A 40,773-nucleotide genomic window follows, 5' to 3' on the forward strand; every position below is an offset into this window, starting at 1 on the left:
TTTCCATTTTCGAGCGGCCGGGCGCGGCTTGCTTTTTCAATTTGCCGTCTTCGACGCTGTAATTCAATACCGCTTTGAGCTGGTCGATGCGGGCATGGGCGTCGTTTTCTTGGGAAATGCCTTCCATGGTGCCGTCGTTTCGGAAGCTCCATGTCGTGTTCAGGCCGCGGGCGCCGCTGCCGTCGGCGTTGAGTGATTCTTTTTCTATTTGCCAGGTGCCCAGCAGGTCGGCTTGAGTCAACGGAATTTCCGCCGCGGCTGCGTTGAAAGAAACGGATAACAGCAGCAAGCCAAGGTGTTTGATAAAGGGCATAAAATTCCTTCGAATTGATTGTGAGTGAGCGTTGGATTGTATCACGTAAGGATAACAGGGTTATTTAGGCGGTGCTAAACACGGTGTGCCGATAATCATCGGCTTCGCTCGCCGTTGCAGCGAACGCATTACGAAATACCAGACCGACTACCTCAGGCCTCAGGATGTGAAAGCTGGATTACGATCAGTGTCAGAATCGCTCAAGCCAGACTGCCGGCGAATATCCGCTGCGAATATTCCTGTTCCCGTTTCAGGATGGTTTCGTTCTTGATGTCTTTCAGTTTTTTGACCAGAACTTTGCCGGATTCGGGAAAGAAGTAGACCTTGCGCGGATAGATATCCAGCATGTCGGCGGCGATGACCGGTATGTTACGCTCGGCCAGGTAGTTGCGCAGGAACTGCGCGCTGCGGGCGCCGACGTTGTCGCGTTGCAATCCGTTCAGGACGTTGCCGCCGCCGAATAATTTGGCTTCCAACTGGTGCGGTTCTGCACCGATGTCGAGCAGGTGATTGATGAATTTATCCATCGCTGCCTTGGCTTGGTTTTCCAGGCGGGCGTTGATCGGCTGGCCTTCGTTGGTGTTGGCGACCATGAAATGGCTCATGCCGCCGATGCCTTTGTCGCGATCGCGGATGCAGGCGGTAACGCAAGAGCCGACTACGGTAACGATGACCGAGCCGGACGTGGCGACGCAGTATTCGCCGGGGATGATCTTCTGGGCGCGGGTGCGCCAGTAGGGGTCGAAGTAGGTTGCGGAGCGCTGTTTCAGGTACATGGCTCGGTAGACTCGGTTGGCGAAAGTTTGAGCATATCAAACAAAAATCGGGCCAATCTCCTGAAACTGCCGCAGTTCAACTTGTTGACCTTGGCGAGCGTCAAGCGCCAGCGCAGAATGTAAACCGGATCGACAGGCTCGGCGATCCATAATGGGGTATGGCTCGCAATGAAGCTGCGGTCATTTGCCTGGTAAAGCCTCGTCCGTAGCAACTTTGCATTGTTCCGGCTTGCCGTCTGCAAACGCAGCGGAAATGCTTACCGGTTCGGTCAAGCCTTTCATCAATAATAGGTAAGCCTGGCCGTCGATGCAGACCTTGTTCAGGTTCCAGGTCCTGATTTGACCTTGAATATCGATTCGTTCGATGCTGATCCGTTCCAGCGGCAGCGAGCGTATCGCTGGCGGGCTCGCCGCACTATGGGTGGCAAACGCGACGAGTAAGGCAGTGAAAATCGTTCTGCTCATGGCATGGTTCTCCCGTCTTGCGTTCCGGTCAACCGGAAAAGTCGTTCGGTGCGCCCGCTTCGCCCACGACAAGCCAGCGGTCGCTTGACCGCTTAATACGGATTGACCGGCGATAGCTTTTCCTCGGTTTCATCGAGATGCAAAATGTCGTCGTCGGTGACATTGCCGTCGTTGACCAAGTAATTGCGCTGGGAAAAATAAGCGCCGCGGAAAAATCCGTAGCGGTCCACCGCGGCTTCGCTGGCGATTTTTTCGGTTTCCAGATTGTCGGCGCGCAAATCGGCGGCGTTTAGCCCGCCCAAGCCGCCGGATATTGCTTTCGACAATACCGCGGATTCGGTGAACAGGCCGGTATAGCTGATCGGGTTGGCGGCGGTGTCGCCAATCAGGCCCACCACGCCGCGCGGGGAACTCGGCCCCAGTAGCGGCAGTACTAGGTAGGGCCCGGTAGGCACGCCCCAATAGCCCAGAGTCTGGTCGAAGTCCTCGTGGTGTTTGGGCAAATCGATGTTGCTGGCCGGGTCGAACCAGCCGGCGATGCCGGCGGTGGTATTGACCAGAAAGCGGGCGGCATCCATACCGGCTTGCTGGAACTTGCCCTGCAGGGCATCGTTGATGAACACGCGGATGTCGGCAATGTTGCTGAAAAAGTTGCTGATGCCGGTATCGACGAAATCCGGCGTGATCCAGCGGTAGCCGCGCGCCACCGGTTTCATCAGATAATCGTCGACCCGGTCGTTGAAGGTTTGCACCGGTCGGTTCCAGTTTTCCCAAGGGTCGCGCGGATCGGACGCCGGAACGCCGGCGCAGCCGGCCAGAACGGTCAGTGCGCTTAAAAAACTGGCTAGGGTAGGGATTGTTCCGTTTCGCATGGGCTGTGCTCCAGAAGCCATCGACTGAAGAGGCAAGGTTAACGTATTCGCGGGGTGTTTGTCTTGCCAAGTGGGCTTATCGGCGAGAGTGCGCTGTCCGGCGCCAAATCGTCTGCCACGGTTTTCGGCTGCGCGTCGCTGCGGCACAATAAAGCGCTTTTCAGATTAGGATAATCCGCTTTTATGGCTATTGCCGATGCTTTGCGTCTGCTACTCCTGTCCGCCATTTGGGGCGGGTCTTTTCTGTTGATGCGGATTGCCGCGCCGATCCTGGGCGTGGCGTACGTCGCGGAGGGCCGGGTATTGTCGGCGTCGCTGTTTCTATTTCTGCTGGCGTTGTTCAGGAAACGGCTGGGCGGTTTGCTGTGCAACTGGCGCTATTTGCTGGTGATGGGATTTTTCAACGTCGCGCTGCCCTTCAGTTTGTTCGCGTATGCGGCGGCGGTGCTATCGACTTCGCAATTGTCGGTGTTGAATGCGACTGCGCCGATTTGGGCATATGCAATCGGATTAACGCTCGGCATCGAGACGTTCGACATAAAGAGACTGTGCGGCATGGTTACGGCGCTCTGCGGCGTGGTGCTGTTGTTCTGGGGCTTGCTGGTCGCCACGCCGGACCAGTTTTTGCTGCCGGTTATCAGTTCGCTGTGTGCCGCGTTCTCGTACGGTATTGCCACCAATTACGCCAAGGCCAAAGCCACGCTGGCGCCATTCGAGACCGCTCACGGCAGTCTGTGGGCGGCGTCGCTGTTATTGGTGCCGATGTTGTTTCTGTGGCCGGCAAGGCAGATGCCGACAGCGGAATCTTTGTTAGCCGTCGCCGGGCTCGGAGTGGTCTGCACCGGCGTGGCCTTTCCGCTCTATTACCGATTGATCCGCGATATCGGCGCTTCTTCGGCATTGACCGTCACGTTTTTGAATCCTGTATTCGCGACACTGTGGGGAGCGCTGTATTTAGCGGAAGCGGTCGTGCCGCGGCACATGTTCGGCATGGCCGTGATTTTGGTCGGAACCGCGCTGTCAACCGGGTTTCGGGTCGGCAATCTGCGCAAGCGACGCAAACCGGCTTAGCCTTGTCTCAAGCCGCGCGTAACCGGTGGCGCCGTAGCTGCCGTTGCTGTGGTCGGAACCACGCTTTGAAGTCTGCCGGCGGCTCGAGCAACGGCGCACTGATGCAGAAGCGTAGCGTGCCGTCGGTTGCCAGATAGGGTACTTTGCGATTGCGGGTAATGGCGTCGGGCAAGGGTTTCATGTCGGCTCCTGTGGACTATCCGGTCGAAAGTCTGGCAGTCAGACGCTTAACGACGGCTTAATCTGGTCCAGGCTATGGCCGATTCCGTTCGCGGGCGGTCGTCGATAATCCGTAATACAATCAAGCTGGTATACTGCACCGTTCCGATCGGGAGCGGTCTCAGGCCGCTTGTTGCGGGGCGCGGGTCTTCATTATAAAAATTACATTTAGCCGGGATTTTCTATGGATGCATATTTACCGATGATTCAAAGCATATTGTTGGATTGGTACCAATTAACCCTTGCCAATCCGGAATATGCCGGAGCCGTTGCCATTGCGGTATGGTTGCTGACTTCGATTTTTTACAGTATCCGCATTTACTTTCTGAAAAAAGCCAACGCCACCCTGGTGAAATTGCGTCTCGGGTTACAGGCCGACCTGGAAGGCGCGCAGCAGCAATTGCAAGGCAGCCAGGCCGAATTGGCCGCCAGCGTCCAGCAATTGGCCGAGGTGCAAGCGGCCGCCGCAGAATCCGCGCAACGCGCCGCCGGTTTGGAAGAGAAAGTCGTCGCCGGCAACCGGCAATTGATCGACAGCATCAAGGCCTTGGCCAACAAGTTCGAATTGACCGAGCCGAGTTTGCCCGCGGCGAACAACGCCGATAGCGGCGAACTGTGGAACCGTTACGCGGCGATCAGCGAGCAAGCGGTCGAGCGCTTCCAAGCCGAGCAAAAAGGTAAGACCGATCTGCAATTGTCGTTGTGGGCGGAAAGCGCGAAGCTGGCCGAGAAAGATGCGCTACTGGAGCCGTTACAGCGTAAGGTGGAAGAACAAACCGCGCAGGTCGCCAAATTGGAACTGGCGCTGGAAGAGCAAAAAATTCTATTCGAACGCCAGCAGGCCAATGCCGAGAAAGCGCTAGCCGCAACCGTCAACCGTTACCAAACCGAGTTGGCGGAGCAGGTTAAGCCGGCGGAAAAAGCGGCGGTTTCAATTTCTCCGGCGCCTGAATTCCGCGTAGAACCGGTGGCGGAGCCAAAACCCAGCGTGATTGAAGCGGCTATCGCTCCCGCGCCGGCGGTGGTAATGCCGGCAGCGGTCGAGCCGGCGCCTGCTCCGGTTAGCCCGGTTGCCGCGGCTCCGGTCGCCCCAGCCGAAGCCGTTGCGCCGAAGGAAGTTGCCGCTGCGGCGAAGCATTCCTCGGTGGATAAGGCCGTCGAGAAAAGCAGCGGCTTCGGTAAGTTCAAGCAATTATTGAATAACACGATGCAGCAAATGGCCAAACTGGACCAGAAGCTGGGTACCCAAACCACAGTGGAAGTAGCCGACCCCGACGAGGAAACCGCCGCTCCGGCTGCAGAACCTGTGGTCGAAGCGGCTCCGCAGGCACCGGCAGTGGTTGCCGAGCCGGCGGCAGAGGCCGTGACACCGGCACCGGCGAAAACCAGCAAATTGAAAAGCCTGTTCGGTAAAAGCAAACCTGTCGAGGAAGCACAACCGGCTCCGCTAGCGGCTCCCGAACCGGAACCGGCTCCGGCGCCGATTCCGGCCGCGGCCAAGCAAGACAAGTTGAAAGATTTGTTTTCGAAGTGGAAATAAGGATTTAAAACCTTCATTCCGGCCGGGCTTCAACGGCCCGGCCAGCCGCCGGCGGGATCAGACCTCCGGTACGAAGAAGAACGGGCTGCCTTCATGCCCGGCATGTTGCAACGGCGCATATTGCGGTTTTTGTTCGAAGCCGCCGCGCGCCGCCGAAGCCTGCACCTGATTCGCCACATCCCGGAATATATCGTAATCCTCGATAATCCGTTTGTTGCTGCGCAACACCTTCAAAAACGCATTGGCAAACACCGAGTGTTCGCCGCCGCCTTGGTCCATGACCGGCTTGACGCCGCCGGACGTCAGCACGGTGCGGGCCTTGCGGCTGTTCATCGCTTTCAGCCAGCGCTCGCGTTTGGCATCGTCCATTCCCTCCGGCAGTTTGGCCACGGCGGAACCGGTCAAGGCGCCGGAATAACAGGAATCGGCCACCACCATGATGTGCTTGGCCGGCATGATGCTCAAGAACTCGGTGATGCTTTGGCTGGATATCCAGTTGGCGCTGTTGCCGGTCTCGGAATCGACCGGCAGCCAGTAGGCAGTCTGGCTGCGCTTGTCGATTTCGCCGTGGCCCGCGTAATAAATCAGCAGGTTGTCCTGCTCGGTCAGTTTTTGGTTCAGCTCGTTCAGCGCCGACATGATCGCGTGGCGGTTGGCATTCAGCAGTAACTTGGTTTTAAAGCCGTAACGTTCGCGCAGCAGCAATTCCAGACTTTTCGCGTCAGCCATCGGCGTCTTCAAAGACGGATAGGCGCCGTAGTCGTTGTTGCCGATGATGATCGCGTAAAACTTGCCGAACTGGATGTCGCCGCTGCGCTTCAAGTCGCCGCCGCTGCCGTTGCTGCTCGGAAACGGTTCGGCGGCAATCCCGCTGCTGGCCGCGAGCAGGCGCAGGCTCAGGTCGCTGCGTTGGTTGCGTTTGTCGGTCGCGCTGATCCGCACCACGGTTTCGTCTCCCTGCAGGCTGACGTCGGTTTCGAAGCGGCCGTTGGCGTCGACTTTGACCGGTTTGTCGTTCAGCAACAAGCGGCTGAGGCCGGTACTGGCGTCGATTTTACCGATAATGCGTTTGCTGCTTTCGCCGACCGCGAATTGGATGCTGGGAATACCGCGGGTCACGGTCACGGCCGGTTCGATCAGCTCGATATTCGGGCCGGAGCCGGATGCCAACAAGGTGCTGCGCGATTGTTCCAGTTTTTCTTTCAGCGCGGCGATTTCCTTGGCCTGTTGTTGCAGCGCCAGTTTGCGGTTGTCGATTTGGTTGCGGTCGAGCTTATCCGGCGATGTTAGCCAGCCGGTCAGTTCAGCCGATTGTTTCTGGAACGTTTCGATTTTCTCGTTCAGCCGGTTTTCCAATTCGTTGGCTTTGCTGTCAGCGGCTTTGGCGGCCGGATTTTCCTGCCGGGCCGCGTCCAACTCGCGTTTCATGCGTTGCCGTTCCTGGCTTAAGGTTTGCGTCAACGAGCCGAGCCTGGCCTGTTGGTCTTTGAGTTGCGACTCTTTTTCGCGTAGTTGCTTTTCCAGCAGTTCGATATCGCTGGAATTGCCCGGCGCAGTCGATTTTTGTTGTTGCAGTTTGTTGCGTAAGGCTTCCAGCTCGCTTTGCGCCTTACGCAAACTTTCCTGTTGCTCCAGGGTTTGCTGGCGGGTGTCCTGCAATTGTTCGCGCAGTTGCTCGGCCTCGCGGCGCGATTCGGCGACTTCGCTGCGCAGCGTTTCCAGCTCCTGAGCATTGACGGCCGGGGCGAATTGGATGCCGGCGTCTTCCAGGCCGGCCGATTTGCGGTACCAGCGTAAGGCCGCTTCCTTGTCCTGCGCGACGCCGAGGCCTTTTTCGTAGAGATGGCCCAGGTTCAATTGCGCCTGCGAGTTGCCTTGCTGGGCGGCTTTTTCGTACCACTGCGCTGCGGCTTTGTAGTCGGCTTGCGTGCCCAGGCCCTTTTCGAAAATTTCGCCGACCGCCAATTGCGCCGCGGCGTCGCCTTCCTGGGCTTTCGGCAGCCAGATGTTCAATGCGCTGGCGTAATTGGCGCGGTCGTAGGCGACGTATTCGCCGCCGCGGACTTCGCAATCCGCCGCGGTGGTGCGAATCGGCCGGCGCGCGCTGAGGTAGGTCATTTGCGAACCTAGTTTGCGCACTTGGCCGGGCAGCAGGCAATCGACCACAAACAATTTATTGGTATCGGCCACGATGTAGCCTTCGGTGGCCTTGGCCATTTCCTCCTGGCTGACGTCGCGAGCGCAAGCCGCCATGAGTATGCTGCCGATCGCCAAAGCGAGCGTACGATTTTGATACATCTTCTGAGCCATAACGAGCCGCCTTTTTGCTGTGAAGGGTTAGGCCGGCAACGATAGCAGAAAACCGCCGGGCCGCAATAGCGCTTATCTCACGCTGTGCAAGCGTTGCAACATTTTCGGCCAGATTGCTTGCCAGCCGCGGTTATGGTCGGCATCGACCCGGATTACTTGCGCATGGGGGCGGGCGCGCAGGGCCGATTCGAACAGTGCCGGCGGGATGTTCGTATCGCGCTCGCCGAGCAGGTGCCATTCCGGGACGCGGCCCGGCTGCCGTCGAGCCGGATTGATGGAGTCTTGCAGAGGCTGGTAGCCGTGGTAATCGGTCCAACGGTCTATGTCGTAATTACCCGCTAAGGTGACGACGGCGATGGTCCCCGGCAATCGTTCAGCCAGTAGTAACGCCAGCGTGCCGCCGCCGCTGTGGCCGATCAATACCAGTTGCGGGTATCCGTTTTGCTCTGCGAAGCGCTGTAAAGCCGCGGCCATGCTGGCGACGACCCTGTCTGCGTAACGGGCGCGAGTCCACAGTGTCGAGTCGCAGACCGGATCTATAGCATGGCCGTTATAGCAAGGCCGGCCCAGATACAGGCTGGCTGCCGGGTCGCCGGCCATTAGCGGCAGGACCACAGAATCGCGTGTGGTCGGTTCGGCGGCCGGAATTAGGCCGCGCTCCCACGGCCGGCCGTCGCCTTCCAGGTAAACGTGTAAACGTTCTGTGGCCTGTGCCGGCCGATTCAGGAATCCGCTCAGCGTAAATTTGCCGCCGTCGAGATCCAACGCGACGAGACCCAGGTCTCGAGCTTGTTGATGCAGTTTGGCGACCGGCGAAACGCAGCCCGCCAGCAATGGAGTCAAGGCCAGGCAAGCCACCAGTAGATAAGTTTTGGCGTTCCGTTTCAACACGACGGCTACCTGAATGGATCGGGCCCGCACAGATAGCGAGCGGTGGCGACATAAATGAAGGTCTTCGGCTAAAATCGTAGGATTGATTTTTTTTGGGTTGGTCATGGCAGTATTTGATAACGCATTGAACGCGTTCCGGCAATCGCAAATTTCGTTCGACGAATTATTGGCGGCGGCCCGAGTTGCGGGAGGGCAATCGGCCGCGGAAGTGGCGCTAGCATTGCAGCATCTGGAGACAATGTTCCGCGGCGGTGGGTTGCCGGCGGAGCAATATTTCGCGTTGCAATCGGCCTTGCAGGACGAGACCCGTTTGGCGGTAGCGCCGGTTTCGACGCCGGCGGCGGCCGGCGACGACGAAACCTTACTGGCGCCGCGGCCCGCGCCGGCCGATGATGCAACATCGGTCGAGTCCGTGCCATTGGCGGCGCCGATTGCTGCCGAACCGACCTTGGTACAAACCCAAGCGCCGACCTTGACTACCGAATCCCTGTTACAAGGTCTGGACCCGAACCAGCCGCAAGCGGAACTGACGGTGGGCTGTACCTTGAAAAACCGCTTCGTGTTGGAGGAGTTGCTCGGCGTCGGCGGCATGGGCATGGTGTTCAAAGCTACCGACTTGCGTAAAGTCGAGGCGGCTGACAAAGACCCGTTCGTGGCTTTGAAAGTGTTGAACCAGGATTTTCAATTCAATCCGATGGCGCTGGTCGGGTTGCAGCGCGAAACCAAGCGGGCGCAAACCCTTTCCCATCCCAACATCATTAAAGTTTACGACTTCGACCGGGACGGCGCGTACGTCTTCATGTCGATGGAGTATCTGCAAGGCCGGCCATTGAGCCATTTGATTCGCGACCACGTCGAAACCGGTCTGCCGTTCAAAAAAGCCTGGCCTATCATCCATGCCATGGCCGAAGCTTTGGGACATGCGCATAGCAAGAACATCGTCCATTCCGATTTCAAACCCGGCAACGTCTTCGTTAGCGACGAAGGCGAGATCCGAGTGCTGGATTTCGGTATCGCCTGCGCCATCGGCCGTAGCGAGAAAGACGGCCACGACGCGACTGTGTTCAACGCCCGCGATTTGGGGGCGATGACGCCGGCCTATGCCAGTCTGGAGCAATTGCAGCATAGCGCGCCGGACCCACGCGACGATATCTATGCGTTGGCCTGCATCACGTACGAGTTATTGTCCGGCAAACACCCGTTCGGTCGCTTGTCCGCCGAAAAGGCGCAGGAACTGAATTTGCAGCCCAAGCCGATCCCGAAGTTGTCGCGGCGGCAGTGGAAGGGCTTGCAAAAAGGTTTGGCGTTCAAGCAGGAAAACCGTAGCGCCAGTATTGACGAGTTTATCTCCTCTATCGGCCCGCGTTCGTCGGTGTATTACGGTCTGTGGGCCAGCGCGTTGATCATCGTGTGTTCGATCGGCGTCAACGTGTATTGGACATTGACCGAGAAGGCGGTAGTGGCCGAGGCGCCGAAAGTGGTGCCGAGTTTGACCGCGGAGCAACTGCAAAAAATTAAGGATTTATTGGAGCTGGCCGAGATCCATTTCGACGTCGGCTACCTCACCGCACCCACCGGCAGCAACGCCTTCTGGGCCTATCAGGAAGTGTTGAAGATCGATCCGTACAACAAGGCCGCGATCGCCGGCCTGAACAAGATCGCCGATACCCTGGAGCAACAGGCCTGGGAGTTTTACGAGAAAAGCGACCGTTCCGAAGCTCTGAAGAAAGTTCAGGAAGGCTTGGAAGTCAATCCTGGGCACAAAGGCTTGCTCAGTTTGCAAGAAAAACTTCGGTTCAATTAACCGGCGGCGGCCGAATTATGTTGATAAGTTGGCTTGTAAGTTATAGCTATTTGTCTGATTTTGCTGATTAATTGTTTTGCAACAATTTTGCGGTAGCGCCGGTCGCAGTGTTAAGATGTGTTTTATGGATTCATTGGAGAATATTATGCGTTATTCAATTTCGAAAGCGGACGCCGCAGTTCCGCGTGGGCCTGCGGTAACGCGGCATTTGCCGATTGTGGCTGGAATGGCTGTGTTGTCTTTGTCTTCGGTTCAAGCCACCGGGGCGCCCGCGCCGCTGAATAATCTGAATCCTAATCAAAGATCGGTGGATTCGGCAATCAGTTCGTGTTCGGCGTATTACTCGGATTTGGAAATCGACGCGCCGGCGGTTTGCCAAGCCAGTTTTTCCGACATTCAAAGTCTGACTCCGGACCAAGTCCTGGGTATGGGTAACTCGATCACCCGGTTGGACGGCGGGCGTAATCCGGTGCCCTACGACTATTACAGTAACAATCAAACCTCGAGATTGGGCGGTGGCAGCGGCGACGCCGATTTCCCGCCGTTGAATTTTTGGACCAAGGTCGATAGCGGCTTCGGTGCCCACGACAATACCGCGCTGAACACAGGCGGTTTTAAGTACGACAACCATAATTTTATGGCAGGCGTCGATTATCGGATCAGCGACAGTTGGGTCAGCGGCGCCGTCTTCAACTACCGCCATAGTAATGCCGCATTCAACGCCGGCCGTGGCGAAACTTTGGGCGATAGTTACACCGGTATGCTCTATACCTCTTACTTCGTGACCGAGGCCTTGCATTTGGACGCTACGGCTTCTTACGGCGGCCATGAATTCGAAACCACCCGTAATATTACGCTGGGCGGTGTATCGTCGGTTGCCAAGGCCAAGCCGAATGCCGACCAATATTCGTTCAGTTGGGGCGGCGGCTACGACTGGCACCACCAGGCTTTGAGCGTTGCGCCATATGCGCGCGGCGAATACACCGCTTTGAACATCGATGGCTACGCCGAATCCGGCAGTGTGGCTGCGGTTCGATTCGGCAAGCAGAATATCGAATCGTTGATTTCCACCGTGGGTGTGCAAACTGCTTACACCTTCAGCTTTCCGTGGGGCGTTCTGATTCCGCAATTGCGCGGCGAGTGGCACCACCAGTTTCTTGACGGTCGGCGCAGCGTGACCGGCAGCTTCATTGCGGACGGTACCGGCTCCACCTTTAGTTTGGTCAACGACGCGCCTAGCCGAGATTACTACACCTTCGGCGCCGAAGTATCGACGGTGCTGCCCGGCGGCGTCTCGGCGTTTCTGGCTTACGAGACACTGCAAAGTTACCGGCATGTCGAAAGCAACCGCTTGATGCTGGGCGGCCGTTTAGAGTTTTAAGCTCGTGGTCAGCGGGACGGTCGGGCGCCTCTGAACGGCGCGCCGGTTGTCCGGTAGCGTCGGCCGCGACGCCTTATCTAATATCAGCGGCCGATAAACCCTAGATATTCCGCGGTTTGCGCGGCTTTTTTTCGGCAGGACCGGTTGGGTGCCGTGGTAAAATCTCGGCGATTCTGACTTTCCGTTCGCCGAAACCCTGTGGATTCTCCATTATTCCCCGCTTCGAATGATTCTATTCCCGCCCGCGTGCGGGAAATCCCCTATAACTACACCTCGTTCTCCGACCGCGAAATTGTGATTCGCCTGCTGGGGGAAGAGATGTGGTCGATTCTGGATGCTTTGCGCGAGGAGCGGGTCACCGGCCGTTCCGCCAGAATGCTTTACGAGGTCTTGGGCGATATCTGGGCCGTACGTCGTAACCCTTACCTGGAAGACGATCTGCTCGACAATGCCAAACGCCGGCGTGCGTTGTTGCAAGCCTTGCGCCACCGTTTGCGGCAAATGGAAGCCCGGCATGCCGAAACCGAAAACCACAACGCGGAGCGGGCCGAGCGCGTCGCCAAATTAATCCTCGCCGCGCATCAGGCAGTAGACGAATTCGATGCCCACTTCGAACGCACCGCGCAATTGCGCCGTAGCGTGATGACGCTGCTGTCGCAATACACTCGTAAAGACAATATCAGTTTCGACGGCTTCGCCCGGGTCAGTCATGTCACCGATGCCACCGACTGGCGGGTGGAATATCCGTTTGTCGTGCTGTACCCCTGTTCCGAGGACGAAGTCGGCCACCTGGTGCGCGGCTGTATCGAGCTGGGTTTGACCATCATTCCGCGCGGCGGCGGTACCGGTTATACCGGCGGTGCGGTGCCGCTGAACGCCTATTCCGCGGTGATCAACACCGAAAAACTGCTGGCGATGGGCCAGGTGGAGCGCCAGACTTTGTTGCCCGGCGTCGATAGGTCCTACGCCACGATTCTCACCGGCGCCGGCGTTGTCACCCGGCGGGTGATGGATGCTGCGGAGCAGGCCGGCTTGGTGTTCGCCTGCGATCCGACCTCGGCCGATGCTTCCTGCATCGGCGGCAATATCGCGATGAACGCCGGTGGCAAGAAAGCCGTGCTGTGGGGTACCGCGCTGGACAATCTGGCTTCCTGGCGCATGGTGATGCCGGACGGCAATTGGCTGGAAATCGAGCGGTTGAACCACAATCTGGGCAAAATTCATGAGCAGGAAAAAGCCAGATTTTTGCTGAAACGGTTCGACGCCAGCGGCAAGCAATTGCTAGGTGAAGAGAGCCTGGAAATCTCCGGCAGTTTTTTCCGCAAAACCGGGTTGGGTAAGGATGTCACCGACAAGTTTCTGGGCGGTTTGCCCGGCGTGCAGAAAGAAGGCTGCGACGGCATCATCACCTCGGCCCGCTGGATATTGCATGAAATGCCGCCGGTGACCCGAACCTTTTGCCTGGAGTTTTTCGGCCAGGTGCGGGAAGCGGTGCCGGCGATCGTCGAGATTCGCGACTATCTGGAAAGTCTGCCGAAAGACGGCGCGCAACGGGTCATGCTGGCCGGCCTGGAACATCTGGACGAGCGTTACGTCAAGGCGGTCGGCTATGCTACCAAAGCCAAACGCCACGGCCGGCCGAAGATGGTGTTGATCGGCGATATCGTCGGCGACGACGAGAACCAGGTGGCTCTGGCCGCTTCGGAAGTGGTGCGTCTGTGCAACGCCCGCGGCGCGGAGGGCTTTATTGCCGTTTCGGCCGAAACCCGGAAAAAGTTTTGGCTGGACCGGGCCAGAACCGCAGCGATCGCCAAACACACCAATGCCTTTAAAATCAACGAAGATGTGGTGATTCCGTTGCCGCGGATGGGCGATTATTGCGATGGCATCGAGCGAATCAATATCGAGCTGTCGCTGCGCAATAAGCTGCGCTTGTGCGCGGCATTGAACGAATTTTTGGCCGGCGATTTGCCGATGCGCGCTTACGAAGAGGGCGTAGACTGGCGGGAACTGCTCGGCGAGCGCCGGGCTCAGGCGCTGGAAACGCTAGCCATGGTGCGCCAGCGCTGGACTTGGCTATACGACAATCTGGATTTGCCGTTGCTCCAGGCGGAAGCCGAGTTCGGCAAATACGGGATTCAGGCTGGCGAGTTAAGCAATCGCGCCGCAGAGCCGACTTTGTTTCACCGCTTGCAGGATTACTCTATCAGGGTGTCATGGAAGCTGGAACTGCTGCCGCGCTTGCGCGAGATTTTCGAGGGCGACAATTTTCGGCCGATCGTCGAGCGCATTGAAGCCCTGCATAAGGAAATCCTGCGCGGCCGCGTGTTCGTGGCCTTGCATATGCACGCCGGCGACGGCAACGTACATACCAATCTGCCGGTCAATTCCGACCATTACGAGATGTTGCAGGAAGCCAATGCGGCGGTGGCGCGGATTATGGAACTGGCGCGCGGCTTGGGTGGGGCGATTTCCGGCGAGCACGGCATCGGCATCACCAAATACGAGTTCCTGACCGAGGCCGAGCTGGCCGATTTTCACGCCTATAAAAACCGGATCGATCCGGAAGGCCGCTTCAATCGAGGTAAGTTGATGCCGGGCGCCGATTTGCGCTCGGCTTATACCACCTCGTTCAGCCTGATGGGCTACGAGTCGCTGATCATGCAGCAGAGCGATATCGGCGCAATTTCGGAGTCGGTCAAGGACTGCCTGCGCTGCGGCAAATGCAAACCGGTCTGCGCTACCCACGTGCCGCCGGCGAATTTGCTGTATTCGCCGCGTAACAAGATTCTGGCCACCTCGTTGTTGATCGAGGCCTTCTTGTACGAGGAGCAGACCCGGCGCGGCATTTCGATCACCCACTGGAAGGAATTCGAAGACGTCGCCGACCATTGCACCGTCTGCCATAAGTGTTTCAATCCGTGTCCGGTCGACATCGATTTCGGCGACGTGTCGATGAATATGCGTAATCTGCTGCGCAAAATGGGCAAGCAAAGTTTCAATCCGGCCAAGACCATGGCGCTGGCCTTTTTGACCGCGTCCAAGCCGGGTAACGTCAAAGCCATGCGCAAGGCGATGATCGATTGGACCTACAAAGCGCAGCGTATCGGCAATAGCTTCTTGCAGCATTGGGGCAGGGCGCAGATCGCCCAGCCGCCGGCGACGGTCGGCAAGCCGCCGGTGCGGGAGCAGGTGATTCATTTCATGAACCGGAAAATGCCGGGCGAATTGCCGAGCAAAACGGCGCGGGCTTTGTTGGATATCGAGGACAACCAAATCGTGCCGATCATCCGCAACCACGAGAAAACCAAAGCCGATTCAGAGGCCGTGTTTTATTTCCCGGGTTGCGGTTCCGAGCGTTTGTTTTCCCAAGTCGGGCTGGCGACGCAGGCGATGCTGTACGAAATCGGGGTGCAAACGGTATTGCCGCCGGGTTATTTGTGTTGCGGTTATCCGCAACGGGCGGGCGGCCAATTCGACAAGGCGCAGAAGATAACCACCGATAACCGGGTGTTGTTTCACCGAGTGGCGAACACCCTGAATTATCTGGATATCAAGACTGTCGTGGTCAGTTGCGGTACTTGCCAGGACCAATTGCAGGATTACGAATTCGACAAGATTTTCCCGGGTTGCCGCTTGATCGATATCCACGAATATCTGTTGGAAAAAGGCGTGAAATTGGACGGTGTGAATGGCCAGCGCTACCTTTATCACGACCCTTGCCACAGTCCGTTCAAGCAACAAGACGGAGTTAAAGTGGTAAACCAGCTGTTGGGCGCGCCGGTGAGCAAGTCTGAACGTTGCTGCGGCGAGTCCGGCACGCTGGCAGTGGCGCGGCCGGACATCTCGACGCAGATTCGGTTCCGCAAGGCCGAAGAACTGCAAAAGGATGCCAGCAAATTACGCGGCGACGGTTATGCCGGGCCGGTAAAAATGTTGACCTCGTGCCCATCCTGCATGCAGGGCTTGCAGCGTTTTCAAGATGAGGTGGAAACCTTGGAAGTCGATTACATCGTCGTCGAAATCGCCAAGCACGTGCTGGGCGAGAACTGGATGCCGGAATATGTCGAACGCGTGACTCAGGGCGGCGTCGAGCGGGTGTTGGTGTGACGGCGATGCTTTCCGCCCGCTGAGGAGACTACAGGCCTGAAGGGCCGTCATGGTTGGGCTGGAGAAGGTCGGTTTGCTTGAGCTACTTTCTCCCGGTCGATCAAGATGGGGCGGGAGCGGGCTTCTGACGGACATAAAAAAGCCGCGATATTCGCGGCTTTTTTATGAATTTGGAGCGGGAAACGAGACTCGAACTCGCGACCCCGACCTTGGCAAGGTCGTGCTCTACCAACTGAGCTATTCCCGCATGTCTATATGGAGGCTGCGACCGGAATCGAACCGGTGTATACGGCTTTGCAGGCCGCTGCATAACCACTTTGCTACGCAGCCTTAATCGGTCAAACAAAAAAGCCGCGTTTTGCCGCGGCTTATCGAATTTGGAGCGGGAAACGAGACTCGAACTCGCGACCCCGACCTTGGCAAGGTCGTGCTCTACCAACTGAGCTATTCCCGCTTGGCTAACTATCCTGCCTATTATAAAAGCTAAATTTTTTGTGTCAACACTTATTGCAAGTTGATTGATGAAGTCCACGCGCGCCGGCCTTGGCATTCCCCGCTCGCTGCGATTTCGACTTCTGCCCAGACCAGATTTTTGTCGGTAGGATCGTTTTGGATTTGGGTTAATTTGACCGGTGTATTCATCGGCATATGTTTGCAGGCGCCATCGCGATCGTTTTCTTCGGTGTCGTCGTAAGCAGCCAACGAGCCCGGTACCGAGACCAATCTGACCGTCGCATTCGGATCGTAAGTATTGGGGCTTTTCAGCACGTAACTTTGGCCAGCAACCAGCGGTTTTTGTTGGTGGACTGGCAGTGTCGGCTCGGAGCCGCCGCTAAACATCAGGGCGAGTAGAACGACTGCTGCGCCGCCGATCGCGCCGTAAAAAACTTTGGGGTTGGATTCTTTTAATGCCAGAAAGCCGGCCAGAGCATTGCCGGCGGCTGCGGTTGGGGCTGCAGCAGGGCTGGCGGCGGCCTGATTCGGCTCCTCGGCCTGATTCGCGGTTTCGTTGGTGTTTTCGTCAAGGCTCATGCGCTGTATCCTCTCAAGCTAATTATTATTATGGAAGGTTATTGGGTGAGTGCCTAAAGTTACCATGATGACCAAACATTTCAAGCATTCATTTCTACGCCCGGACGACTAACCTATCCAGTAGTATCGGCAATACTGAATTTGCACGAATAAAAAAGCCATAAGAGAAGCGATTTGGCTTATAATATTAGGAAATACTTAATTACTAACATTTGGCAGTGCTATGCGTATGATTGTGAAATATAGCGTTGTACCGCTTGCGGCTTTGCTGGGTTTTACGGGGCCGGTTGCCTCGGCTTCAGCGACTTACACCTTGGAGCAAGCCGTCGAGCAAGCGTTGGCCAACAATCCGGAACTGCGGATCATGCAGGAGCGGATCGAGCAAGCCGACGCCCAGTTGGGGCAGGCGCTCGCCAGTTTCTATCCGCAAATCAAAACCAGCCTGTCCTACCAGCATAGCGACAATCCGGCCATGGCATTCTCGATGATCATTGCCCAGCGGCGTTTGAATCTGAACGGCGGCGATTTTAATCATCCGGGCGGTGTCGACAATTACCGGCCGCAAGTCACGGCGACTTACTCGCTGTTCCGCGGCGGCCAGGATTACTATTTGAGCCAGGCCGCGCAACTGGGCGTCGAAAGTTCCGAACTGGAAAGGGCTGCCACCCGCAACCGGTTGGTGAACAACGTCACCGCAGCTTATTACGGCGGTTTGGCGGCGATCGAGGCGCACCAAGTCAATAACCGCGCAATTGAAGCGGTACAGAGCGAATTGAATCAATCCAAGATTCAATACGACGCCGGCGTAGTGCTGAAATCCGACGTGCTGTCGTTGGAAACGCAACTTGCCGAGGCTAGAGACGCCGAAATCCAGTCGGCGCATGCCATCGAACTGGCGCAGAGCCTGTTAAAGACCCTGTTGGGCTTGAACGTCAACGAGGCATTCGATTTTGCCGGCAATGTGCAACCCGACCTGCCGGGCAGCCCTGCCGGTTTCGACGAGTTGCTGAACCAAGCGCTGGCGCAACACCCCGAGTTGAAAAACGCCGAGAAACGCGCTGCTATCGCCGAACAGCAATTGGCTGCCGCCAAAGCGGCGCATTTACCGCGCGCCGATGCCTATGTCAGTTACGGTTCGGACAGCAAGGACTTGGCGTTCAGCAGCAACCGCGACAACGTCAGCGCCGGCGTCATGGTCGAAGTGGACGTGTTTTCCGGATTCGCTACCCAGGAAAAAGTCCGCAAGGCCGAGCACGAACTGACCGCAGCGCAAGAAACCGTCAGGCAGACCCGGTTGCGTATCGAAAACCAGCTCAAGTCGGCGCAGCTCGGCTTGCAGCAGGCTTTGAACCGGGCTGAGGTCAGCGATGTCGCGGTGCGCGCCGCCGAGGAAGCGTTGCGTTTGGTCAACGAGCAACGCCGGGCCGGCGTCGTGACCGTTACCCGCTACCTGGAAGCTGAAGTCGCCCGAGATCGCGCGCGCAACCGGCAAATCAGCGCCCGCTACGATGCCTTGCGCGCCGAAGCGGACCTGAAACAAGCCCTCGGCTTTTGGCAATAAACCCTCGCAGGCATACCCACATGTCCCAACATCTTTCTCTTTCCGACAAACCGAAGTGGCTGATGCCGGTGGCGGCGATCGGCGGCTTGTTATTGGTCATTCTGCTGGCGCTTGGTGTTTTGGGCGGCGCAAGCAAGATTGAGCCCGGTACTGCCGCGGTAGCGGCCCGAAGCGTTCCCGCCGATGCGCCGACTGTGCGCGTGACCAGACAGGCGGCCGCCGGCACTTCGGTGTGGCAGGGCTCGGTACGTTCCCGGCTGGCGATAAAAATTGCGCCGAAGCTTAATGCCAGAATCCTGGAAATGCCGGCCCATCCCGGCGACCGTTTGAAAAAGGGCCAATTGCTCGCCAAATTGGACGACCGCGACTTGCAAGCCGCCTACAATGCCGCCAATGCCGCCTACGCCGCGGCCCAAGCCCAGGCGGCGCAGGCCGGCGCCGACGAGAAACGTATCGTCGATCTGTACCAAAAACAGGCCGCCACCCGGCAAAACTACGACGCGGTCATGGCTCAGGCTAAAGCGGCGCGGGCCATGGCAAATCAGGCCGCCAGCGCCGCGCAGCAGAGCAAGGTCATGCTCGGCGAGAATCTGTTGTACGCGCCGTTCGACGGCGTGGTCGGCGAACGCTTCCAGGAGCCGGGCGACATGGCCGTGCCGAACCAGCCTTTGCTCAGTTTTCACCAACCCGACGATTTGCGGCTGGAAGCGGCGATAGCCAGTCAATGCGCTGCCCAGCTTGAATTGGGCGCGGCGGTATCGGTCAGAATCGACGCCTTGCGGCAGACGCTGTCGGGCACGATAGACGAAATCGGCCCGGAGATCGATCCGCAAACCCTGACCCAACCAGTCAAAGTCAATTTACCGAAAACGCCCGGCCTGCAACACGGCCAGTTCGCCTGGCTGGAAACCCGCTGCCAGGGGCCGCAAACCGTGTTGCTGGTGCCGATTAGCGCCATCGTTCGATACGGCCAATTACAGGCCGTGCGCGTGGTCGAAGGCGGTCAATGGCAGATGCGGCATATCCGCAGCGGCAAACGTTACGGCGATCAATTGGAAGTGCTGTCCGGTCTGCGGGACGGCGAAACCATCCTGTTGCAAGGCGAGCTCGGGCAATGAATTCCAACGAAACCAAAAAAGACAGCCTGACGGTTGCCATTGTCCGGTTGTTCACCACGTCGCACCTGTCGTTGCTGTTTTTGCTGATCTCGTTGTTGGCCGGCGCCGCGGCGCTGATGTTGACGCCGCGCGAGGAAGACCCGCAAATCGTGGTGCCGGTGATGGACGTGTTTGTGCAGGCGCCGGGCGCTTCGGCCGACGAAGTGGAAAAACAGATCACGACGCCGCTGGAAGTGTTGCTGCGCCAGATCCAGGGTGTGGAATACGTCTATTCGGTATCGCGGCCGGGCCAGGCGGTGGTCACAGTGCGCTATTACGTCGGCGAGAACCTGGAAAACAGTCTGATCAAGACCCGGGATAAATTGCTGGCCAACCAGGACATCATTCCGCCCGGCGTCAGCGACTGGCTGGTCAAGCCGGTGGAAATCGACGACGTACCCATTTTATTGCTGAGCCTGTCGCCGCAGAACACCAACGTCGACGAAATGGGCTTGCGCCGTATCGCCGACGAACTGATCGAGCGGTTGCGGGCGGTGGATAACGTCGGCAAAAGCTGGGTGGTCGGCGCCGCGCCGCGGCGGATCTCGGTTTATCCCGATCCGGCCAAATTGCAGGCCGGCGGTATCGGTCTGGCCGATGTGCAACGCGCGTTGCAGCAGAACAACCTGAATCTGCAGGTTGGCCAAACCACCGCCAACGACCGCGAAATCGTCTTGGAAGCCGGACCCTACTACCAAAGCGCGGAGCAGGTCGGTAATACCGTGGTGGCCGGCGGCAACGGCCGCTTGCTGCATTTGCGCGACGTGGCCGAAATACTCGACGGGTCGGCCGACACCGACTACTACACCCGCATCGGTTTCGGCCCGGCCGTGGCGCAAATGCACACGCTCGGCGAGCCCGGCCACTTGCCGCAGGCCGGCGAGGAACGGCCGTTGGCGACCATCGCCATCGCCAAGCGCCGCGGCGCCAACGCCGTCAGCGTGGCCGAACAGGTGTTGGCGCTGACCGAAGAACTGAAAGGCTCCTTGATTCCGGACGACGTGTTACTGACCGTGACCCGCAACTACGGCGAAACCGCCGACCATAAGGTTAACGAACTGGTCATGCATCTAGGCATCGCCATTTTGACCATCATCGTTTTGCTGGCCTTGTCGCTCGGTTTTAAGGAATCGCTGATCGTATCGCTGGCGGTGCCGATGACGTTTGCGATCACGCTGCTGTGCGACCTGATCTTCGGTTACACGATCAATCGGGTCACCTTGTTTGCCTTGATCTTGTCGCTGGGTTTGTTGGTGGACGACCCTATCGTCGACGTCGAAAACATTCACCGCCATTACAAGCTGCGCAAAGAACCGCCGTTGCAAGCCTTGCTCAGCGCGGTCGACGAGATCAGGCCGCCGACGATACTGGCGACGTTTGCGGTGATCATGTCCTTCGTGCCGATGTTTTTCATCACCGGCATGATGGGGCCGTACATGGCGCCGATGGCGTTTAACGTGCCGATCGCGATGCTGTTGTCGCTGGTGATTGCCTTCAGCGTTACGCCCTGGGCCAGTTACCGGTTATTGAAGGGCGATTACGGCAAAGACCACGGCCCGGCATTCGATTTGAAGCAGAGCCGGGGATTCAGGGTTTACCAAGCGATCCTGGCACCGCTGCTGGCGGACAAAGCCAAGGCCTGGTGGTTTTTGGGAGCGGTGATCGTGGCCTTCGTGTTGTCGGCCTTGATGGCGGTGACCCGAGTGGTGCCGCTTAAATTGCTGCCGTTCGACAACAAAAACGAGCTGCAACTTGTCATCGACATGCCCAAGGGTTCGTCGCTGGAAGCCACCGACCGCGTTGCCGCGGAGCTGGGCCGCTATCTGGCGACGGTCAACGAAATCAGCAGCTACCAAAGCTATGTCGGTCTGTCGTCGCCGATGGATTTCAACGGCATGGTCCGCCATTACTATTTGCGGCAGGGCGCCAATGTCGGTGACATCCGCATCGTCCTGGCCGATAAAACCCGTCGCGAGCAAGGCTCGCATGAAATCGCGCTGCGGATGCGGCCCGAGGTCGACCGCATCGAAAAACAATTCGGCGCCAACATCAAGATCGTGGAAATGCCGCCGGGGCCGCCGGTGCTGTCCACCGTCGTCGCCGAAGTCTACGGTCCTCCGCAAGCCGATTACGCCGATATCATCAATGTCGCCAACCGGGTGCGGGCGGACATGCAGCAAACCGAGGGTGTGGTCGACGTCGACGATTTCGTCGAAGCCGATTACGACAAATGGCAGTTTCTGGTCGAACACGACAAGGCTGCCGCATTGGGCGTGACCGCGGCGCAAATCGCCCAAACCTTGCAGTTGGCGCTGGCCGGCGTCGATGTCGGGTTGCTACACATTGAGAACGAGCGGCAACCGCTGGCCATCCGGCTGCAATTGCCCCGCGCCGCGCGTTCGGCCGAAGCCGATCTGCTGGCCTTGTCGGTCAAAACCGCCAACGGCGTATTGGTGCATCTGAGCGAGTTGGGCCGGTTCGAGCGCCAGAGCGGGCAAAAGGCCATTTACCACAAGAACCTGCAACGCGTGGCTTACGTCACTGCGGAAATGGCCGGCCGCAGTCCGGTCGAGGCGATTCTGGATTTGTTCGACGTGTTCGAAGCCAAACCACTACCGGCCGGTTATAAAGCCGAAATGGCCGGCGAGGGCGAATGGAAAATCACCGTCGACGTGTTCCGCGACCTGGGCTTGGCTTTTGCCGCGGCGATGGTGATGATCTATATCCTGCTGGTCGGCCAGACCGGCTCGTTGGGTGTGCCGCTGATCATGATGATCGCGATTCCGCTGACCGTAATCGGCATCATGCCCGGCTTCTGGTTGATCAATCTGTTCGCCGGCAACGTCGGCGAATACGCCAGTCCGATCTATTTCACGGCCACGGCGATGATCGGCATGATCGCGCTGGCCGGCATCGTCGTGCGCAACTCGATCATCCTGATCGACTTCATCGAAAACATCTATCGTGGCAACCCGGAGATTTCGCTAGCCGACGCCATCGTCGAAGCCGGCGCCACCCGTTTGAACCCGATCTTTCTGACCGCCGCCTCGGCGGTGCTGGGTTCGATGATGATCGTGCTGGACCCGATCTTTTCCGGCCTGGCCTGGAGCTTTATCTTCGGCATCATCGCTTCCACCTTGTTTTCTTTGGTGGTGATACCGGTGGTGTATTTCTTGATTAACCGGGATATGCCTAAACAAGTGCAGGCAGACGAGTAGTGGTTCGTAAAGGTAAAGGTTGTACAATCCCGGGCAAATATAAAATCGGGTTGGGCGATTGAAGCGTTCTCCAATCGGCCTGTTAAATCGGATGAGGAGTTTTTATGTCGGTCCCGCTTGCAAAACCGCCGCGCATGACAGCCGAAGAGTATCTGGCAATGGAAATGTCCAGTCAGGTCAGGCACGAATACGTGGCCGGCGAAATCTTTGCGATGACGGGCGGCAGCGACAGCCATAACCTGATCGCCGGCAATCTGTACATTTTGTTTCGAGAGCACTTGCGCGGCACGTCTTGCCGGGTGTTCATGTCCGATCTGAAGCTAAAGGTCGAGGCAGCCGATGCGTATCTTTATCCCGATTTGATGGTGACTTGCGAAACCGCCAAGGACAGCCATTTCCGCGAGCAGCCTGAATTGGTCGTCGAAGTGCTGTCCGATTCGACCGCCAAATACGACCGGGAGCACAAGCGCCGAATGTACCAAACCCTGGCAAGCCTCCAGGAATACGTGCTGGTGGCACAAAGCTGCATGGACGTACGCGTTTACCGGCGCACCGCCGAAGGCTGGGACATGGCCATTTACACCGACGGCGCCAAAATCCCGCTGCAATCCATCGAACTGGACATCCCGGTAGATCGGATCTACGAATCGGTTTGGAATTGAGGCAGGGGGATGGTGTGGGGCAAGGCGGAGTGGGGTGTTTCATTGAGCGGGGAGGGGCTGACATTTGCGGTTTTATGCAAATGTCAGTACGTCCGCTGGAATGATGGGTTGGGCAACATGGTTAAAGTCCGATAACCCTGTTCCAGTCGGCAACATACATGTAAATCCGTTGGAATTCGCTTGGGAGAAGCATGCGGTTGTGGGCGATGAAATTCCGGGCCTTTTCCAACTCGTCCATTCGTTGTTTGAGCCAGTGCTGAGATGGCATCAGAGCCTCAAAGTGTTTCCAATTTTCAAGAATGATCGACGCCAGTTGGCCGAAATCGACAAAGCCGAGAATGTCGGACTTTTCCCCTTCAAGCCACGAATCTGAAAACGCTGTCTTTTGTCGAGTCTCGGCATGACTCTTAACTTTTGCGGGAAGTTTGTTGGCCCACTCCGGCCCTTCCTTCTCTTCAAGTGTTTCGCGGATTAGAGAGCGAACCTCGTTCTCGAAGCAATGAAGAACAGCATACAGGCGAGCCATTTCAAGAGCTCCATTTCGGCGTGAAACCCCAAAGGGAGTTAGGGCTTCCGACAATAACCGTTCTTCGGCTTGACCATGATCTGCACCGACCTGAATGCCGGCAGCCTGGAATTGCCCGGCCTCAGATTCAAACATCAGACCTCGAAACATATAGTCACGAAGATCCTTCCGGAAGTTAGTCAAGGAGGTGCTCCTTCAATGATTTGAAGATTGCGTTGAATACCTCTATGTCTTTTGTCGCAGGGAGGTGTATTTGAATGTTGTAGTGCAATGATGGGCGACCATGCCCCTTTTGTCTGGGATCTTCTTCTTTCTGCAATGGTGTTTCCTTTTCGGCGAATTTTGACTCAGGTGCGGCTTGCGGCGCTACATTCAAGTCAGCAAGATCTAGCAACGCGAAGAACGTCGCAGCCATGAGTTTTGCCACATTTGGGCTCGCGTTATGCGTACTCTTGAATTTACCTTCGATTAGGTCGCGGTCGGCCGTTGTCGGCTTTGCTTTTATCGTAAACAGATCGCCATAAGCTTCCTTGATTGCCTCTGCCATCACATGCCGAGGAGCGCCGCCTCGATAATCGTGATAGCGAATCGTCGGTGTGCCATCCGCGGACAAAAAACCGAGTGCCTTCAGCACAGGAATCACGGCACGAAAATTCGATGATGTGTAGCCCCAGTCTTTTAGGTGTTGAGTAGTAAACTTCTCTGGAGCAGAAGCTTCTGATATACGTTGAAATATCTCGGGCAACTGACCGTATACCTGTACGTATGCATTTGTGAGGGCCATGCAAATATCTCCTTATTTAATGTTGCCCGACAAGCCGATATATGGATTCTGTATATCTCCCGAATCCGGGATTACATACATTCATATTCTATCTTAGCTAAATTACGGGGGATTCGCTCTGAAGCAAAACGTCAAGAATTTCGGAGTGGGCTCAGAGATTTTAAAACTCGCGGCCTGAGACCTTTCGTACTTCAAAAACGAAAACTTATTGTTACGTCAAAGTTTTACCGAAACGCGCTGAAACCCCTTCGTATCGCCATCGTCGCTCAACAATTCGACCCGATCCTTTTTGCCGGGAAAAAAGAACGCCGCTTCGATATTCAATTCGCCAAGTTCGGCGTCCAAACGCTTGGGTTTGTCGGTTCGGCCGTTGCTGTGCCACAGATACAGTCGGTGTTTCTCGCGCCGGTCTTCGTTGGCATGGTAAGGCCCGGCGACAATAAGGTATTCGTTGCCTTGGCGCCAGGCGATGTCGCGGATGCCGTAGCCGCCGAGGTCCAGTTCGATCGGGTCGCCGAATTTTGCGGCTTGGCCTTGCAGAAGGTTTAGCGGATTCAGTAGCGGCACGATCAGGGCCTTACCGTCTTGTAATCGGCCGTTTTTCTCGGTGCCGCCGGTCAGCGGATTGCGGAAACCGATCAGCAAACTTTGCTCCGGCGTGGCCGCCAAACCTTCGATACTGAGGCCGCCCAAGGCTTTGGGCGCGATGCCAACTGCCTTATCCAACCGATAGGGTTTAAACCGGCGGTCCAGGATCAGGTCGTCGATCAAGGTCCGGTAAATTTGCCCATAACGCTGTCCGCTGAATTCGCCGACGGCGTTGCGCTGGATTTGCAGTGCGAACAGCCGGTGGCGGCTGGGGCGGCGTTCGCCGTCTTTGTTGGTGCTGTGCGATCCGATCCAGAAATAAACGTCGCCGATCGCGGCGGCGCCTTCCAAATCGATTTCGCAGCCTTTGCCGTCTTCGATTTCGCCGGCAAACAATTCAGACAACGCGATGCGGGGCGGTAAGACTTGTTCATGGCTGCTGTCGAACACGCCGAGCAGGTTGTCTTCATCGTCGGCGACGACGAAATGGTTGGCGTCGATGGCAACAGCGCCGGAAACGTTGGTACAGCCGCGATAACGTTTTGGGTCCATAGCAAGTCTCCGAATGGGTGATGGTTAGGAAGCCGCTGCGGCAGGGCCTGGCGCGGTTACAGTTGTTTTATGACGTAGTCCGCCGCCAGCCGGCCGGTTTGGGCGCCGCCTTCCATGAAGCCGTAATAAGCATCGCTCAGATGTTCGCCGGCGAACAGCAGCCGGTCGAATACCACTTGCTGCGCCGCGGCAGGATTGGCCTCGACCCAGAAGTAGTCGGCAAATTCGCTGAGCTGACCAGGAGCGAAGTTGGCGTAGCCGCCGCCGGTGTAACGGCTGTTACCCCAGACGCTGCGAATATTGGCGCCGTTGGCGGAAACGGCGGCGCCCGGTACGAAGCGGTCCAAATCGGCGATGAAGCGGTCGGCTACGGCGTTAAAATTGGATGTGCGGTTGAATTGCCGGGCTTGGTCGCCGCCCAAAAAGAAATTCAAGGCGCCGTCGGTGCGCCGGGGTTGGCGCTGCGATTCGTCCCAAACTTCGGCGAAGCCCAGGTCGGTCCAGGCCGCCAGGCTAAAGCCGTTCGGCTGGTGCCAGAAGCGCCGGTCGAATCCGGCGATCAGCTTCTCGTTAACGCCCAGGCCGGTTTCGGCGATGAAGCGGCGGAACCGCGCCGGCAACGAAACGCGCAAATCGACGCGGCGCAAGGCTGGAAACGGCATCGCGATAATGACGATGTCGGCATCGGCTTGGCTTCGATCGGCAAATTGCAGCGCGTAGCGGCCGTTGTGCCGGTCGATACTGTGCAGGGCTGTGCCGAACCGGATTTGGCCGGCCAAGCTTGCGGCGAGCGCATCGGTAATCGATGCCGAGCCGCCCTGCACGGCAAAGGCTTCGTCGCTGTAGCTGAGCAGTTCGACCGTTTGACCGTTTACGACCGGTAACAGAAACAACAGCTGTAATGCCGAGGACTCGGCCGCTTCGACGCCGTATTCGGTCCGAATCGCGTTTTCCAGCAGGGGGCGGACGTAGGGTTGGGAGATTTTATCGGCGTGGCGGTCTAGGTAATCGGCGACCGAGAGCTGGTCGAATGCCGGGGCGTAAGTATCCCAATCGCTGTCCAGCAGGCCGGCGTCGTCGCCGATCTGCCCGGCCAGGTCGGCCAGGTCCAACGCGAGCTGCGCTTCGCTGTAAGCGACGCCGTCGAATAAATAGGCTTCCTTCGGATAGGGTAGGCGCCTGGCGTCTTTCAGCTTGTTGAACAACGGAATATCGAAGGCTTTGGCCAGGGCGCGCATGTCGTGGTGATCGGTATTGATCAATTCCGCGCCTAGATCGACGGTCAAACCGCCATTGATGCGGGTCGACAGCATGCGGCCGCCGGCGCGGTTGCGGGCCTCGTAAACCGTCGCGGTTATGCCGGCTCGTTGCAGGCGATAGGCGGCGTTTAAACCGGCGATGCCGGCGCCAATAATTGCGACGCGTTGTCGCGTGCGGCTAATGTTGGCGTTGGCCGGTAAGGGCAGACTTTGGCCGAGCAGGCCGGCGATACCGGCCGCGACCGAGGTTTTGACGAAGCGGCGCCGATTCCAGCCGAGTTCGGTTGCCGTAACCGGTGACGGGCGCTGCTGAGTCTGGAGGTGTTGGCGGCGGGCCGCTTGCAAGGCCAATATCAGCCGGCGAAATGACAAAGAATGCGCCATGGTCGAACTCCCGATTGCTGTGCAACGATGACGCATTGTGCTACCGCGCCGGCTAATTCGCAAACCGGGGTTTGTTGCCGGCGTGGCGATGAGGAGTGATCCGTGCCGGTATGGCAAGCGGCGGGGATCGATGTCAGAATGCCGGTACCGCGAACCAACGCATCATTTAACGAATGCCCGACATCAGCCGTTACGGTCACAGTACCAATTTAATCGGTGTTGCGACCGCCTGTATCGCTAGCCAATTGTTCAACGACCATCCCAAGCCCTTGCATATTGCCGGCACGCGGGAGTCGGCGCCAGGTTTATTCGACCAATTGGCGCAACAAGCGACTTTGGCCGATTGCGGCAGGGTGTTCCAGGACTACATGTGCGTGGTGTTCGGCTTCGAAACCGAACAGCGCTTGCGCGACGACGCGCAGGGCCGGCGCCGTTACCGTAACAGTTACCTGCGCTTGATCCAGGATTGGGGGATGGATTCCAACAATGCCCAGGGTGCGGTAATGAAGGGCTGGGTGGAAAGCCGCTTCGGTTTGTTTCCGAACTTTCATAAAACCAGGATTCGCAATTTCATCAGCAACGACTGGCTGACTTATATCGAAGAAAAGATGAACAGCCGTTACCACAACAACTGTATCTATATGCAGTTGGATCTGGTTTACGAGTTTTGCCAGTGGGTGGTCGAGCGGTTCCAGGTTCCGGCCGCGACTCACAAAACCCTTTACCGGGGCGTGGACGCGTTGGAAGATTACGTCGTCAAGGAAGAAGGCCGGCACGATAAAATCGTACGCTTCAACAGTATCGTCTCGTTTACCGATCGGCCGGGCATTGCCAGCGAATTCGGCGCCAATATTCTGCAAGTACAGGTGCCGATGGTAAAACTGGTGTTTTTTAACGAACTGCTGCCGCATCATGCCTTGCGTGGCGAAGCGGAATATCTGGCGATTGGCGGCGATTACCGGGTTAAGGTGTTGAGTTGATGAACGAACAGATTATAAGTCGGGCACTGGGGGCTTATTTGGGCTTTGCCTGCGGCGATGCCTTGGGAGCGACGGTCGAATTCATGTCGCCCAAGCGGATTCAAAAACATTACGGCGTGCACCGCGACATCATTGGCGGCGGTTGGTTGGCTTTGGCGCCGGGCCAGGTTACCGACGACACCCAGATGTGTTTGGCGTTGGCCCAGGCAATCGTTGATAACCAAGGCTGGAATTTGCGGGCGGTGGCCGAAAATTTTCTGGCCTGGCTGGAAAGCGGGCCGGTCGACGTCGGCAATACCTGCCGGCGCGGCATTCTCCGGTTTCGCGACCGGGGCGAACTGTCGGGCGAACCGCGCGACGACGAAGCCGGGAACGGTGCCTGCATGCGCAATCTGCCGGTGGTGTTGGCGACCTTGCAGCGGCCGGAAGTGTTCGAGCAGTGGAGTTTGCAACAAAGCCGAATTACCCATCACCATCCCTTGTCTGATGCCGCCACCCTGGCGCTGGGAACCATGGCGAGCCTTTTGATCGGCGGCCAGGGGATGGAAGCCTGCCTCGAGGTTGCGTCGAAACTCGTAGATCGATTCGCCGAGTTCTCGTTCGAACCTTATCCGGGCCGGGCGTCGGGGTTTATCGTCGATACCGTGCAGACCGTGCTGCACCATTTTTTCAATAGCGATAGCTTCGAGTCCTGTCTGATCGCCACTGTCAACCAAGGCGGTGATGCCGATACCACCGGTGCGCTGGCGGGCATGTTGGCCGGCGCACAATACGGCGTAGACGGCATTCCAAAGCGCTGGCTGAATCAGCTCGATCCCAAGGTTGCCTCGCAAATCCGTAGCCAGGTCGATGCGCTGTTGCGGCTAGGTCTTGCCGAATCCCTGGAGCCAGTCGCATAGCGGCCAAGCAATCCGCTAAGACTGTCGGGAGATTTTTGTTGGTTCGGGCCGATTCGGCCTACAATGGCCAGCTTGACCATTAAGGATGAGCAGCCGATGACGCAACAGTCGTTTACCTTCGAACAAATCCATATTGAAGTTGCCCGTAACGCCTCCGACGATTTCAACCTGTTTCACGACAAGCACAAATGGTTGCAGATTACCCATAACCCGTTTAAGGGCCCGATCGTGTTGGGTTTTCAATTGAACACGCTGATCGAATACCAGATGCGGTTGTACCGCGAGGCGCAGCACGAAGACCAAATCATTGCCGAGAAGCAGTTGCGGTTCAGCAATTACCAGATCACCTTCGTCAACGCGCTGCGGCCGCGGCAGGAAATGACGTTGAATATCAAGAAGACTCTGATCAATACCATTCCGGAACTGACCTTGACCAACCGGGTGGCGATCAAGTCGCAGGGCAAGACCATTTTGCTGGGTTACAAGAAGGAGACCAAGTCGCCGCTGTTTTTGGCCGATGTCGATTTGAGCGGTTTGCCGGATTTGAACGGCGTTGCCGATAAAACCGTGGTGCCCGGTACCGGCTTCTTTCTGAAGCGGAAGTGGATGAATAACGGCAACGTCAAAAACTTTCTGTCCGGATCGTTTGCCGAACAATCGGATTATTTCGACGAATTGACCCATGTTGCGCATTATCCGGAGGTGTATCCTTGCAGCCTGACTTCAGGAGCCTTGCTGGAAAAAGCGCAGTTGGAGAACCACGATTTCAAACGCAATCCGATGGTCTACACCTCGCACGATATCTCGGTGGACAGGACGCATCTGGCAAGGGTGAAAAACAACGACAAACTGCATATCTTGGTCAAGCAATTGCCGGAATCGAAAGACAATACGCTCAACCAAACCAATATTATGTTGCGTACTTACGAGTGCTTCGGTTTGCTGGAAGACGGCGCGATTTTGTATCGAATCAAGCTGAATTTGGTGCCGTTGGAGGAAATTCTGAAAAATTTGAGAGGCAAGGCCGCCTAGCGGAGCGGCCAAGTCCGGCGGTCGGGCTAATGTTGTGAATTTTTTGGAACATCAAGTATAATCCGCGAAGTCGTTAGGCTAGGCCGGTGACGAGATAGCAAATTCAATTAATACAACACTAAAGATAAGGTAAGTGCTTGCAATCGGGCATTTGCATTGTTCGAGGAAAAACATATGAGTAATATCGAAGAACGAGTAAAAAAGATTGTCGCGGAACAATTAGGCGTAAAGGAAGAAATCGCAAACGATGCGTCTTTTGTCGACGATCTTGGTGCTGATTCTTTAGACACAGTTGAACTCGTCATGGCTTTGGAAGAAGAATTCGAATGCGAAATTCCGGACGAAGAAGCCGAAAAAATCACCACCGTCCAATTGGCTATCGATTACATCAACGCCAATCTGCAATAACAGCAAGTTGTTTTCAAACGCTAGTGGATGATGCCATCCACTAGCCGATATATCCCCCTTCTCTGGTTGTCTTCTTTAATTACCGGTAGTTTACTGTGAGCACACGTCGAGTTGTAATTACGGGCTTAGGCGCTGTTACGCCGTTAGCCAACAATGTTGCGGATACCTGGGACGGTATTGTCAATGGCAGGAGCGGCATCGGGCCGATCGATTCCTTTGATATCTCGCCTTTCGCAACGACTTTCGGCGGCGTGATCAGAAACTTCAATATCGGAGACTACATTCCGGAGAAGGACGCCAAACGAATGGACGGCTTCGTCCACTACGGTATCGCCGCCGGCTGCCAGGCGATCGAGGATTCCGGCATCGTCGTCACCGAAGAAAACGCCGAGCGTATCGGCGTTGCGATCGGTGCCGGCATCGGCGGTATCACCGGGATCGAGGAGTGTTACGCCACATATGTGGCGGGCGGTCCGCGCCGGATCTCGCCGTTTTTCGTGCCCGGCAACATCATCAACATGATTTCCGGCAACCTGTCGATCAAATACGGCATGAAAGGGCCGAATTTTGCGATCGTAACGGCCTGTTCCACCGGTACCCATAACATCGGCGATGCTGCGCGTCTGATCAAATACGGCGATGCCGACGTGATGGTTGCAGGCGGTGCCGAGCGCTGCACCACCTCGCCGACGGCGATGGGCGGCTTCGCTTCGGCGAAAGCGTTGTCGCGGCGCAACGACGATCCGCAACGCGCCAGCCGGCCCTGGGACCGCGACCGCGACGGTTTCGTCCTCAGCGACGGCGCCGGTGTGATCGTCCTGGAAGAGTTGGAGCACGCCAAAGCGCGCGGCGCCAAGATTTATGCGGAACTGGTCGGTTACGGCATGAGCGGCGATGCCTACCATATCACCTCGCCGTCCGAGGGGGGCGAAGGCGCAGCGCGCTGCATGCGCAATGCGATGCGCGACGCCAAAATCAACCCGGAACAGGTCGATTACATCAACGCCCACGGCACTTCGACGCCGGCCGGCGACGTCGGCGAAACCCACGCCATGAAAAAGGCGCTGGGCGATCATGCCTACAAACTGGCGGTGAGTTCGACCAAGTCGATGATCGGCCATCTGTTGGGCGCTGCCGGCGGTATCGAAGCGGTTCTGACGGCGCTGGCGATCAAGCACCAAATCGCGCCGCCGACCATCAACCTGGAAAACCAGGATCCCGATTGCGATCTGGATTACGTGCCTAACACCGCCAGAGACATGAAAATCGATCTGGCGATTTCCAATTCGTTTGGCTTCGGCGGCACCAACGGCTCGCTGGTTTTCAAACGTTTCGAATAAAGCGGTCAGATCCGACAGTGTCCGGCTATGTTTTTACTGAATGGCGCACCCGGACACTACGTCGACGTTGCCGATCGCGGCTTTCAATACGGCGACGGCCTGTTCGAAACCATCGAGGTTCTTGACGGCAGGCCGCTGTTTCTCGATCGGCATCTGCGTCGGTTGGCACTCGGTTGTCAGCGTCTGCTGATTCCGATGCCGGCAGCCGAACTTCTCGCCGGAGAAGCCGCGAAGTTGGCGCAACAGGCCGAACGTGGCGTGCTGAAAATCATCGTCACCCGCGGTTCCGGCGGGCGGGGTTACCGCCAACCCGAACCGATTCAACCTACCCGGCTACTCAGCCTGCATCCTTATCCGGATTATCCGGAAACATTCCAAACCGACGGTATCCGCGCCCGTTTTTGTTGGCAACGCTTGTCGGTTAATACGACTCTCGCCGGCATCAAGCACTTGAATCGACTGGAACAAATTATGGCTCGGGCGGAATGGCGCGACGACGATATTCAGGAGGGCTTGATGCTGGATAGCGAAGACCGCGTGGTCGAGGGCGTGATGAGCAATCTGTTTGCCGTCAAGGCCGGCCAGTTGTATACCCCGAGCCTGGCCGGTTGCGGTGTGGCCGGGATAATCCGGGAGTTGATCGTCGATTTTGCCCGTAACATCGGCGTTCCGCTGTATGAAATCCCACTGGACCAAGTCGAAGTGCTGGCCGCTGACGAGTTGTTCGTGACCAATTCGGTGATCGGCATTTGGCCGATCAAGCGCTTGGAACAACGCGTATTTGCCGTAGGGCCGGTGACCCGGCGAATGCAGGGCTTATTGAACCAGGCCAGAGTGGCCGAGGCCCAAGCGTGTTCCGCAGCATAGTCGCCTTTACATTGCTGATGGTTCTGGGTCTGGTTTCAATTTGGGCCGGCATGCACTATCACATTATCGAGAAAAAACCGATTGTGATCGGCGAAACCGTCATCGAAATCAAAAAGGGCGATACCCTGGAATCGGTGATCAAAACCTTGCGCAATCAGCGGGTCATGGTGAACCGGTTTTGGTTCAAGCTGTTTGCCTACCGCAAGCAGTTGGACCGCACCTTGAAAGTCGGCGAATACGTGCTGGCCAAGGGCGCCACTGCCGCCGACGTATTGCAACAACTTACCGAAGGCCGCACCCGGCAATATTCGATTACGTTTCCGGAAGGCTGGACCTTCAAGCAGATGTTCCAGGCCATCAAGGACAATCCGAATCTGCAGCACACCTTGAGCGACAACGAGCTGAAGGACTTGATGGCGAAGGTCGGTTCCGACAAGAATCACCCGGAAGGGCTGTTTTTCCCCGACACCTATTTTTTCGAAAAAAATACCTCGGACGTGGATTTGCTGAAACGAGCGCATGACCGGATGCAGGCCGTGCTGCGCGAGGAATGGCGCAAGCGCGACCGGGACGTGCCGCTGGACGACCCCTATCAAGCGCTGATTCTGGCGTCGATTGTCGAGAAGGAAACCGGTGCCGGCGAAGAACGGCGGCAAATCGCCGGCGTATTTGCCCGCCGCTTGAAGAAGGGCATGTTGTTGCAAACCGATCCGACCGTGATTTACGGCATGGGCGACGATTACCACGGCGACATTCGCCATAAGGACTTGCGCGAGCCGACGCCTTACAACACTTACGTGATCGAAGGACTGCCGCCGACGCCGATCGCAATGCCCGGCAAACAGTCGATCGCCGCCGCTTTGCATCCGGACGACGGCGATGCCTTGTTTTTCGTCGCCCGTGGCAACGGTCGCCACGCCTTTTCGGCAACCCTGGCCGAGCACGAGAAGTACGTGGACCGTTACCAACGATGAGGCCGGGCCGATTCATCACGTTGGAAGGCGGCGAAGGCGTAGGCAAATCCACCAATTTACAATTCATCCGTCAATGTCTGGCCGGGCGCAACATTCCGCTGCTGGTTACCCGCGAGCCGGGCGGCACGCCGATTGCCGAAAAGATCCGCGCCATTCTGTTGGACCACAGCGAGGAAGCGTTGACCGAACAGGCGGAACTGCTGCTGGTATTCGCGGCAAGGTCTCAGCACATCCGCCACGTGATTCAGCCAGCCTTGCAACGTGGGGAATGGGTGGTTTGCGATCGCTTTACCGATGCGACATACGCCTATCAAGGCGCCGGGCGCAATATGGACCCGGCTGCGATTGCCTGGTTGGAGCGGATGGTTCAGGGCGGACTACGCCCGGATTTGACCTTCGTACTCGACGCGCCGGTCGAGACCGGTCTGCAACGCGCCAAACGCCGCGGCGAACTGGACCGTTTCGAAACCGAACAACTGGATTTTTTCGAACGCATACGCCAAAGCTATTTACAGCGCGCTGCCGGGGATCCGGTGCGTTACAAAATTATCGATGCGGCGTTGCCGCTGCCGCAAGTTCAGGCGCACTTGCTCGCCGAGTTGGAAACATTATGGGCGAGCTGACGCTTTATCCGTGGCAGCAACAACACTGGCACCGGCTGCGGAGTTACATTCAGCAGAACCGAATCCCGCAAGCCCTGCTGTTTTCCGGCCCGGCCGGACAGGGCCGTCGCCATCTGGCCGAATATTACGCCCGTGCCTTGCTATGCCATGCGCCGCAAGACGAAGGTACACCCTGCGGCGCTTGCGCTGCCTGCAAATTATTCGACGGCGGCACTCATCCCGACTTCATCGCGATCGAGCCCGACGAGCCCGGCAAGGCCATCGGTATCGATAAAGTCAGGCAACTCATTGTTAAATTGGCGTTGAAGCCGCAGTACCAGGCTTACCGGGTCGCAATTTTCCAGCCGGCCGATGCGTTGAACACGGCGTCGGCGAATGCGTTTCTGAAGTGTCTGGAAGAGCCTGGCGAAAGAACCTGTTTGCTGTTGATCAGCGAACAACCGGCCCGTCTGCCGGCGACGATACGTAGCCGCTGCCAGAAGATCGTCTGCGAAATCCCGGAGCGCGAGGTGGCCTTACGCTGGTTGCGCAGCTCGGGAGTACAGGAGCAGGCCGAGCTGCTGCTGGATTTGGCCGGCGGGGCGCCGCTGTTGGCCCAGCGTTACGCCGAAACCGGAATTGCGTCACTGCGGCAAGAATATTTTCGGGCCTGGTTGCAAGTTGCCGAGGGTAAGACCGATTGGTTGGCCGTTGCCGAGCGCTGGCACAAGCAGGAACAAATCGAATTGAATGTGGTTTTGGCCTGGATGGCCGGCTGGCTGGCCGATATCGTCAAATGCGCTTTTCGGGCCGATTCGGCGCATTTTGCCAATCCCGATCTGAAAAACAGCTTGCAAGGCGTTGCTGAGCGGCTAGAATTGCGGGGAGTTTACCGATTCTACGACCGCGTGTTGACGGCGAAAGCGCAGTTGGCCACGCAATTGAATCAGCAATTGATGCTAGAACAACTGTTAATCGACTGGTCTCAACTCAACGCACACGGACATTATGGCGGAAGCAGCTCCTCGACAAGGTATCCTGTCGCTATCGATCAAGGATAAAAACGCGCTTTATGCGGCTTATATGCCGTTCGTCAAAAACGGCGGCCTGTTCATCCCCACCAAACGCGAATACGAAATGGGCGAGGAAGTTTTCATGTTGCTGAATTTGATGGAAGAGACCGAGCGCTTGCCGATTGCCGGTAAAATTATCTGGAAAACGCCGAACGGCGCCGAAGGTTACCGTTCCGCCGGTATCGGCGTGCAGTTCAGCGACCAGGACGGCGGTGCGGCGCGCAATAAGATAGAAACCTATCTGGCCGGCGCGCTGGAGTCGGACCGCTCCACCCATACCATGTGACCCGAAACCGGACGGTTACCGTCCGGCGCTACTATTTTCCAAGCTTCATGTTCATCGATTCCCATTGCCATCTCGACCGCATCGATCTGGCACCTTATGCTAACGATTTCGACGTTTTTGTCGGCGCGGCCCGAGCAGCCGGCGTCGAGCACATGCTGTGCATTGCCATCGACCTGGAATCGTATCCGGCGATGTTGGCGCAAACTGCGCCATATCCCGATATCTCGCTGTCGGTGGGCGTGCATCCGAATGTCACCGACGGCCGCGAGCCTGACGTCGACGAATTGTTGAGATTGGCGGCAAACGACAAGGTGATTGCGATCGGCGAAACCGGCCTGGATTATTTTCATAGCAAGGGTGATCTGGAATGGCAGTTTCAGCGTTTCCGCAATCACATCGCGGTGGCCAAGCAGTTGCACAAGCCCTTGATCATTCACACCCGGGATGCCGGACAGGATGCTTTGGACGTGTTGCAGGCGGCAGGCGCCGATACGGTGGGCGGCGTGATTCACTGCTTTACCGAAGATTGGGCCTACGCGCAACGGGCCATCGAGTTGAATTTTTACGTGTCGTTCTCCGGCATAGTCACGTTCAAAAATGCCGAAGCGATTAAAGACGTGGCGCGCAGAATTCCGGCCGACCGCTTTCTGATCGAAACCGATTCGCCTTATCTGGCCCCGGTGCCTTACCGCGGCAAGCCTAACTATCCGACTTACGTGCGCTACGTAGCCGAACATATTGCCGAATTGCGCGGTATCTCGGTCGAAGCGGTGGCGGAGCAATCCAGCGAGAATTTTTACCGGTTGTTCGGGCTTGAAGCCGGACGCCGCGATTTGGCCGCGTAAAAAAAATGCGTTAGCGCCGAACCCGGCACTAACGCACAAAGAGGTGGGGTGTAACTCTCATTTTCCCGAAGGACGCATACAAGAGTTGCTGTGAGTTTACTGGAGCATTCTAACGTTGGAAATGTGGCAATTTGCCGCGTGACAATTTGTCGCTGACTTCGTTAGCTCTACATTTCCCATTTTCCGGATTTAACTATCGATGGCAGAGCTATTCAGCGTCCCGCAGGGCTGTTTTCGGCTAACGCGCCAACCCTACCGAAAAAACGAATTGTTGCAGGCCTGGGACGCTGCCGACGACTATTTGCTGCATCATCTGGCCGAAAACGAAACGCTTGCCGGTCAGAATATTGTGATACTGAACGATAGCTTCGGGGCGCTGGCCGTGGCGTTGAGCGAATTTCGGCCGACGGCCATTTCCGACTCCTGGTTGTCGCAGCAGGCGACTCGCGAAAATTTGGCCGCGAACGTTATAGCGGCCGACCATGTGCTGTTGTTGGATAGTCTGTCGCTGCCATCGACGCCGATCGATCTGCTGCTCATCAAAATTCCGAAGACTTTGGCCTTGCTGGAGTACCAGTTGCATAGGCTCAGGCCGTTATTGCGGCCGGATAGCCGCATCGTTGCGGCCGGCATGGTCAAGGCTTTACCGGCCAATGCCTGGAAATTGCTGGAACGGCTGGTCGGACCGACCGTGCCGTCGTTGGCCAGAAAAAAGGCCAGGCTGATTTTTGCCAGTCTCGATCCGAGTATTCGGCCGCCGCAAAATCCCTACCCCAGTTATTACCGCTTGACGGCCGACGAGCCGCCGCTTTGCAACCATGCCAATGTATTTTCCCGGGAGAGTCTGGATATTGGTGCCCGCTTTCTGTTGCAACATCTCCCGGACCAGCCGGGTTATCGAGACTTCATCGATCTGGGGTGCGGCAACGGCGTGATCGGGTTACGCCTGGCCGAATTGAATCCGGCTGCGAACGTCGCGTTTGTCGACGAATCGTTCATGGCTATCGCTTCGGCAACGGAAAATTTTCGCAGCCGGTTCGGCGATGCGCCGCGGGCGAAGTTCGTCGTCGGCGATTGCCTGAGCGGTTTTGCACCGGCCAGTGCCGATTGCATCGTCTGCAATCCGCCGTTTCATCAACAACACGCGATCGGCGACCATATCGCCTGGCGCATGTTCCAACAGGCGCATGCGGTGTTACGGCCCGGCGGCGAGTTGCGGGTGATCGGTAACCGCCACCTCAATTACCATATCACGCTGAAAAAACTGTTCGGCCGCTGCCGGCAAGTGGCGGCGAATGCCAAGTTTGTCATTTTCAGTTGCGAAAGGGCTTGAGCCGGCTATTCGATGTTTTTGTAGTGCAGAGACGAGATTTGTTCCGAGACGATGCCGATCAGGAAGGTCACGATGGCGGAAAGAAATAGCACGGCGCTCATGTTGGTGAAACGGGCTTCAGTAATATAGGTGTAGGCGTAATAACCGACGCCAAGACTAAAAATCGAGGCGCTGATCGGCAGAAACAGGCGCATCGGCGAGAACAGTACGCCGATGCGCAGAATGATGATGAAGAAACGCAGGCCGTCGTGCAGCAGGCGAATGTGGCTCTTGCCGCTACGTTTGCCGGCTTGGATCGGCACGTAAGCCACCGGAAATCCGGAGCGGAAAAACGCCATCGTACTGGTGGTCGGATAGGAAAATCCGTTCGGTAGCAGGTAAAGAAATTTGCGGAATTTGTCGGCGCGTGCGGCACGGAAGCCGGAGGTCAGATCTTCGATTCGGTGGCCGGTCATCGAGGACGCCAACTTGTTGTAGAAGCGGTTGGCAACGCGTCTGAACCACGAAGCATGGCTGCGGGCGTTTCTGGCGCCGACCGCCATGTCGTAGCCTGCGTTTATTTTTGCCAATAATGCGGCAATATCGTGCGGGTCGTGTTGGCCGTCGGCGTCCATGAACACCAGAATTTCGCCCTTCGCTTGTCTGGCTCCGGTTTTAATCGATGCGCCGTTACCCATGCAATAGGGATGGCGGATCACCTTGACTCCGGCGTCGCCGGCAATGGCGGCGGTATCGTCGCTGGAGCCGTCGTCGACCAGTAAAATTTCGGCCTGCGGGTACAACTCCAGCAATTTCGGCAGAAAAACCGGCAGGTTTGCCGCTTCGTTCTTGGCGGGCAGGACAATACTCAGCGACTCAGGTGTTTTCATCGAGCGGTCAATTTACGGTGGAAACCACAGCGCAGTTTAGCAGACTTCGCCAGTACCGGCTGCCGCGGGCTTTAGCGGAACCGGTCCTTCTGCCGGCGCATCGCGGCGAAAACCTCCAATGCCGATGCCGCCGGCAGGGCGAGGTGTTGCCTGATCTCCGAGCTGTGTTCGCGCAGGAACGGATTGGTCGCCAATTCCTGGCCGATAGTGGAGGGCAGGGTGGGAGCGTTACTGCGCCGGAGTTGGCAGACTTCGGCGTAACGGCGCTGCAATTGCGGATTACCGGGTTCCAGCGTCAACGCGAAGCGGGCGTTGGCTTCGGTATATTCGTGCGCGCAATAGATTTTGGTCTCGGCCGGGAGTGCTTTCAGTTTTTGCAGCGATTGCCACATTTGTTCGGCGCTGCCTTCGAACAGGCGGCCGCAACCCAATGAAAACAAGGTGTCGCCGCAAAACAGGGCTCGACTGCCGGCGCTGTAGTAGACGATATGGCCGACGGTGTGGCCCGGCGTATCGATGGCTAGAAGTGTTTCGCCGCCGAGTGCTATCCGGTCGCCGTCGTCAAGTCCGATGTCGATGCCCGGAATTCTGGAATGATCGGCCTTGGCGCCGACGACTGTACAGCCTGTCGCCGCTTTCAGTTCCAGATTGGCGCCAATATGGTCGCTGTGGTGGTGGGTATTGAAAATGTAATTCAGCTCAAATCCGCACCGTTGCAGCGCAGCCATGACCGGGAGTGCCGCCGCCGGGTCGACGACCGCGGTTACCCTGCTATCCGGTTCGTGCAGCAAGTAGATATAGTTGTCGGCTAGCGCCGGAATGATGCTGATTTCTAACATAATGGATGGCAACTGACTGAATATCGGTAGTTAGAATTTCTGCACTGTTGGTGAGACTTGAGATCCTATTTTTGCGCGACGAACACCATCTGATGGCAGTGGTAAGGGTCGATTTTTTCGGCAATCGGCTGCAGAAAATTGGGTAGCGGATACAAGCCGAAGCCGTAACCGGTAACGTTGCTGAAACCCAGCAAATTCAGATACTTTTTCAATGCCAAAAAACTGAACACGACCAAATGCCGGTGTACCGGCGTATCCGTCTCAGTGTCCCATTGCAGTTCTTCCGGACTGACTTTGAAAATTTCCTGCGTCTGGTTGAACAGGTCGGAATCGGGATGCGGTCCGCTGGAAGGCATGCGCCCTGCGAGAATCAAGGCCGCGGTAAAGTAGGTGCTGATATTGGGAGTCAAGATTACCAGTTTGCCGCCTGGCTTTAACGCCCGCTTGGCTTCGCGCAAGAATTGGCAACCGTTAAGCAGGTGCTCTAAAACCGACAGAGCGAATATGCAGTTGAAGCTGTCTGCTTCGAAAGGCAATTTTTGATTCAAATTGGCGTGCTGGACGTTCAGCTGCTTTTGGCGTGCGATTGCCACCGCGTCGCCGTTCCATTCTAGTCCGTAATACTGGCTGCGTTCCAGGTTCAATTCGGCCGCCAAACGCTCGAACCAGCCGCCGGAATCGGCGCCGCAGTCCAGGCACGGGCCGCCCAGTTCCTTCAGTGTCGATATGATTTCGCGGGAGGCCTGCGCGTAAGCCTCCGTCATGGTGCGCTGGTACAAGGATTTGAAATACCCCGCCAGCACGATCTTGCCTAAGCGCAAAAAGCTTCGATCTGCTGGCGGATGCCGTTGGCATCGAGCCCGCACAGGCTGAGCAATTCCTCGCGGGAACCCTGCTCGACGAAGCGGTCGGGCAGGCCGATGTTCAACACCGGCATCAGAATCTTCTGTT

General features: G+C 57.2%; 36 protein-coding genes and 3 tRNA genes. 21 read left to right on the forward strand and 18 right to left on the reverse strand.

From position 1 onward, the window contains the following. The 4 genes from NP603_RS18050 to NP603_RS18065 all read right to left on the reverse strand — a co-directional run. Window positions 1-313, reverse strand: a 313-nt coding sequence (locus NP603_RS18050; RefSeq protein WP_256612252.1) for a lipocalin-like domain-containing protein, incomplete at its 3' end; no start/stop codon positions are given. Window positions 314-513: 200 nt separating this feature from the next. Then, on the reverse strand, window positions 514-1,089 hold the full coding sequence (locus NP603_RS18055; RefSeq protein ID WP_256612253.1) for a chemoreceptor glutamine deamidase CheD: 576 nt from the start codon (window positions 1,087-1,089) through the stop codon (window positions 514-516). Between the two features lie 180 nt (window positions 1,090-1,269). Beyond that, window positions 1,270-1,554 (reverse strand): hypothetical protein, encoded by a 285-nt coding sequence (locus tag NP603_RS18060; RefSeq protein ID WP_256612254.1) that lies wholly within the window; start codon window positions 1,552-1,554, stop codon window positions 1,270-1,272. A 92-nt stretch (window positions 1,555-1,646) separates the two neighbouring features. Beyond that, window positions 1,647-2,426, reverse strand: coding sequence for an MlaA family lipoprotein (locus NP603_RS18065; protein WP_256612255.1), 780 nt, complete (start codon window positions 2,424-2,426; stop codon window positions 1,647-1,649). A gap of 183 nt (window positions 2,427-2,609) precedes the next feature. Here NP603_RS18065 and NP603_RS18070 point away from each other — a divergent pair, with 183 nt between their 5' ends. Further along, window positions 2,610-3,497, forward strand: coding sequence for a DMT family transporter (locus NP603_RS18070; protein WP_256612256.1), 888 nt, complete (start codon window positions 2,610-2,612; stop codon window positions 3,495-3,497). A 7-nt stretch (window positions 3,498-3,504) separates the two neighbouring features. On the opposite strand, the gene NP603_RS18075 is transcribed toward NP603_RS18070, so the two are convergent. After that, complete coding sequence (locus NP603_RS18075) at window positions 3,505-3,678, reverse strand: hypothetical protein (protein WP_256612257.1); 174 nt, start codon at window positions 3,676-3,678, stop codon at window positions 3,505-3,507. A 222-nt stretch (window positions 3,679-3,900) separates the two neighbouring features. Between NP603_RS18075 and NP603_RS18080 the strand changes: the two genes are divergently transcribed. Further along, window positions 3,901-5,256 (forward strand): hypothetical protein, encoded by a 1,356-nt coding sequence (locus NP603_RS18080; protein ID WP_256612258.1) that lies wholly within the window; start codon window positions 3,901-3,903, stop codon window positions 5,254-5,256. A 57-nt stretch (window positions 5,257-5,313) separates the two neighbouring features. Here the strand turns inward: NP603_RS18080 and NP603_RS18085 are convergent, their stop codons facing one another. Beyond that, complete coding sequence (locus NP603_RS18085; RefSeq protein ID WP_256612259.1) at window positions 5,314-7,566, reverse strand: caspase family protein; 2,253 nt, start codon at window positions 7,564-7,566, stop codon at window positions 5,314-5,316. A gap of 72 nt (window positions 7,567-7,638) precedes the next feature. After that, window positions 7,639-8,457 (reverse strand): alpha/beta fold hydrolase, encoded by an 819-nt coding sequence (locus tag NP603_RS18090; RefSeq protein ID WP_256612260.1) that lies wholly within the window; start codon window positions 8,455-8,457, stop codon window positions 7,639-7,641. Window positions 8,458-8,560: 103 nt separating this feature from the next. Between NP603_RS18090 and NP603_RS18095 the strand changes: the two genes are divergently transcribed. The 3 genes from NP603_RS18095 (at window position 8,561) to NP603_RS18105 (ending at window position 15,752) form a co-directional block, all read left to right on the forward strand. Further along, window positions 8,561-10,261, forward strand: coding sequence for a serine/threonine-protein kinase (locus NP603_RS18095; protein WP_256612261.1), 1,701 nt, complete (start codon window positions 8,561-8,563; stop codon window positions 10,259-10,261). Between the two features lie 145 nt (window positions 10,262-10,406). Further along, complete coding sequence (locus NP603_RS18100; RefSeq protein ID WP_256612262.1) at window positions 10,407-11,642, forward strand: autotransporter outer membrane beta-barrel domain-containing protein; 1,236 nt, start codon at window positions 10,407-10,409, stop codon at window positions 11,640-11,642. A gap of 198 nt (window positions 11,643-11,840) precedes the next feature. Beyond that, the gene (locus NP603_RS18105; RefSeq protein WP_256612263.1) at window positions 11,841-15,752 is read left to right on the forward strand and encodes a DUF3683 domain-containing protein; all 3,912 of its coding nucleotides are present in this window, start codon (window positions 11,841-11,843) and stop codon (window positions 15,750-15,752) included. A 171-nt stretch (window positions 15,753-15,923) separates the two neighbouring features. On the opposite strand, the gene NP603_RS18110 is transcribed toward NP603_RS18105, so the two are convergent. From NP603_RS18110 to NP603_RS18125, 4 genes are all read right to left on the reverse strand, one after another. Continuing rightward, window positions 15,924-15,999, reverse strand: a tRNA-Gly gene (locus NP603_RS18110). Window positions 16,000-16,008: 9 nt separating this feature from the next. Then, window positions 16,009-16,082 (reverse strand) — tRNA-Cys (locus tag NP603_RS18115). A gap of 48 nt (window positions 16,083-16,130) precedes the next feature. Continuing rightward, window positions 16,131-16,206: transfer RNA gene (locus NP603_RS18120), tRNA-Gly, on the reverse strand. A 50-nt stretch (window positions 16,207-16,256) separates the two neighbouring features. Further along, window positions 16,257-16,784 carry a hypothetical protein gene (locus NP603_RS18125; RefSeq protein ID WP_256612264.1) on the reverse strand — a complete coding sequence of 176 codons (528 nt, stop codon included), beginning with the start codon at window positions 16,782-16,784 and terminating at the stop codon, window positions 16,257-16,259. A 229-nt stretch (window positions 16,785-17,013) separates the two neighbouring features. Between NP603_RS18125 and NP603_RS18130 the strand changes: the two genes are divergently transcribed. From NP603_RS18130 to NP603_RS18145, 4 genes are all read left to right on the forward strand, one after another. After that, on the forward strand, window positions 17,014-18,345 hold the full coding sequence (locus NP603_RS18130) for a TolC family protein (protein WP_256612265.1): 1,332 nt from the start codon (window positions 17,014-17,016) through the stop codon (window positions 18,343-18,345). Window positions 18,346-18,365: 20 nt separating this feature from the next. Further along, on the forward strand, window positions 18,366-19,463 hold the full coding sequence (locus tag NP603_RS18135; protein WP_256612266.1) for an efflux RND transporter periplasmic adaptor subunit: 1,098 nt from the start codon (window positions 18,366-18,368) through the stop codon (window positions 19,461-19,463). Continuing rightward, window positions 19,460-22,720, forward strand: coding sequence for an efflux RND transporter permease subunit (locus NP603_RS18140; RefSeq protein ID WP_256612267.1), 3,261 nt, complete (start codon window positions 19,460-19,462; stop codon window positions 22,718-22,720). The genes NP603_RS18135 and NP603_RS18140 overlap by 4 nt, the downstream gene beginning before the upstream one ends. Window positions 22,721-22,824: 104 nt before the next feature. After that, complete coding sequence (locus tag NP603_RS18145; RefSeq protein ID WP_256612268.1) at window positions 22,825-23,382, forward strand: Uma2 family endonuclease; 558 nt, start codon at window positions 22,825-22,827, stop codon at window positions 23,380-23,382. Window positions 23,383-23,503: 121 nt separating this feature from the next. On the opposite strand, the gene NP603_RS18150 is transcribed toward NP603_RS18145, so the two are convergent. The 4 genes from NP603_RS18150 to NP603_RS18165 all read right to left on the reverse strand — a co-directional run bounded on the left by NP603_RS18150 (window position 23,504) and on the right by NP603_RS18165 (window position 27,475). Next, window positions 23,504-24,043 (reverse strand): Swt1 family HEPN domain-containing protein, encoded by a 540-nt coding sequence (locus tag NP603_RS18150; RefSeq protein ID WP_256612269.1) that lies wholly within the window; start codon window positions 24,041-24,043, stop codon window positions 23,504-23,506. 40 nt (window positions 24,044-24,083) lie between these two features. Beyond that, window positions 24,084-24,692, reverse strand: a complete 609-nt coding sequence (locus tag NP603_RS18155) for a DUF5343 domain-containing protein (protein WP_256612270.1) — start codon at window positions 24,690-24,692, stop codon at window positions 24,084-24,086. Window positions 24,693-24,908: 216 nt separating this feature from the next. After that, window positions 24,909-25,832 carry a DUF3616 domain-containing protein gene (locus NP603_RS18160; protein WP_256612271.1) on the reverse strand — a complete coding sequence of 308 codons (924 nt, stop codon included), beginning with the start codon at window positions 25,830-25,832 and terminating at the stop codon, window positions 24,909-24,911. A 56-nt stretch (window positions 25,833-25,888) separates the two neighbouring features. Beyond that, window positions 25,889-27,475 carry a flavin monoamine oxidase family protein gene (locus NP603_RS18165; protein WP_256612272.1) on the reverse strand — a complete coding sequence of 529 codons (1,587 nt, stop codon included), beginning with the start codon at window positions 27,473-27,475 and terminating at the stop codon, window positions 25,889-25,891. A 173-nt stretch (window positions 27,476-27,648) separates the two neighbouring features. Here NP603_RS18165 and NP603_RS18170 point away from each other — a divergent pair, with 173 nt between their 5' ends. From NP603_RS18170 to NP603_RS18225, 12 genes are all read left to right on the forward strand, one after another. Next, the gene (locus NP603_RS18170; protein ID WP_256612273.1) at window positions 27,649-28,455 is read left to right on the forward strand and encodes an NAD(+)--dinitrogen-reductase ADP-D-ribosyltransferase; all 807 of its coding nucleotides are present in this window, start codon (window positions 27,649-27,651) and stop codon (window positions 28,453-28,455) included. Next, the gene (gene draG, locus NP603_RS18175; RefSeq protein WP_256612274.1) at window positions 28,455-29,354 is read left to right on the forward strand and encodes an ADP-ribosyl-[dinitrogen reductase] hydrolase; all 900 of its coding nucleotides are present in this window, start codon (window positions 28,455-28,457) and stop codon (window positions 29,352-29,354) included. The genes NP603_RS18170 and draG overlap by 1 nt, the downstream gene beginning before the upstream one ends. A 96-nt stretch (window positions 29,355-29,450) precedes the next feature. Beyond that, on the forward strand, window positions 29,451-30,386 hold the full coding sequence (locus NP603_RS18180; RefSeq protein ID WP_256612275.1) for a hypothetical protein: 936 nt from the start codon (window positions 29,451-29,453) through the stop codon (window positions 30,384-30,386). A gap of 174 nt (window positions 30,387-30,560) precedes the next feature. Continuing rightward, a complete protein-coding gene (gene acpP, locus NP603_RS18185) occupies window positions 30,561-30,794 on the forward strand; it encodes an acyl carrier protein (protein WP_013820083.1) in 234 nt (77 codons plus the stop codon). 95 nt (window positions 30,795-30,889) lie between these two features. After that, window positions 30,890-32,134, forward strand: a complete 1,245-nt coding sequence (gene fabF, locus NP603_RS18190; RefSeq protein WP_256612276.1) for a beta-ketoacyl-ACP synthase II — start codon at window positions 30,890-30,892, stop codon at window positions 32,132-32,134. A gap of 27 nt (window positions 32,135-32,161) precedes the next feature. Then, the gene (gene pabC / locus NP603_RS18195) at window positions 32,162-33,001 is read left to right on the forward strand and encodes an aminodeoxychorismate lyase (protein WP_256612277.1); all 840 of its coding nucleotides are present in this window, start codon (window positions 32,162-32,164) and stop codon (window positions 32,999-33,001) included. Beyond that, window positions 32,986-33,975, forward strand: coding sequence for an endolytic transglycosylase MltG (gene mltG / locus NP603_RS18200; RefSeq protein WP_256612278.1), 990 nt, complete (start codon window positions 32,986-32,988; stop codon window positions 33,973-33,975). The genes pabC and mltG overlap by 16 nt, the downstream gene beginning before the upstream one ends. Next, complete coding sequence (gene tmk, locus NP603_RS18205) at window positions 33,972-34,598, forward strand: dTMP kinase (RefSeq protein WP_256612280.1); 627 nt, start codon at window positions 33,972-33,974, stop codon at window positions 34,596-34,598. Before mltG ends, tmk begins: the two co-directional genes overlap by 4 nt. After that, a complete protein-coding gene (locus NP603_RS18210) occupies window positions 34,586-35,638 on the forward strand; it encodes a DNA polymerase III subunit delta' (protein ID WP_256612281.1) in 1,053 nt (350 codons plus the stop codon). The genes tmk and NP603_RS18210 overlap by 13 nt, the downstream gene beginning before the upstream one ends. Continuing rightward, on the forward strand, window positions 35,586-35,936 hold the full coding sequence (locus NP603_RS18215) for a PilZ domain-containing protein (protein WP_054763059.1): 351 nt from the start codon (window positions 35,586-35,588) through the stop codon (window positions 35,934-35,936). Before NP603_RS18210 ends, NP603_RS18215 begins: the two co-directional genes overlap by 53 nt. Before the next feature lie 47 nt (window positions 35,937-35,983). Further along, window positions 35,984-36,781 carry a TatD family hydrolase gene (locus tag NP603_RS18220; RefSeq protein ID WP_256612282.1) on the forward strand — a complete coding sequence of 266 codons (798 nt, stop codon included), beginning with the start codon at window positions 35,984-35,986 and terminating at the stop codon, window positions 36,779-36,781. 199 nt (window positions 36,782-36,980) lie between these two features. After that, window positions 36,981-38,114, forward strand: a complete 1,134-nt coding sequence (locus tag NP603_RS18225) for a methyltransferase (RefSeq protein ID WP_256612283.1) — start codon at window positions 36,981-36,983, stop codon at window positions 38,112-38,114. 5 nt (window positions 38,115-38,119) lie between these two features. On the opposite strand, the gene NP603_RS18230 is transcribed toward NP603_RS18225, so the two are convergent. The 3 genes from NP603_RS18230 to NP603_RS18240 form a co-directional block, all read right to left on the reverse strand. Continuing rightward, window positions 38,120-38,983 carry a glycosyltransferase family 2 protein gene (locus tag NP603_RS18230; RefSeq protein WP_256612284.1) on the reverse strand — a complete coding sequence of 288 codons (864 nt, stop codon included), beginning with the start codon at window positions 38,981-38,983 and terminating at the stop codon, window positions 38,120-38,122. Window positions 38,984-39,054: 71 nt separating this feature from the next. Continuing rightward, window positions 39,055-39,822 (reverse strand): hydroxyacylglutathione hydrolase, encoded by a 768-nt coding sequence (gene gloB / locus NP603_RS18235; protein WP_256612285.1) that lies wholly within the window; start codon window positions 39,820-39,822, stop codon window positions 39,055-39,057. Window positions 39,823-39,887: 65 nt separating this feature from the next. Continuing rightward, complete coding sequence (locus NP603_RS18240; RefSeq protein WP_256612286.1) at window positions 39,888-40,643, reverse strand: class I SAM-dependent methyltransferase; 756 nt, start codon at window positions 40,641-40,643, stop codon at window positions 39,888-39,890. Between the last annotated feature and the right edge of the window lie 130 nt (window positions 40,644-40,773).

This window comes from Methylomonas aurea, assembly GCF_024505045.1.
GTDB classification, from domain to species: Bacteria; Pseudomonadota; Gammaproteobacteria; order Methylococcales; family Methylomonadaceae; genus Methylomonas; species Methylomonas aurea.

Coding starts and splice junctions, on each gene's coding strand:
- NP603_RS18125 (WP_256612264.1), bottom strand. CDS start 16,784: ATGAGCCTTGACGAAAACACCAACGAAACCGCGAATCAGGCCGAGGAG.
- NP603_RS18230 (WP_256612284.1), bottom strand. CDS start 38,983: ATGAAAACACCTGAGTCGCTGAGTATTGTCCTGCCCGCCAAGAACGAA.
- NP603_RS18100 (WP_256612262.1), top strand. CDS start 10,407: ATGCGTTATTCAATTTCGAAAGCGGACGCCGCAGTTCCGCGTGGGCCT.
- NP603_RS18165 (WP_256612272.1), bottom strand. CDS start 27,475: ATGGCGCATTCTTTGTCATTTCGCCGGCTGATATTGGCCTTGCAAGCG.
- NP603_RS18180 (WP_256612275.1), top strand. CDS start 29,451: ATGACGCAACAGTCGTTTACCTTCGAACAAATCCATATTGAAGTTGCC.
- NP603_RS18065 (WP_256612255.1), bottom strand. CDS start 2,426: ATGCGAAACGGAACAATCCCTACCCTAGCCAGTTTTTTAAGCGCACTG.
- NP603_RS18225 (WP_256612283.1), top strand. CDS start 36,981: ATGGCAGAGCTATTCAGCGTCCCGCAGGGCTGTTTTCGGCTAACGCGC.
- NP603_RS18160 (WP_256612271.1), bottom strand. CDS start 25,832: ATGGACCCAAAACGTTATCGCGGCTGTACCAACGTTTCCGGCGCTGTT.
- NP603_RS18155 (WP_256612270.1), bottom strand. CDS start 24,692: ATGGCCCTCACAAATGCATACGTACAGGTATACGGTCAGTTGCCCGAG.
- NP603_RS18150 (WP_256612269.1), bottom strand. CDS start 24,043: ATGTTTGAATCTGAGGCCGGGCAATTCCAGGCTGCCGGCATTCAGGTC.
- pabC (WP_256612277.1), top strand. CDS start 32,162: ATGTTTTTACTGAATGGCGCACCCGGACACTACGTCGACGTTGCCGAT.
- NP603_RS18170 (WP_256612273.1), top strand. CDS start 27,649: ATGCCCGACATCAGCCGTTACGGTCACAGTACCAATTTAATCGGTGTT.
- NP603_RS18085 (WP_256612259.1), bottom strand. CDS start 7,566: ATGGCTCAGAAGATGTATCAAAATCGTACGCTCGCTTTGGCGATCGGC.
- NP603_RS18095 (WP_256612261.1), top strand. CDS start 8,561: ATGGCAGTATTTGATAACGCATTGAACGCGTTCCGGCAATCGCAAATT.
- NP603_RS18060 (WP_256612254.1), bottom strand. CDS start 1,554: ATGAGCAGAACGATTTTCACTGCCTTACTCGTCGCGTTTGCCACCCAT.
- NP603_RS18070 (WP_256612256.1), top strand. CDS start 2,610: ATGGCTATTGCCGATGCTTTGCGTCTGCTACTCCTGTCCGCCATTTGG.
- NP603_RS18220 (WP_256612282.1), top strand. CDS start 35,984: ATGTTCATCGATTCCCATTGCCATCTCGACCGCATCGATCTGGCACCT.
- NP603_RS18140 (WP_256612267.1), top strand. CDS start 19,460: ATGAATTCCAACGAAACCAAAAAAGACAGCCTGACGGTTGCCATTGTC.
- tmk (WP_256612280.1), top strand. CDS start 33,972: ATGAGGCCGGGCCGATTCATCACGTTGGAAGGCGGCGAAGGCGTAGGC.
- NP603_RS18055 (WP_256612253.1), bottom strand. CDS start 1,089: ATGTACCTGAAACAGCGCTCCGCAACCTACTTCGACCCCTACTGGCGC.
- NP603_RS18210 (WP_256612281.1), top strand. CDS start 34,586: ATGGGCGAGCTGACGCTTTATCCGTGGCAGCAACAACACTGGCACCGG.
- NP603_RS18130 (WP_256612265.1), top strand. CDS start 17,014: ATGATTGTGAAATATAGCGTTGTACCGCTTGCGGCTTTGCTGGGTTTT.
- draG (WP_256612274.1), top strand. CDS start 28,455: ATGAACGAACAGATTATAAGTCGGGCACTGGGGGCTTATTTGGGCTTT.
- NP603_RS18215 (WP_054763059.1), top strand. CDS start 35,586: ATGGCGGAAGCAGCTCCTCGACAAGGTATCCTGTCGCTATCGATCAAG.
- NP603_RS18080 (WP_256612258.1), top strand. CDS start 3,901: ATGGATGCATATTTACCGATGATTCAAAGCATATTGTTGGATTGGTAC.
- gloB (WP_256612285.1), bottom strand. CDS start 39,822: ATGTTAGAAATCAGCATCATTCCGGCGCTAGCCGACAACTATATCTAC.
- NP603_RS18135 (WP_256612266.1), top strand. CDS start 18,366: ATGTCCCAACATCTTTCTCTTTCCGACAAACCGAAGTGGCTGATGCCG.
- NP603_RS18145 (WP_256612268.1), top strand. CDS start 22,825: ATGTCGGTCCCGCTTGCAAAACCGCCGCGCATGACAGCCGAAGAGTAT.
- acpP (WP_013820083.1), top strand. CDS start 30,561: ATGAGTAATATCGAAGAACGAGTAAAAAAGATTGTCGCGGAACAATTA.
- NP603_RS18075 (WP_256612257.1), bottom strand. CDS start 3,678: ATGAAACCCTTGCCCGACGCCATTACCCGCAATCGCAAAGTACCCTAT.